We start from the raw sequence: 56,102 nt of genomic DNA, 5'->3' as shown, positions 1-56,102 counted from the left end.
CATTCGCCCTCGGCGACGTGCAGGCTCAGGTGGTCGAGGGCGGCCTGGGCGCCCTCGTAGCGGCGGCTCACATCTACGACGTCAATCATGGTTGGGGACGTTAGGGACACCCGGGCACACAGGTCGTCGGCCGCGAGAGCGCATTCGCGGTGCGGGGTCATCCTTGCGGCGTAGTCGGGAGATGGATGCGTGCTGTTCGCCCGGCCGGACACAATGAGCCGGTGACCGCTGATCCACCGCTGACCCGCGTCGCGAAGGCCCTGCGCCGGTCCGGCCCGCAGCCGCGGCTGACCCGCCGCAACTGGGCCTTCGACGTCCTGCTGGTCGCGGCGTTCATCGTGGTGGCGCTCAGCGGCACCGACATCACCGGGCACCTGTTCGAGACCACCAGCGACGCGGCGATGATGGCGCCTCTCCCGGACGTTCCCGACGTGCTGGCGATTCCCGTGCCTCCCTACGAGCGCCACCTCATCGATCCGCAGGGGCCGGGCTGGATCGCCGTCGCCGCGATCCTCCCGCTGCTCGTGCGCCGCCGTTACCCGCTGGCGACGCTCATGGTCATCCTCGGGATCACGGTGATATCGCTGCACGGTGAGATGCCGGGCACCGACATCCTGCGGGTCTCGTTCTACGCCTGCGTGATCGCCGGGTACACCGCCGCCGCGTACAGTCCCTACCGGTTGTGGGCCCTGGCCGCGCTGCCGGTCGCGGCGCTGCTCTACAGCTCGTTCCGCGATCTCGCCGTGCCGATCGTCCCGGTCGGGACGGTGCCGTTCCTGGTGCTGCTGCCCATCGGGCTGGCCGTCAACGGCATGCGTACCTGGCGCCAGCATGCCGACCGGCTCCGCCGCGAACGGGCCGACGCGCTGCGCGAGGCCACCCGCCAGGAACGCGCCCGCATCGCCGGCGACCTGCACGACATCGTCACCCACAATGTGTCGATGATGGTCATCCAGGCCGGCGCCGCCCGTAAAGTCCTCGACAGCGCGCCCGATGCCGCCCGCGACGCCCTGCTGGCCGTCGAGGAGGGCGGCCGCGCGGCTCTCGGCGAGCTCCGCGGCGTCATGGGCCTGCTGGCAGCGGCGGACGACGACGAGAACACCCTCACTCCCCAGCCCGGCCTGGCCCAGCTTCCACCGCTGATCGACCGTGTCCGCGACGCCGGCATCGACGTCACCGTCACCACCAGCGGCGACCGGTACCCGTTGCCCGCCGGCCTCGAACTCACCGCCTATCGCGTCGTGCAGGAAGCCCTCACCAACACCGTGAAGCATGCCTCGGGTGCCCGCGCCGCGGTCGACGTCACGTACTCGCCGGACGAACTGCGCATCACCGTCACCGACACCGGCGGTCAACCGACGCCGGAATCCGCCACCTCCACGGGGCGCGGTCTGGCCGGCCTGCGCGAAAGGCTCGCTGTCTACGGCGGCACCCTTCAGGCCGCGGCCCGCCTCACCGGCGGCTACCGGGTTCAGGCCCAGCTGCCCGTGGAACACCGATGACCGAGCCGCTGCGGGTCGTGATCGCCGACGATCAGGCGCTCGTGCGCGCCGGTTTCCGGATGATCCTCACGGCGGACGGCATCGACGTGGTCGGCGAGGCCGAGAACGGCGCCGAAGCGGTCGAGGCGGTCCGGAGCACCGGCCCCGACGTGGTCCTGATGGACATCCGCATGCCGAACATGGACGGCATCGAGGCCGCCCGCCGCATCCTGGCCGGCGAGGACCCGCCCCGCGTCATCATGCTGACTACGTTCGACCTGGACAACTACGTCTACGCGGCCCTTGGCCTGGGCGCCAGCGGTTTCCTGCTCAAAGACGTCACCCCCGAGTACCTGGTCGCCGCGATCCGCATCGTCCGTGACGGTGACGCCCTGCTCGCTCCGAGCATCACCCGCCGCCTCGTCGAACGCTTCACCACACCCGAACCGCGGGAGTCGCCTCTGCACCGCGACCTCGCCGCTCTGACACCCCGCGAACGCGAGGTCCTGATTCTGGTCGCGCAGGGCTTGAGCAACGTCGAGATCGCCGGCCGCCTCTTCCTGTCCGAAGCGACCGTGAAGACACACGTCGCCCGCATCCTGGCCAAGCTCGGCCTCCGCGATCGCGTTCAGGCCGTAGTCGTCGCGTACGAGACCCGCCTCATAACGCCCTCCTGAGCACCGGCGTGGCCGCTCATCACGGCAATGGCACATCTCCTGATCAGCTTGGCGATCGCCCTCTCCGTCGTGAGCGCCTGGTTCTGGTACGCCGGTCGCCGCGCCGCAGAGACAAGTGGTCCTAGCCGAGCACCAGGATGTCGCCGTCGGCCACCCCGACGTCGCGGGCGCTGCTGCTGCCGGTCGCCAGGACGTGCGCCGGCGCGCGGTGGCCGCCGATCACCTCGATCCGCTGCAAGGGCTGCGACGTGGCGATGGCCGACTCGCTCCGCAGCGCGGTTCCCAGGCGCAGGGTGAAGGTCAGTACGCCCGTCGCCGCCGGGTCCGGCGTCGCGTAGATCCGCCAGGTGAGCTCGTCGACGCGTTCCATGTCGCGGACCCGGATTCCCGTCGCCACCTCGGTGTCCCGCCGGCCCGCGAGCGGAAGCCAGCCCGCGACGGGCACGTGCGCCGCGGTGTGGACGTGCACCTGCGCGGCGTCGTCCAGTTGCATCCAGACCACGAACGGCAGCGTGCCGCCGGCGACGGACCCGACGAGGCTGATGTAGTCGGGGGAGCGCGGGTTCGTGGCCTGGAGCTCGGTCCGCGCGACGAGCAGGTGCGACTCCTGATCCGCGTCGTCGATGCTGGTGCCGAGGTCGTGGCCGGTCGCCGACCGCCAGCGCAGGTCGCGGGGCGAGAAGGTGGCGTGGTAGATGTTGCGGTGATAGCGATCGTGCAGGTGTCCCTCGGGGCCGCCGCCGGCCAGGATGTAGACCACCGCGATGCGCTCGGGGTGGGTCGCGCAGGCGGGCTCCTGCCGCAGCTGTCCGATGTAGATCTCGTTCATGTTGTCGGTGCGGTCCAGGGGCGCGATGCACCACCGGTCCCCGGTCAGGTCGGCCGAGCTGCGCCAGGTGAGCCCGTGATCGGTGGAGCGGACGTACTTCATCGGTCGGGTGTCGGTCGGGTACGCTCGTGCACGCCGCCCCAGCTGATGAAGGTCTTGCCGGCCCGGGCGTCGTGGACGCCGCCGGCGACCGGGCGACGGTCGGTGCGGGCGGCCACCGCCGCGGCGACGGTCGTGACGGTGGCCGGTGTGGCGTGGGGGGAAACAACGGGAACCGCCAGCGCGGCGCCCAGAAGGGTTCGTCTCTTCACGACAAGCCTCACAGGGTGATGATGGCGGCGCTGCCGGCCGCGATGCTGACGGAGAGAAGGCCGTGCTCGACGCGGGCGGCATCGGGGGTGCCGGGCCGCAGCTTGCCGAGGCCGTCGACAGTGGCGCCCTGGATTTGCGTCGCCCGGCCGTCGAGGGCGTCGCCGGTCATGCGCAGCACCGTCGCGCCGCGGTCGCGCCCGCCGACGGTGAGCGAGACCCGGACCGGCGCGGCCGTGGTGGCGTCCTTCTGCACGAGAGCGATCCGGGTGTGCCCGTCGTCGCCCCGGACGGCGTACGCGGTCAGGTTGCGATCGGATTCGAGCGAGACCGGCAGGAACCGTCCGGGCCCCATCCGGCGCGCCATCCACAAGCCGTAGTAGATCGGCATGACCTGGTAGACCTGGGCCAGCTCGTACGCCTTGCTGGCGGCGCAGATCGGGGTGTACCGCTGGAACTTGCCGTTCCAGATCGGGTCGTCGCACACGCCGAGACCGCCGTGGATGTTGACGCCGGACAGGCCGGCCTGCGTCATGGAGAGGCTGTAGTCGATGGCCCACAGCGCGGAGGCGTACCGGTTGCTGACCCCGTCGACGCCGCCGCTGTAGGCGGAGTTCGCCTCGTCGACCCGCATCGGCAGGCCGTTCGCGTTCGCGGCCTTCTGCTCGCCTACGTCCCCGCCTTCTCCGAGTGGCTACCCTCCCTGGTCCGGTGAGCGGCGGCCGGGGTACTAGCTAGATGTTCTGTCCACGGACGTTGGTAACGCGGCGGGGCGCGAAGCTGTTCGGTCATCTCGCGGCCGACCAGCTCGTGGCACGAGTGATGAACCAGCGGCGGGTCATCGAACATCCACCGCCGTGCTTTGGCTTGCTGCTGCGGCATTCTTGCCGAGCAGTGCATTGGTCATAGCTGCGACGGCCGTGGTGACAGCGCTGCGATGCTCGGCCAGCCGCTCGGCCGGGTCGTCACCGAGCGGGTTACGAATCTTGGGGTCGGTGGTGTTCCAGGCAAGCGCCGCAGCCAGCGCGATCATCATGACGTCGGTGGCGAGGTTGAGCGACACGTCGTTCCTGCTCACCCCGGTCGAGATCGCCAACACCGTGCTCCCCGAGATGCTCGAGCGCCTGCGGGCGGCGGAGCTGGGCGCCCTTGAAGGCGTCGTCGCGAAACGGCGCAACGGCCCGCACCGGCCCGGGCGGCGCTCAGCGGACTGGTGGACAAAAGTTCCGCTCATCCGTACCCAAGAGGTGGTGATCCTCGGCTGGAAGGCGGGTGAAGGCTGTCGAGCCGGCACCATCGGCTCGGTGCCCTTCGGGGTCCTCGACGAGTCGGGCGCCCCGCGGTTCGCAGGCCATGTCGGCGCCGGCTTCACCGATGTCATGCTGCGGCAGCTGCAGGAACAACTCACCCCGATCGCCCGTCGAACACCGCCGGTACCCGACGTCCCGCGCGAATACGCGCGGCACGCCCACCGGGTCGAGCCCGTGCTGGTGGCGAGGTCGCTTTTCGCAACTGTCTTGACCGGACCAAGGCGCGACACGCCGCGCTCGTGGGTCAGCTCTGCCGCTCGCCGCCGGACGGATGCACGCCGAGCCCGTCGAGGATCAGCGCCAGCATGGGCTGCGACCGGTCGTCGTCTTCAGATGCGGCGCGCCAGAGGGCGCCGGTCAGTTGAAGAAAATCCGCGGGCTCGGCGTCGACGCGGATCGTGCCCTCGCGTTTGCCCGCGTCGAACAACTGCGTGATCGCGCCGATGACCGGCCCGTAGGTCTGCTCGGTGATCGACTTGTGGGCAGTCGGGCTGAGCGCATCGCCGAGGCCGTGCTTCTTGCGCATGGCGCCGACCAGGTCGGTCGTCCACGTCCGCAGCGCCTCCAGCGGCGGCAGCGTGGCGATCAGGTCCGGTGCCGAACCGATGAGCCGGTCGACCTCGTCCTGGTAGATGGCCAGGATCAACGCCTCGCGCGACGGGTAGTTGCGGTACAAGGTGCCAGGCCCGACGCCGGCGAGCTGGGCGATCTGATTCATCGAGACGTTGCCGTCCGCGGTGAAGGCCTCGCGCGCCGTCGCCAGGATGCGGGCTCGGTTCGCGCGGGCGTCGGAACGGACCATGCCACCCCCCTTGTTATCCGGAGACCTCTCCAGTAATTTAGTGGAGACCTCTCCACAACGATAGAGGAGCAGCATGCCGCTACATCAAGCTCGGCACCACCGGCCTCGACGTCTCCCCGATCGCCATCGGCGCGATGACCTACGGCGACCCGACCCGCGGACATCCGGTCTGGTCACTGGACGAGGAGACCAGCCGGCCGCTGATCAAGCACGCCCTGGACGCCGGCATCAACTTCTTCGACACCGCCAACCTCTATTCCTACGGTTCCAGCGAGGAGATCGTCGGCCGCGCGCTCAAGGACTTCGCCGACCGTGACGACGTGGTGATCGCCACCAAGCTGCGCCATCCGATGCGGCCCGGCCCCAACGGCAAGGGCCTGTCACGCAAGGCGATCATGACCGAGGTCGACCACAGCCTGCGCCGGCTCGGCACCGACTACATCGACCTCTACCAGATCCACCGCAACGACCACGCCACCCCGTGGGAGGAGACCCTCGAAGCCCTGCACGACCTGGTCAAGGCCGGCAAGGTTCGCTACCTCGGGGCGTCCTCGATGCACGCGTGGGAGTTTGCCAAGGCTCTCAACCTGCAGAAACAGCACGGCTGGGCCCGGTTCGCCACGATGCAGGACCACTACAACCTGCTGGCCCGCGAGGAGGAGCGCGAAATGATCCCGCTCTGCCTCGACGAGGGCGTCGGCACCATCATCTGGAGCCCGCTGGCCCGCGGCCGGCTCGCCCGAGCCTTCGACGACGCGAAGGCAACCGCCCGCGCGGAGACCGACGGCGCCTACGCCGACCTGCTCTACACCCCGGCGCAAGAGGCCGCGAACAAGGCCATCATCGACGCGGTCGGCGCGATCGCCGCCGAGCGCGGCGTCAGCCGAGCCCAGATCGCGCTCGCCTGGCTGCACAGCCGGCCCGTGGTCACCGCGCCACTGGTCGGCGCCAACACGACCGCCCAGATCGACGACGCCGTCGCGTCGCTGGACATCCAGCTGACCGACGACGAAATCGCTTCGCTCGAGTCGCCGTACACACCCCGATACGACTTCCAGGGCATCTCCGACGAGGCCGAAATGGCGAAGATCAGGGCACGCATCCCCGGCTACGCCAACGCTTAGGCCTACCGGCCACCCCGATGGCTTTGTTGCGTTGTCCGCCGGACGGTCGGGCGCACTGCGGAAAGGAAACATTGCTATGCATGTGGACGCAGTCATCCCAAGCTGCGTGAAGTCCTGCAGAAAGACTTCACCCGCTACGACGAACACGACAGAGTGTTCGGCGCCGCCGACGCCACGCTCTTCTGCCTCGGCACGCCCTCGGTCGGGCTGAGCGAGCCGCAGTACACCCGCATCACTCGGGACTTCGAGAGAGCGCTCCGGCGGCTATGCGACGACCGGGACCAGCTGACGGTGTAAGCGCAAGCGGAATATCAGCTGCTAGGAGGCCATATCCCGCTCATGTGACCGTCATTACCAACTCGGCCTTGAACGGAAGATCCTGGGCGGTCGGCGGCTTGTCGCTGTTGTGGCCGAAACCCGCACCGTTACCCCACCCGAAGACGATCTATCACCTGGAGAGCTGCTCCCCTCAGGGCGCCGCTTCCGGATTGTTCTCGTACTCGGCTTCCTGACCGCGCTCGGTCCGCTCACCATCGACATGTACCTGCCCGCGCTGCCGACCATCACTGACGACTTCGGCGCCACCGCGGCCGCCGTGCAGCTCACCCTGACCGGCACGCTGCTCGGCCTGGCGATCGGACAACTGCTGATCGGCCCGCTTTCCGACGCGATAGGCCGCCGGACGCCGCTGCTCGCCGGCGTCGGCGTCCACTTGATTGCCTCGCTGCTGTGCGTGATCGCTCCCAACCTGGCGATCCTCGGCTCGCTGCGTGTGCTGCAGGGCCTCGGCGCGGCGGCAGCCACGGTGGTGGCGATGGCGATCGTGCGTGACCTGTTCTCCGGTTTCGCGGCGGCGAAGCTGTTCTCCCGACTGATGCTGGTGGTCGGCGTCGCGCCGATCCTCGCCCCGACCATCGGCGGACAGACCCTGCAGTTCACCTCGTGGCGTGGCGTGTTCGTCGTGCTCACGGTTGCCGCCGCCGCGATCATGGCAGCAGCCGCGATCGTGCTGCCCGAGACACTGCCCGCTCATCGCCGCCGCAACGGCGGGGTCGCCGGCACCGTCCGCGACTATGGCCGGCTGCTCGCCGACCGGGTCTACGTAGGCCTCATCCTGGTCGTCGGACTGGCGATGGCTGCCCTGATCGCCTACGTCAGCGGCTCCTCTTACGTTCTGCAAGACAGCTTCGGGCTGAGCGAACAACAGTTCGCGTACGTCTTCGCCGGCGGCGCGATCGGCCTGATCGGCGCCACCCAGCTCAACGTCCGGCTACTACGCCGCTGGACACCCCAGCAAATCCTGACCGGTTCGTTGCTCGCCGGCGTCGGCTTCGGTCTGGTCCTGCTGGTCCTCGCTATCACCAGGATCGGCGGCCTGGCCGGCATCCTGATCCCGCTGTGGCTGGTCCTGGCCACAGTCGGCCTCGCCATGCCCAACGCCCCCGCCCTGGCCCTGTCCCGCCACGGCGAAACAGCCGGCACCGCCGCCGCACTACTCGGCTCAGTCCAATTCGGCCTCGGTGCCCTCGCCGCACCCCTCGTCGGCATCCTTGGCGTCGGCGCAGTCGCCATGGCCGTCGTAGTTTTCGGCGGCATGCTCGCCGCCAGCCTCGTCTGCTTCCTCGTCGTCCAGCCCCACCGCCTTCCCGCCGAGCAGCAGCAGCCAGTCGTAGCCGTCGCCCACTGAGGGGATCGCGTGATGGCGCTGCCGGGCTGGGCGAGCTCGTCGCGTGCCCTGATGCAGGCTGTCCCGACGATCCTGCCGGCTCCGGGTGAGTCACCGCGTCGGGTTTGACCGAGGGTGCAGTAGTCGACGCCGCACCGGCGCCACGATCGCGGTCACCGGTGCGGCGGGCAGCGTCGGCGGTTATGCCGTACAGCTGGCGCGCCATGCCGGCCTGCGTGTGCTGGCCGACACCGCGCCGGCCGACGCCGACCTGATCTCGGGCTGGGGCGCTGAGGTCGTACCGCGCGGCCCTGCCGTCGCCGCCCACTTCCGCGCGCTTGCCGGCGATGGTGTCGACGCCGTCATCGACGCGGCAGTCATCGGCCCTGCCCTGCTGCCGTGCCTGCGTCCAGGCGGCACCATCATGCAGCTGCGCGGTGGCGAAGGCCAGGCCGCGTTCGATCGGGCGGCGGCCGCACGAGGGGTCACGCGGCGCGCATTCATAGGCAGCTGGATGCCCGCAGCATACTGAGCGGGCATGCGGCCGTCACGCTCCATCCGCTGGACGTAGGCGGGTGCGGGGCTCATGGCTCTCCAGTGACTACTACGTGGGCCCCTCGGTCCTGAGGACCGCATGCCTTGGGTGGCGCGGAAGGATGTTCCGCGATCGGCTCGGCCGAGCTCGGGGCGGTGGATGGATCTGGTGGATGCACGGAGACCTGCCCTGCCGCACCGATGAGAACGACCGGCGGGGACGGTCTACCTAGGCAGAGACGATGGCAGGGAGGACCAAATGACGTCGATCAAGTTAGGCGTGCATCTGCCGGCAGCGGGGCGAGCCGCCTCACCGGCGAGCATCGCTGAGGTCGCCGAGGAAGCCGAGCGTATTGGGCTGGACTCGATCTGGTCCTGGGACCGGCTGATGCGGCCAACGGTGCCGATCGCGATGGGCGGTCCGGGCGGACCGGTCATGGAGGCACCGGAGGACTTCGCGACCGTGTACGACCCGATCGAAACGTTGACCTATGTCGCGGCCCGCACCAGCCGAATCAGTCTGGGGACCAGTGTGCTTGACGCGCTCTTCCAGAATCCGGTCGTCCTCGCTCGCCGGCTCGCCACCCTCGACCGGTTCAGCGGCGGTCGGCTCATCGCGGGCATTGGTCAGGGCTGGATGCAGCAAGAGTTCGAGGCGGCGGGCGTTTCGATGAGCAGGCGTGGCGCGGGTTTCGAGGAGCACCTGCTGGCCATGCGTGCAGTCTGGGGACCCGATCCCGTGAGCTTCGCGGGCCGTTACTACCGCATTCCCGAAGCTGACATCGGCCCGAAGCCGGTCCGCCCCGGCGGCCCGAGCGTGGTGGTGGGCGCCGCATCTCCGTCAGCGCTTCAACGCGCGGGACGGCTCGGCCTGGGACTGACGTTGGTTATCTTCGACTGGGACTCGATCCGGGAGAGCATCGCGACGTTCCGGGCGGCGGCGGGTGCCGCCGGCCACGAGCTGGACGGCCTGCCGATCATGTTGCAGGTGAACGGCAGCGTCACCGAAGATCCGGTACGTGAGCCCGCACCGCTGCTCGGTTCGCCCGAGCAGGTCGCGGCCGATTTGGAGAGGGCCGCGAAGCTCGGCGTGGGGCACGTCTTCTGGCATTTCGACGAGAACCCACTTCGTTCGCTTCCGCTTCTGGCACAGTTGCGCCGTGACTGACCAGCCCACCCGCCACGAACTGCGGCTTACATTGCGGACTTCTACCGGTGGTTGGCGGTTCAGCCAGAGCTGCCCTTTACCCGTCGGAGAGCAGGTTTACGAGATCACACTGGGTATCGAGCCGCGGTCGGGAACATCGATGACGAAGGGGCGGATCTCTCTGCGATCGTCCACGTCGCTCACCTCTTGTGCTCGGCGCCCGCGTTCAGACCTGCCGGCCTAGCCACTCCAGGGCCGATTCGGCGTGGTTGACGATGGTGAAGTGGCTGTCGCCTGGGCAGAGCCGCAGCTCGGCCGTCGGGCAGTGGGCGGCCAGCCACCGTCCGTGACTGGCCGGGATGATCCGGTCCTCGGTGCCGTGCAGCAGCCGGACCGGGGCGCCGATGGCGGCGGGATCGCAACCCCAGGGCAGGGCGTAGGAGACGTCATCGTCGATCTGGCCGTACGGCCCGGCGTCGAGAGCGGGCCCGCCGACCTTTCCCAGCCAGCCCCACGCCCCTTCGAACAGGGCGAGGTCGGCCGCGGTGAACTGCGCGTCGTAGCTGAATCCCGACGCCTCCAGCGCGGCCCGCGCAGCGCGGCCGGCCGCCGCAGTCCCCAACGCGGCCACGCCCGACGGCACCATCCCGGCAAACCAGTCCAGCCCGTCGGTGCCGTACGGGGCGATAGCGGCCAGGGTCACCACCGCCCTGACGCGGGCGCCCAGAGCCGCGGCACAGCCGAGGGCGTACGTCCCGCCGCCGGAGTACCCGACCACGGCGAACTCTTCGATGCCGAGCGCGTCCGCGGCCTCCGCCACGTCGTTGGCCACCGACGACACGGTCCGCCCGGGCGCGACGGTGGAGCCGCCGTAGCCGGGCCGGTCGAACGACACCCAGCGCAGTCCGAGACTGTCCGCGGCGGCGAACAGTGGCTCCGGAGGGGCGCCGACGTTCGGCGTGCCGTGGTGCCAGACGACCGGGAACCGCTCGCCCGCACCCGATCCGGTGTCATAGACATGCAGCGTCCGACCGTCCCGCAACTCAACATCCTGCTCGATCATCTCGCCACCCTAAGACGCACCACCGGTCACCGGAGTCCCATCACTCGCCAACGGGCGGCCCAGCACGCCTGAAACAGAATCCCCAAACAAAGGTCACGTGTACGGATCTGCCAGATCAAGATTGGCATCTACGGCGGGTTCGGAATCACAACCGCTTGCTCCTCGGCGGTGATCGCCGAGCAGCAAGCGGCCTGATTTCAGCGCGGCCCGACGAATTCGGTTCGCACGCTCCACGCGAACTGAATCAGCAGGGTCACCGGGGACTTCTCGGCAATGTCGTGCATCACCTTCAAGTCGTCGGGGTCGGGTTCTTCGCTCAGCGTGATCGTGCGCTGCAGGTAACGCTCTGCACCCTCCTGCTCGGGTTCGTGGTAGTTGATCTCGACGGTGATGTCGCCGGCGGTGTCGTATTTATAGTCGACGTACTGCCGCAGCGTCTGTGCAGTGCACGACGCGAGCGCCATCAACAGGTACTCCGTCGGCATCGGACCTTCGCCGACTGCGCCGTTGTGCGGTTCATCGGCAACGAAGGTGAAGCCGCGGGTGGTCATGTCCGTGCGCCGGCGCTCAATCGCCGGAAGCACAGCTCGGGCGGATGCGACCACACGATCCCGATCGGTATCCATCTACCGCGCCTTCCTGTAGATCCTGTTGGTGACGGTTCAGATACTCGGATCCAGCTGCCGAGCCGCGTGTGAGCGGGGACTGTGGCCAGACGTATCACCCGGTGACCGAGTACCTCCGCAGGCTAGCGTTTGCGGACTATACCGTCCAGTCTATCGCTTGATGATCGGCACCGATTGGCACGGCGAACCATCACATCGTATGGTTGAGCTGCGCGAATTGGCGGTTAGGGCCAGGCCGTCCATACGCTGACCTCGCTCGACGCGGAACCGAGGGATGGACTCGTCGGTCCGTTAGGGCCGGGATGTGCCGTCGTTAACGCAGTTCAGTGCACTGATTGCCCCTCTTGTATCCGACGAGAAAGAGGACGATATAGTCCTTCGCAGGAGCGGTCCAGGTCGTTCCGGGTTGGTGGCAGTGAGAGAGGGCGGCGGCCAGCGTCGCGCCTAACGTCAGGAGAGTTCGATGGACGGTTTGCCCTGCGGTACGGACGTTGTCGATGGTGCGCCTGACACAGTTGGACTCTATAGTCCCATTGTGCTCGCTTTGAAGGTCTCGACGTGTGCCAGGGCCATGTCCAGGGCGACGCGCATGGGTTCGGCGTCGTGCGCGGTCTGAGCCAGCAGATAGCCGCCCTGAAGGGCGGCCATCACCGCTACGGACAGCCTCGCTGGATCGGTGTCGGCGCGCAGTGTGCCGTTGTCGCGCATTCGCTGGAAGCCGTCCGCGAGCAACTGTTCCCAGGTGGCGAAGTGGCCGGCCAGTGCCTGCCGGGCGGCCTCGTCGGTGTCGGACAACTCTGCCGCGAGGGTGCCGATCTCACAGCCGTGCGCGCCGCTGCGCAGCGTGTTGCGTTGCAGCACGGCGTCGCGCCACCGGCGCAGCCCGGCAAACGAGCTGACGCCGCGCAGCAATTGGTACTGACGCTCCAGCACCACCCCGGCCTGATGCGTGACGACCTCGCGGACCAGTGCCTCCTTGGCCGCGAAGTGGTGGTAGAGCTGGGACTTGCTGGTGCCGCTCGCGAGCCTGACCTCGTCGAGGGTGGTGGCGGCGACACCTTTGGCGGCCATCAGCTCAGCGGCGGCCAGCACGATGCGTTCCCGGGTGGCCGCGCCGCGTGCGGTCAGCCGGGCGCCCTCGTTCCTGACCTGCGGGTCGACCACGGCCGCCAGGCTACCCGACCTTGCAGGCGAGATACATCTGCCAGGCGGTCACCGGGTACGGAGAGTCAGACGGACCTACCCTCAGGGCTTTCGCCGAGCAATATTTCACCAACGAGACAAATGACCGAGGAGGCAATTCCATGAAAGCGATCGTGGTGACCGACCAGGCTGCAGGAACGGCCGGGATGACGCTGGCGGAGCGACCCGAGCCGCCGGCAGCGATAAACGACGTCATCGTTGAGGTTCATGCATCGGGATTCGTCCCGACCGAGACGGAGTGGCCCTCGACCTGGACCGACCGGCGCGACCGTGACCGAACTCCGTCGATCCCTGGACACGAGCTGGCCGGAGTGGTCACCGCCCTCGGATACGGCACGACGGGACTGTCGGTGGGACAGCGGGTGTTCGGCCTCACGGACTGGCATCGCGACGGCACCCTCGCGGAGTACGTGGCCGTCGAGGCCCGCAACCTCGCGCCCCTGCCGGGCGACGTCGACTTCACGGTCGGTGCGAGCCTGCCGATCTCGGGTCTGACCGCGTGGCAGGGACTGTTCGACCACGGCCACCTTCAGGCGGGCCAGAGCGTGCTCGTGCACGGCGCGGCCGGCGCAGTCGGGACGATGGTCACCCAACTCGCACGTGAGTTCGGCGCGTACGTCATCGGCACCGGACGTACTGCCGACCGGCAGAAGGCGCTCGACTTCGGCGCGCAGGAGTTCGTCGACCTCGAGAACGACGCCCTGGAGGACGTCGGCGGCGTCGACCTGGTCTTCGACCTCATCGGCGGCGATATCCAGAAGCGATCCGCACGTCTGGTTCGAGCCGGAGGAACGCTGGTGTCAATCGTCGGGCCGCCCGAGGCGCGGCCGGCCGACGGCTTGGCCGTCGACTTCGTTGTCGAGGCCGACCGGGTTCACCTGAATGAGATCGTCCGGCGCGTCCGCGACGGGCGGCTGCGGACAAACATCGGCACCATCGCAACACTCGACGAGGCCGTCGCCGCCCTCAACCCGGCCGACCGGATCAAGGGAAAGACGATCATCCTCGTTCGCCCGTAAGGACCCGCCCACGGCGTGCCGGTCTGCCCAAACCGGCCGTCACGCTGCGTACGCTACGCCGTGTCCGCTCGGGTACGTGTCGATGGTCAAAGAGTGCTCAATTGCCTTTCCGCATGACGAAACCCTTGAGCAGCCCGTAGAGCTGGGTGTCGTTCACCTCGCTGTACAGGCTGTCGCCGTCGGCCAGGAATACCACGCTCGGGCAGTCCCCGTCCGCGCCGGTGACCGGCTTGTCGAGCAGTTTCCGGCCGGTCGCCGCCTCGTAGAGCCGCAGCCGGTAGACGCCCTGGCTCAGCGCGATCATCGGCGGGGTCTGGTCCTTGTACTTGCAGTTCCGGAGCGGCTTGCCGGCCTTGGTGAGGTCGACGCAGGCGACCAGCTGTGACTTGGCCGGGTTGTCCGGAACCCAGGCCCGCCAGATCGACTCCTTCTGCTCGGGCACCCGCACCGCGCTGAGCATGTGCCGGCTCGGCGCCAGCACGGAGTCGACCACGCCTACGGAGATCTGGTGCGGCGCCTTGCCCGCGAACTTCGGCGACTGCGGGTAGTACCAGCCGTCGCAGACCCGGGCGAGGTCGTTGCCCGTGCGCACCGGGTACGTGCTGGGCCGGGGCCCGGCGGGTGGCACGGCCGCCTCGGCGTCCTGGGTGGACGCGCTGGGCGCCGACCAAGTGGCGTCGGGCGTGCGGCCGGTCGCGTTGTCGTCCCCGTCGCCGCCGGCCGCGACCCACGCGACACCCGCTCCGAGCAGCGCCAGCACGCCGACCACGGCCAGCGCGGCGATCATCCAGGGCGAAAGCCAGCGCGGCCGGGGCGTGGGCGGCCGGGGCGTGGGCGGCGTCCCCGGTTCTTCCATGGCGGTCCCGTCGTCCGTCGGTGGTGGACCGCGAACTCTATCGAATGCCGGCGATTCCCGCCGTGCTACTCAGGTTCGTCTCGCAAAGAAGACCAGCTCGTCGACGTACTCGCGCTTGTCGTACCGGTCGACTCGCGCCTGGTCGGTGCGGGCCGCCGCGGCCACGTCGAGGCCGGCGGTCTGCTCCTTCACGCCGGTGCCCGGATGCCCCACGACGATCGCGGGAATGGGCGATCCGCGGCGCCCGACGGAATGTAGAGATCGGCCGCGATGCGGATGCCGGCGCTTTCGAAGCTGACGTCCACCTTGTTCATTTCGGTTCGTTCCCTTCGGATTTTGCCGGACCGTTACGAGCCAATTCCGCGAACCGGAAGCGTCGCCGGCAGGGCAGAATTCTTCCCCGGCAGGAACACTCCACGTGACCGGCCCGAGCTCACCTACCTGCCACGTACAGGCTCAGCGTCCGCCGGAGATAAGTGATCTAGGCGCCCCGGGCGTCAGATATAGACAATTTCGAATTTCGGTCACGTCCGGAATTCGATCTTATTGTTTTTATTTCTCGATCGGCCACTTCGGGTGTCGGCCAGATGACTGAATTGTGGGCGCGAACAGGAGGATTGTTTCCTTCGGGATCGCGGTGATAAGTGGCGGCGCCGGCGAATTGCCATGGTCAATTCGGTCGTGCCTATCGCGTCGATCTGAGGAGGAAAGATGGCAGGCAGGCGCAAGGTGGACGGATCCGGCGACGGCACGGCGCACCCCGGCGGCGCGATGGCGGGGGCAAGCGGCGCGGGCGGCGATAGTGGCGGCCAGGCTCAGGGCGGCCAGGCACAAGGGGGCCGGGCTCAAGGCAGCCAGGGTCAGCGTGGCCAGGCTCAGGGCATGCCGGGCGGCGCGATGCGGGCCAAGCCGGGTTCGGCCGGAATGCCAGGAGCGGCGATGCGCGGCGCGGCCGCCGAGGGCAACAACGGCGTCCGTCGGTCCGCGGCCAATGCCATGCCGGGAGCCGGTGGCATGCCGGGAGGCGGCATGGCCGGCGGCGGTCCGGCCGGCGGTGGTCCGGCCGGTAACACGCCCTCGGGCGGTGGCCCGGCGGCGAGCGGGCCGGGCTCGGGCGAGCCGATGGAGGACACCCCGCGCCGGCGCTGCGCGACGATGGACGTGCACCGGAGGTTGCTGGCCGAGTCGCCGGAGTATCGGCGGGCCCGGGCGGCGATCGAGAATCTCACCCGGGGGCTGGTGGGGCCCGACCAGGAACCGCGCTTCACGGGCGTCGTCCGCGTCCCGGTCGTCGTGCACGTGGTGTGGAAGACCGCCGATCAGAACATCTCCGACGGGCAGGTCAACAGCCAGATCGATGTGCTGAATCGCGACTTCCGGGCGACCAATACCGATGTGAACACAGTGCCGGGCGTTTTCGCGAACCTGGTGGCGGACAGCCGTATCGAGTTCTTCCTGGCGACCACCGATCCGAACGGGGCGCCGACGAACGGCATCACCCGTACGGCCACGACCGTCGACTCGTTCACGCACGACGACAAGATCAAGAGGGCGGGCACCGGCGGCGCCGACGCCTGGCCCGCCGACAAGTACCTGAACATCTGGACCGGCCGGCTCAGCGGCGGCCTGCTCGGCTACGCCCAGTTCCCGGGCGGCCCAGCCGAGACCGACGGTGTGGTGATCCTGCAGAGCGCGTTCGGCACGACGGGCACAGCGACCCCGCCGTTCCACCTCGGCCGCACCGCCACCCACGAGATCGGTCACTTCTTCAACCTGTTCCACATCTGGGGCGACGACGGCACCGGGTGCGGCGGCACCGACGAGGTCGACGACACCCCGAACCAGGGCGGCGGCAACGTCAGTGTGCCGACCTTCCCCCACGTCACCTGCGGCAACGGGCCCAACGGCGACCTGTTCATGAACTACATGGACTACGTCGACGACCCGGTCATGGTGATGTTCACCAGGGGCCAGGCGGCCCGGATGGAGGCGTGCATCGACGGGGTCCGGTCGTCGCTGGCGATCGGTCAGCAGAACCCCGAGCCGGCCGGCCCGGTGGTCAGCTGGGGCGCGAACCGGCTGGACGCGTTCGTTCTGGGCACCGACCGCGCGCTGTATCACAAATGGTGGGGCGGCAACGGGTGGGGACCGTCCGTCACCGGCTACGAGCACATGGGCGGAGTTTGCATGAAGGGTCCGGAGGTGGCCTCGTGGGGGCCGGACCGGTTGGACGCGTTCGTTCTGGGCACCGACCGCGCGCTGTATCACAAGTGGTGGGACGGCAATGCCTGGGGACCGTCGCTCACCGGCTACGAGTACATGGGTGGCGTCTGCCTCGATGGCCCGGTCCTCGCCTCGTGGGGGCCGAACCGGTTGGACGCGTTCGTCCTGGGCACCGACCGCGCGCTGTATCACAAGTGGTGGGACGGTAACGCCTGGGGACCGTCGGTCACCGGCTACGAGTACATGGGCGGCATCTGCATCGAGGAGCCGGACGTCGTCGCGTGGGGCCCGAACCGGCTCGACGTGTTCGTGATCGGCACGGATTCGGCGCTGTACCACAAATGGTGGGACGGCAGCGCGTGGGGCCCGGGCGTCACCGACTACGAATACATGGGCGGGGTCTGCGTTGGCCCGCCGACGGCGGTGGCGTGGGGCCCGAACCGGCTCGACGTGTTCGTGATCGGCACGGATTCGGCGCTGTACCACAAGTGGTGGGATGGCAATGCGTGGGGACCGTCGGTCACCGGCTACGAGTACATGGGCGGCGTCTGCGCGAGCCGGCCCGCGGTGGTCTCCTGGGGTCCGGACCGGCTCGACGTGTTCGTCGTCGGCACCGACTCGGCGCTCTACCACAAGTGGTGGGACGGCAACGCCTGGGGACCGTCGACGACCGGGTACGAATACCTGGGCGGTGTCGTCGTCGGCGACCCGCAGGTCGTCTCCTGGGGACCGAACCGGCTCGACGTCTTCGTCGAGGGCACCGACTCGGCGCTGTACCACAAGTGGTGGGACGGAAACGCCTGGGGACCGTCGGTCACCGGCTACGAGTACATGGGCGGAGTGATCAGCGACTTCCGCACGGCGCCGGAGCTGACGCCGCCGGGAGACGCCGTGCCGGTCGCCATGCCCGGCAACGGCGCCACGATCGCGCCACTGGCGACGGCGAGGAGCTGAACACCGGCGACGGCGAGGAGCGGAACGCCCGGCGACGGCGAGGAGCTGAACGGCCCGGCGCGGGTGGTGGCGGCCTGGCGTCACCACCACCCCCGGCCGGCCGCGAAGGGAGCGACGAGATGACCGAGGCGACGAGCGTGCCACCGGGCCGGTGGACGCACTCGCACGAGGAGGACCACGACGGGGTCGAGGTCTACCGGCCGGCCGGCTACGACTTCCCGCCCGCCCGGGGGCGGAGCGGGATCGAGTTCCGGCCGGACGGGACCTACATCGACTGGGCGATCGGGCGCGGCGACGCGAACGAGGCCCGGCCCGGCCGGTGGGAGCCGGCGGCGGCCGGTGGGCTGCGGATCATCACGGCCGGCGAGCAACGGGTGCTGGTGGTGGCCCTGGTCGCCCCGGATCGGCTGGAGATCCGTCCCGGGGGCCCGCGATGAGCGAGACCCGATGGGCCGTGCTGCCGGCCGGCCGCGCGGCCGGGGCCCGGACGCGCGGCGCCCGGATCGGCGACGAGGTGATCGTCTGGTCCCGGGAAGCGGAACAGCTCGAGGGGGAAGCGGAAGAGCTCGACGGGGAAGCGGAACAGCTCGAGGGGGAAGCGGAAGAGCTCGACGGGGAAGCGGAACAGCTCGACGGGGAAGCGGAACAGCTCGACGGGGAAGCGGAAAGGGCCGGAGAGGGAACCGCCCGCTCGGAGCTTTCGCTCGTCACCCAGGTCGGGCGTGCCTTCCAGCAGGCGCACCCGCGCATCCCGGTCATCCTCGACCACGGCCGCCACCTCGTCATCGACGGCGGCAAGACGCTGCGCCAGAAGGAGGACACCTGCTGGCGCGTCGAGCCGCTGCTGCCGGGCGTCACCGTCGTGGACCGCCCGGCCCGGCATCCCGGGCGCGTCGATCCGATCGCTGCCGGCCTGGTGGCGGCGGTGTCCCGGCCGCCGTACGAGGCGGACACCACCTGGCTGGCCCAGCTGCCGACCCGCCATTCGACGAGCGCCGGCTTCGGTCAGGCGGCCGACCGGGCGGCCGCGGCCCTGGACGCGCTGGGCTACGCCACGTCCCGGTTCCCGGTCACCGTCGGCGGCGGCCGGAGCGCCAACGTGATCGCCGAGAAGGCGGCGTCGCCGGACGTGGTAGTGGTGACCGCCCACCTCGACTCGGTCAACATCGCCGGTGGCCCGGCCGCAGCCGCGCCCGGGGCCGACGACAACGGCAGCGGCTCGGCCGGCGTCCTGCTACTGGCCCGCCTGCTGGCCGGGCTGAGTTGGGAGCACACGCTCCGGCTGATCCTGTTCGGCGGCGAGGAGCAGGGCCTGTTCGGCAGCAAGCAGTACGTCGCATCGCTGTCGCCCGACGAGCGTTCGCGGATCCGGGCCGTCCTGAACATGGACATGATCGCGTCGCGGAACGGGCCCCAGAGCGCCGTGCTGCTGGAGGGCGCGGCGGTCTCGCAGAGCCTGATCGACGACCTGGCCGCGGCCGCGGCCACCTACACCGGGCTGCGGGTGGAGACCTCGCTCAACCCGTTCGCCAGCGACCATGTGCCGTTCATCCAGGCCGGCGTCCCGGCCGTGCTGACCATCGAGGGCAACGACAGCGCGAATCACCACATCCACAGCGCCGACGACCTGCTGGACCACCTCGACTACGAGCTGGCGATGGAGATCTTGCGGATGAACGTGGCCACGCTCGCGGGATGGCTGCGCCCGGCGCCCGGGCCGGCGCCACGCCCGGCCGGCCCGGTGGTCTCGTGGGCGCCCGGCCGCCTGGACGTGTTCGTCACCGGCGCCGACCACGGGCTCTACCACAAGGCGTGGACCGAGTCGTCGACCACCGAATTCGAACGCCTGGGCGGATTACCAGGCGGGTCCTAGGTCGGCCGACAGCCAGTGCTCCGGTCTCATGTAGACGGCGATGTGCTCGCCCAGCTGGGAGCGTTCGTACTCGAGGTATTCGTCGACCCGTTCCGGGGGTAGATATCGTTCGGCCATCTCGCGCGAGCGCTCGTCGCTGACCGGGGCCGTGCGGGTCACCGGCCCCTCGACCGACACGTAGCGGATCGTCGGCTCGGTGCGCTGCGCCATCAGGCTGAGGCGGCCCGCGGCCTCGATGGCGCGGGTCTTGCGCGCGCCGGGCGCGGTGAGCACCCAGAGCTCGCCGCCCGGGTCGTACTGATACCAGATCGGGACGCTCAGCGGCGCGCGATCGGGCCGCTCGAGCACCGACAGCGCGCCGATGTGGGGTTCGGCCAGGAACTGTTCGCGTTCTTCTCTCGAAAGCGCCATGGGCCGGACGTTAGTCGCGGGGTGTGACACTTCGCGGGCGACGGAGCCTGGTGCCCGGCAGCATGCGCCGCGCGTCGGGGACGAAGCCCACGGCGGCCGGTTCGAGGCGGACGAACGGGATGGCCCGCCCCAGCGCGGCCAGGTCGGCGTCGCTTCCGTCGATCTCGTAGCCCATGTGGCGGGCCAGGACGCGCGCCGCCCGGCGGTGACGGCGGGCGTAGGCCAGCATGACCGCGGCGCCCTCGTCGGTGGTCAGCGGGTGGGCGATCGCGCGCTGGCAGTCGCGGGCGAGGGTGATCGTGGTGTCCGGCTCGGCGAGCAGGTTGCGGTACCAGTCGGAGCGCGAGCCGTAGCCGGCGGCCACCGTCACGGCGCCGGTGGGGGAGTACGCCACCACCTCGAGGACCACCTGGAAGAGGCGGCCGCTGCGGCGGCCGGTGTGTTCGACCAGGACGAGGCGGCGGCTGAAGAGGAAGCCCAGCCCGTGGCGATAGAAGAAGAGGGGCAGGCGCAACAGGGATCGTCGCAGGCCACGCGGGGCGGTCGGAGCGGTGAGGGCTCGCACACTGCAGTCATTACTACGGCCCGGGCGGCAGCGCTACCACCCGGGCCGAAGTGCCCCCCAAAATAGCTGATCAGAACGGCGTCATGGTGATCGCCGCCAGGCGTGGGTCGCCGTCGTGGACCAGCGACTCCTGGTTGAGCACGTCGTCGAAGGCGAAGGCGTACGCCTTGCCGTCGGCCATGTTCTCGTGGATGACCTTGGCGTACAGGTTGGCCGGGTCGCCCCGGTAGAAGTCGGCCGCCGTGCCGCCCGGCTGGGTGTCGAGCGTGCCGAGCGTACCGCGCTGCAGCGCCGCGCAGAGGGTGCGGGCGATCGGGCCGACCACCTGGTCGTTCGGGGCGGCCAGCGCGCCGTCGCAGCCCCACACGTTCGCGGTCGAAGGCTTGGTGAACGACGCGACCACCTTGCCGGCGCCGTCGGTGAAGCTCAGGACATCGCCGCTGGTGCGGCCGGTGAACTTCTTGTCCGGTTGGTCGCTGAAGGGCACGACAGTCAAATTCTTGTTCTGGTACGCGTTCCACGCGCTCGCGATGGCGGAGTCGAGGTAGGCCGGACTCATCAGTCCGGCGTCCGCGGCCTTGCCCGGCGCCAGAACCCGCAGCACCGTCCCGTCCGTACGCGTCACGACGCTCTTGGCGAAGTCGGGCGACGCCTTGATCGCGTTGATCACCCGCTGCCGGCCGCCGGACTTCAGCTCGCCGGTCGAGGCGACCGTGCCCGAGCCGCCGGTGACGCTGACGATGTGCGGCACCGCGAACATGTCGACCTGCGAGCTGTTCAGGAACAGGCCGCCGGCGTCGAGGGTGAACTCGCTCCAGTCGAAGAGGATGTCGTGGTTGGGGTCGCCGCCCGCCCACGGCGCGGGCTGCACGAGGCCGTCGGTGGTGAGCCGGAAGTCCAGCTTCTGCCCGAACGACATGTACAGGCGGCCGGAGAGCCCGCGCGGGATCTTGATCGTCGTCGAGGAGCCGGTCAGTGGGATCGAGACGTCCGGCGCCGGCACCGGCACCGTGGCGCCGCGGGTCCAGGCCGTGAAGGCGCCGGCCGCGTTGACGTAGCCGAGCTTGCCGCTCGCCAGGTTGACCCCGAGCACGTAGAGGAAGACCGTCTCGTTCCGCCCGGTCTTGTTGGTCACCGTGACCGGCAGTAGGTCCGAAGCGGGTGGAATGTCGGCCTTCGGCGTTTCCGCAGTGGGCGCGGCCGACGAAGGCGACGAGGTGCTGGAGGTCGGCGCGACCGTGGTGGGCGCAGCTGTCGGCCCGGTGGTCGGTTTGGTGGCCGGCGGCGTGGCGGTCACGACCCCGTTGCAGGGCAGGCCGTTGATCTTGCAGTTGACCGGCTGGCCGCCGGAGCCGACGAACCCGAAGGTCGCCGAGGCCCCGACGGCCACCGATCCGTTCCACCCGCGATCGGCGAACGTGACGTGTTGCCCGGACAACGTCATGTCCGCTTCCCAGAAGCTGCCGACGGTGGCCCCCGCCGGAAGATCGAACTCCACCTTCCACGAGGTCATGGCGGCCGCCCCGGTGTTGCTGACGGTCACCTCGTCCTGCCAGCCGCTGCCCCAGTCGGACACCGTCCGCACGGAAGCGGTCGGCGCCGCGGCCGAGGCCGGCAGGGCGATCCAGGTCGTCGCGACGGCCGCTACCGCGGCCACGACGGTCAGAAGGAGAGTTCGTTTGCGGCGCATCGTCGGGCTGCCTCCGGAAAAGGGGGAACGGGGATGACCGCCATCCTGGGAAGCGGTCGCGTACGCCCGACAGGTCTTTACAGTTCCTTTAAGGTGCAACTGCCCTTTTGGACCGGGTCAGTTACCCGCGGTGCCACTTCTGGTTGGCGGTGCCGGCGCAGTCCCAGAGTTGCAGCGCCGCGCCCCAGTTGCCGTTCCAGTCCTTGATGTCTATGCACTTGTTGGCCTGCGGATTCACCAGGTCACCGGCCGCCGACAGAACGAACTGCTGGGCCGCGTTGCCGTTGCAGTTGACGATCTGGATGACAGCGCCGTTGGCCGTCGAGCCCCACGCCACGTCCATGCACTTGTTGTTGGACGTCTGGAGCGTGCCGTTCACGAACGTCCACTTCTGCGCCCCCGACCCGTTGCAACCCCAGGTCTGCAGCGGCACGCCGTCGGAGAAGTTCGAGTTCGGGACGTCGATGCAGGTCCCGTTCCAGTCGCTGATCAGCGAGCTCGTGCTGCCGCCTCCGCCGCTGGTGGTCAGCGACAGGCCGTACGCGCCGAGGATCTCGTTCACCGGCTGGAACCACATCGTGCCGCCGGACGAGCAGTTGCCGGTGCCGCCGGAGGTCACGCCCTGTGCCTGGTTGCCGGAGATCCACGACCCGCCGGAGTCGCCGGGCTCGGCGCACGCGTTGCTGCGGGACAGCCCGGAGACGGAGCCCTGGGCGTACACGATGGTCTCGTTGCGGCCGAGCAGGGTGCCGCATCGCCAGCCGGAGGTGCGTCCCGAACGGCAGATCGAGCTGCCGACCGCGGCGTCGGCCGAGCCCGCGACCACGACGTTCCCGCCGGCGTAGTTGTTGACCCAGGGCTGCGGGGTCCAGTTGCCGTTGGTGCGGATCCACGAGTAGTCGTTGCCCGGGAACGACGACCCGGCGAACGTGCCCTGGCTGACGTTGTTGTAGCCGAGCGTGGGGCTGCCGGTGCCGCCGCAGTGACCGGCGCTGACGAACCCTCCGCTCACGGCGAACCCGACCGAGCACAGCGTGTTGCCGTTGATGACGTACTGGTCGCCGCCCCGGATGTCATACATGGTCCGGGGCTGCTCGGCCATGGTGGTGACCGTCACATCGGTGGCGCCGCTGGCCCGGGCGAATTGTCGTGCGGCGTTCTCCGCACCCGGTCCGGCGAGCACCACCACCCGGTTCTGCGGCACGTCGACATACCAGCCGCGAACGGAGGCGGCGGCCGCGTGCGACGCGTTGCGGTCCAATTTCGTCCGCGTCGCCGCAAGCGTGGACTCATTGACGCGTACCAATGCCGGGTTCGCGCCTTCCGCCCGTACGGATGCCTCGGCGGACGCGGAAGTCACCGCGACCGTGAGCCGGGACGCCCCGGCCGGGATCCACGCGCCCGCGAAGGCGGAGCCGAGCTGGGCGCGCAACCGCTTCTCCACCACCGGCGCCGCCGCCTCGGTGCGCAGCCGCACCGCGATCTGACCGTCGTCGAGCTTGAGATCGCGACGCATGGCCGCGAGCATTCCGGGAGCGATGTCGAAATGTGTCGGAGTGGCCTGAGCGGGCTGTGGGGTCAGTGTTGCCGCTGTGCAAAGGGCAGCGGCGATCGCCAGCATTCTTCGGCGCATCGGGGGAGTCCTTCCGAACCGGGAAAATAGGGGATGAGCAGGGAAGGAGAGCGCTCTCTAGATCGGAGTCTGTCTATGCGTGACAACGCTGTCAAGAAACCTTCTCGAAACATGCCCGAAGACGCCAACGTGTGCTGGATCGCGTGCCCTCGCCGCCGTGGGGGCGCACGTGGGAGGCTGGTTCTTTCGATGCCATGAGCGATGGGGTAACGGGCCAATGGGCATGATCAAGGTCGTCGGGCTGGTGCTGCACCCCCGGCGCGACTGCGGCTCGGCGATCGACGCCATCGTCGAGTGGGCCAACCGGCGGGAGGTGACCGTCCTCGGCCTGCACGACGAGATCAGCCGGATCGACTGCGACGCCGTGGCGGTCAGCCCCGAGGAGATGGTCGACCGGGCCGGACTGCTGGTCAGCCTCGGCGGCGACGGCACGATGCTGCGCACGATGCGGCTGGTCGAGGGGCGCAAGACGCCGGTGCTCGGGGTCAACGTGGGGCGGCTCGGCTTCCTGGCCGAGGTCGACCTGCCCGACCTGCCCGGCGCGCTCTCCGCGATCGACGAGCACAAGTTCACGATCGAATCGCGTACGGCGGTGCGCACCGTGCTGCCCGACGGCCGCGAGGTCTCCGCCTTCAACGACATCGCGCTGGTGCGGGTGCCCGGCGACGGCCTCGCCGCGGTCGGCATCGCGGTCGAGGGCAAGAACTTTGTGAACTACGCGGCCGACGCGGTGATCGTCTCGACGCCCACGGGCTCGACGGCGTACTCGTTCTCGGCCGGCGGCCCGATCGTCTCCCCGAACGTCGAGGGGCTGATCGTCAGCGCCGCGGCCGCGCACTCGTCGTTCAACCGCTCGCTCATGCTCGCGCTCAGCGAGCGGCTCGAGCTCGATGTGCTGCCGACCAGCGGCCGGCTCGCCATCGAGGTCGACGGCATCATCGAGGGGTACACCGACCCCGACGACCGGCTCGAGATCGAGCCCGTCCCGGCCGCCGCTCAGGTCGTCCGGCTCGGCTCGAGCTCGTTCTACGAGCGGGCCCGGCGCAAGCTTCGGGTCGAGGGCAGCGCCCAGGTCGGCGTGCGCGACTCGGTCGACAGCGCCGTCGTGGTCGACGCCTTCGAGCGGCAGCGCTACGAGATCCTGCTCGGTGGGGAGGTCGCCGGAGTGCTGCACTATCGCCGGCACGGCGGCCGGATCGAGCTCATGCACACCGAGATCGAGCAGACGTTCTCCGGCCAGGGCCTGGCCAGCCGCCTCGCCTCCGCCGCGCTCGACGATGCCCGCTCCCGCGCCACCCCGGTCCGCGCCACCTGCCCGTTCGTCAGCGGCTACCTGGAACGCCACCCGGAATACTCCGACCTGCTATCAGATGGGGTTTGACACATGGGCCATCCCGCCATCCTGACCGTCGACGACGATCCCTCGGTCTCCCGGGCGATCGCCCGCGACCTGCGCCGCAAGTACGGCGAGGAGTACCGCATCCTGCGGGCCTCCTCGGCGGCCGAGGCCCTGGACGCGCTGCGGGAGATCAAGCTGCGCGGCGGCCGGGTCGCCGTCATGCTCGCCGACTACCGGATGCCGCAGATGAACGGCATCGAGTTCCTGGAACAGGCCATGGACCTGTTCCCCAACGCGCGCCGGGCGCTGCTCACCGCGTACGCGGACACCGACGCGGCGATCCAGGCGATCAACGTGGTCGACGTCGACCACTACCTGCTCAAGCCGTGGGACCCGCCGGAGGAGAAGCTCTACCCGGTGCTCGACGCGCTGCTCGACGCGTGGCAGGCCACCGGCGACCGTGAGATCGAGGACATCCGGGTCGTGGGGCACCGCTGGTCCGAGCCGTCGTACCAGATCCGCGACTTCCTGGCCCGCAACCTGGTGCCGTACCGGTGGCTGGCGGCCGACGAGCCGGAGGGCCGCCGCCTGCTCGAGGCGGCCGGGGTGGGCCCCGAGTCGGTGCCGCTGGTCGTCACCGCCGACGGGCGCGCCATGGCCCAGCCGTCGACGGCCGAGGTGGCCGAGGCGGCCGGCCTGTCCACGACGCCGGGGCGCGACTTCTACGACCTGATCATCGTGGGCGGCGGGCCGGCCGGGCTCGGCGCGGCCGTCTACGGCGCCTCCGAGGGGCTCAAGACGCTGCTGGTCGAGCGCACCGCGGTCGGCGGTCAGGCCGGCCAGAGCTCGAGGATCGAAAACTACCTGGGCTTCCCCGACGGGATCTCCGGCGCGCAGCTGACCGACCGGGCCCGCCGGCAGGCCGGCAAGTTCGAGGCCGAACTGCTCAACACCCGCGAGGTGACGGGCCTGCGGCTGGACGGCTCGGCCCGCACGCTGACCTTCGCCGACGGCGGCGAGATCTCGGCGCACTCGATCGTGCTGGCCACCGGCGTCGCCTACCGCCCGCTCCAGGCCGACGGCATCGCCCGGCTCACCGGCTCCGGCGTCTACTACGGCTCGGCCTCGACCGAGGGGCCGGCCTGCGCGGGCGCCGACGTCTTCATCGTCGGCGGCGCCAACTCGGCCGGCCAGGCGGCGCTGTTCTTCTCCCGGTACGCGAAGAAGGTCACCCTGCTGGTCCGGGGCGACTCGCTCGAGGCTTCGATGTCCTACTACCTCATCCAGCAGCTCGGCCAGACCGAGAACATCGAGGTCCGCACCCGCTGCGAGGTGCTCAGCGCGCACGGCGACGGCCACCTCCAGGCGATCACCATCTGCGAGAACAAGGGCAGCCTCGAGACCACGGTCGAGTGCGGGGCGCTGTTCATCTTCATCGGCGCCGAGCCGCGTACCGACTGGCTCGGCGAGACCGTGGCACGTGACGAGCGGGGCTTCGTTTTCACCGGCCCCGATCTGCTGGCGAACGGATCCCGTCCGAAGGGATGGGATCGGGACCGCGATCCGTTCTACCTGGAGTGCAGTGTTCCCGGCATCTTCGCCGCCGGCGACGTCCGGGCCAACTCGGTCAAACGGGTGGCCTCGGCGGTCGGCGAGGGCGCGATGGCCGTCACGCTGGTCCATCGTTACCTGGAGGCGCAGTAATGACCGAAGCCCTCACCCTCGTCCCGTGTGATCCCGGCGCCCTCACCGCCGACGAGTTGCGCACCCTGTTCCTGTTCGAGAAGCTCACCGACGACCAGCTCGGCTGGATCGCCGCACACGGCTGCACCATGCACATGCCCGCCGGCGGTGTCGTGATCCGCGAGGGCGACCAGGCCGACCAGTTCTTCGTGCTGCTCAGCGGCACCATCGCGCTGACCCGCAAGGTCGGCCAGGACGAGGTCGAGACCACCCGCACCGAGCAGCGCGGCGTGTACATGGGCGCCACCCAGTCCTACCTGCGCGACGACGGCGTCCCCCGCAAGTACATGGCGACCATGCGCGCGCTCGACGACAGCGACTTCTTCGTGATGTCGGCTGCCGACTTCAGCCACATGATGCGCGAGTGGTTCCCGATGGCGATCCACCTGCTCGAGGGCCTGGCCCTGGGCATGCGCTCGACCGCGGCGGCGATCAGCGAGCGGCAGCGGCTGACCGCGCTCGGCGCGCTGTCGGCCGGGCTCATGCACGAGCTGAACAACCCGGCCGCGGCCGCCTCCCGGGCCTCCGCGTCGCTGCGCCAGCGGGTCGCCGGCATGCGGCACAAGCTCGGCATGCTCGCGGCCGGCAAGGTGCCGACCGACCGGCTGGTCGCCCTGGTCGAGCTCCAGGAAGACGTGATCGAGCGGGCGGCCAAGGCGCCGGCGCTGACGGCCATGGAGACCGCCGACCGCGAGGACGAGCTCGGCGAGTGGATGGACGAGCGCAACGTCACCGGCGGCTGGGACCTCGCGGCCGTCTTCGCCCAGGGCGGGCTCGACATCGACTGCCTCAACGAGATCGAGACCCGGGTCGGCTCGTCCGAGCTGCTCGACCAGGCGATCCACTGGCTCGGGTACGCGCTCGAGACCGAGCAGCTGATGAGCGACATCGAAGACGCCACCAGCAGGGTCTCGTCGCTGGTCAACGCCGCGAAGCAGTACTCGCAGATGGACCGGGCCGCGCACCAGTGGATCGACGTGCACGGCGGGCTCGACAGCACGCTGGTCATGCTCAGCCACAAGATCGGGAGCGGGGTCAAGGTCGTGAAGGACTACGACCGCACACTGCCGCAGATCCCGGCCCACCCGGCCGAGCTCAACCAGGTGTGGACCAACCTGATCGACAACGCGGTGCAGGCCATGAAGGGCGTCGGCACGCTGACGGTGCGGACGTCCCGCGAGGGCGACCAGGTCGTCGTGTCGATCGGGGACACCGGTCCCGGCGTACCCGATGATCTGAAAAAGCGGGTTTTCGAGCCCTTCTTCACCACGAAGCCGGTCGGCGAGGGTACCGGGCTCGGCCTCGACATCTCCTATCGCATCGTGGTCAACGGCCACGGTGGCGACATCGTGCTCGACTCCAAGCCGGGCGACACGAAGTTCAAGGTGCGGCTCCCGATCAACGAGCCCGCCTCCGCCTGAGTGATCTAACTGTCAAGATTCGTTTGGAAATGGGGCCTGCGGGTAGCCTTCCTCCGCGATGACTCTCCGTAGCCCCCATCCGTCCCGCAAGCGGCTGATCCTGCTTTTCGGCGCCGTGCTCCTGGTTCTCGCCGCGGTCAACGTCGCCGACAAGTACGGTCCACGGCACACCGGCCTCGTCGCCGGCCCGCTGGTCGCCCTGGGGTTGATCGTGCTCGCCCGCCGCGCCGGCCTCACCTGGCACGACCTGGGCATGTCCAAACGCACCCTGCTCCCCGGTCTGAAGTACGCCGTCGGGGCCGTCCTCGCGGTCGCCGTCGTCTACGCGATCGGCGCGGCTCTGCCGTGGACCCGCCCCGCGTTCCACGATGTCCGCTATCACCTGCACATGAGCGCCGCCCTGATGACCGCGTTCATCGTGGTCCCACTCGGCACCGTGCTGCTCGAGGAGGTCGCCTTCCGCGGCGTGCTCCTCGGCATGGTCCGCCGGCACCGCGGCGCCACCTGGGCGAGCATCACGTCGTCGGTCCTCTTCGGCCTGTGGCACATCCTTCCGTCGCTGCGTCTCAACCACGCCAACCAGGCCGTCGGCGCCGCCTTCGGCACCGACCTGGCCGGCCGCGTCCTGGCCATCGCCGGGGTGGTCGCCTTCACCGCGCTGGCCGGCCTGCTGCTGTGCGAGCTACGCCGCCGCAGTGGCAGCATCCTCGCCGCGGCCGCCCTGCACTGGGCGACCAACGGGATGGGCCTGCTCGTCGCCGCCTTCCTGGCGACGGTGCGGTTCGCCTGAGGCTGACCTACGGCCGCGTGCGGTTCGCCTGAGGCTGACCTACGGCCGCCACTCCCCGGCCAGCAGGGCGTACGTGTAGCCGTCGATCCAGCCCAGCTCGTCGTGCCACGAGTCGCCGACGCCGTGCTGCTCGCGGCGCATGCCGAGCTTCTCGAGGATCCGCACCGAGGCGAGGTTGTCCGCGTAGCAGCCGGCGGTGATCCTGCGCACGCCCAGCCGGTCGAAGGCGTACGCCATCATCGCCGTGGCCGCCTCGGTCGCGTAGCCGTGGCCGCCGTGGGCCGGGTCGAAGATGTAACCGATCTCCGCCTCCGTCCGCGATGGCATGCCGGGCTGGCCCATGCCGTCGCGTACTTCGAGCATGACGGTTCCGATCAGCAGGCCGTCGAGGGTCACCCCGACGCTGTGGTCGTCCGGGTCGGTCGCCGCGAGCCGCCACCGTTCCCGGAGGGACGCGGCGTCGACCTCCGTGCGTAGCAGCCAGCGTTTGACGTCCGGCTGGTTGCGGTACTCCAGAATCCGGTCGACGTCCTCATCCCGTACCGGGCGGAGGACGAGCCGCTCCGTGCGCATCTCCATGCGGTAGGACGTTAATCGCTCGACAACGCCGACGCGGAGCGGAGATCGTAGGCGGCGTGCGACAGGACCAGATCTGGGACGCCGAGGCCGCCCGGCGCTACGACACGCCCGGCACCGGCATGTTCGCCCCCGACGTGCTCGGCCCGACGGTCGACAAGCTGGCCGCCCTGGCCGGCGACGGCGCGGCGCTGGAATTCGCCGTCGGCACCGGCCGCGTGGCGATCCCGCTGCGCGAGCGCGGCGTCCCGGTCACCGGCATCGAGCTCTCCCAGCCGATGATCGACCAGCTGCGCACCAAGGACGCCGACCTCCCGGTCATCGTGGGCGACATGGCGACGGCCGAGGCGCCGGGCAGATTCACGCTGGCCTACCTGGTCTTCAACACCATCGCCAACCTGCTCACCCAGCGGGAACAGGTCGAGTGCTTCCGCAACGCCGCCCGTCATCTCGACCCCGGCGGCCACTTCGTGATCGAGCTCTGGGTGCCCGAGCTGCGCAAGCTTCCACTCGGCGCCCCGGCCACGGTGTTCTCCAGCGAGCCCGGCTACCTGGGCGTCGACACCTACGACACGGTGAACCAGCGGGTGGTGTCGCACCACTTCACCTTCGACCCCGACTACCGCCGCGAGGCCCGGGTCAGCCGCACCCCGCACCGCTACATCTGGCCGGCCGAGCTCGACCTCATGGCCGAGCTCGCCGGGTTCGAGCTGGAGTCCCGCCACGCCGACTGGTCGGGCGCGCCCTTCACGGCCGACTCCCGCTCCCACGTCTCGGTGTACCGAGCAGGCTGACCAGTTCGTCGACCAGCGAGTCGTCCACGGGCTCGCGGGTCGCGAGCACGCGGTACCAGATCACCCCGAAGACGATGTCGGCGACGGTGCCGGCTCGCGGGACCGGTGGCAGGTCACCGCGGGTCGAGGCCCGATCGACGAGTACGCCGAGAGCATCGCGCCGCCGCTGCAGAAACCCGGCCCGGAACCGCTCGCCGAAGGCGGGATTGATCTGCGCCTCCGCCATGAGGGCCCGCAACACCTCGATGACCTGCGGCTTGCGCCCGAGCGCGAACGACGCCGCGAGAAAGGCCCGCAGGTCGGCCGCGTAGCTGCCCTCATCCGTACTGCGCTCATCCACGAGGGGTATGTGCAGGTCGGCCTTGGTCGCGAGCGCCTCGAGCAGCACGTCGGCCTTGGACGGCCACCACCGGTAGATCGTCTGTTTCCCGGTGCCGGACCGCGTCGCGATCCCCTCGATGCTCAGCGCCGCATAGCCGACCTCGCCCATCAGCTCGGCCGCGGCGGTCAGGATCGCCCGCCGGCTGTCCTCGCTTCGTTTACGTCCTGCCGGTGTCACGGCGACCATGCTAGCGTAAAAACGAACCGAGACGGACCGGTTCGAAATAGTTTCCGAGGAGTCATCATGATCGAGCACACTGCCCTCGTCGTCGGGGGCACCTCCGGCATCGGCCTGGCCACCGCCCGCCTGCTCCAGCAGCGCGGCGCCACCGTGCACGTGGTCGGCCGCACCGAGCGCAAGCTCGACCCCGAGCTGATCCCGCACTGGGCCGACGGCGGCGACCCCGCCCAGATCGCCGCGGTGGTCGCCAAGGCCGGCCCGATCGACTGGCTGGTCGTGTCGCTCAGCGGCGGCGAGGGCGCCGGCCCGATCGCCGGCCTCGACGTGGCCACCCTGCGCCGCGCTTTCGACGCGAAGTTCTGGGCCCACCTGACCACCGTGCGCGCCGCCCTGCCGCATCTCACCCCGACCGGCTCGATCACCCTGATCGGCGCCATCTCGGCCCGCGCCGCGATGCCCGGCACGGCCGGCCTGGCCGCGATCAACGGCGCGGTGGAGGCGCTGGTCAAGCCGCTCGCCGCCGAACTGGCGCCGATCCGCGTCAACGGTGTCTCGCCCGGCCTGGTCGACACGCCGTGGTGGAGCGGCTTCCCGGCGGAGGCCCGCGCGGCCTACTTCGCGCAGATGGCCGAGCGCCTCCCCACCCGGCGGGTGGCCACGGCCGAGGACGTGGCCGAGGTGGTCGCCCTGGCCGCCACCAACCCCAACCTCACCGCCACGGTGATCGAGGCCGACGGCGGCGCCCGCCTAGCCGCTCTGGTCTAGGGTCGGTCTAGGGTCCCAGCGGGAACAGCGTGATCGTCAGGATTCCGCTGGGCGTCGGGGTCAGGACCGCTGTTCCGTACGCGTCACCGCGCCACCACGCGGTGGCCGCCGGCTGACCGTTCACGACCGTGGGGGCCATCCGCCAGTCCCCGGGGGCGCCCATCGACGGCGCCGCGAAGGCCAGGCAGGTGTCCCGCCCCGACGCCCAGGTCGCCGAGCCGGCCTGCTCGATCGACGCGTCCTCGCGCAACAGGTCGCGGAACGCGACGGGATCGGCCGCCGCCCAAGCGGCCATGTAGCGGTCGAGCAGGTCGCGAGCGCGCGGGTCGGCCGGCTCGAGCACGTCATCGCGCCGGGGCGCCACCTCGCCGAGCCGGTGCCGGGCCCGCTGGAGCGCGCTCTTCACGGCCGGCACCGACAGCTCGAGGATCTCCCCGGTCTCGGCCGCCGAGAACGCGAGCACCTCGCGCAGCAGCAGCACGGCCCGCTGGCGCGGCGGCAGGTACTGCAGCCCGGCGACGAAGGCGAGCCGCACGGTCTCCAGGTCGGTGACCGAGTCGGCCGGGTCGGCCGCGAACGGCCCGATCCACCCCTCGGCGCCCAGGCTGCCGGACGGCAGGGCCCGCCGCCCGCGCCCGTCCAGCGCGGTCAGGCAGGCGTTGGTGACGATGCGGTAGAGCCAGGTCCGCACCGACGACCGCTGCCCGAACCCGGCCCAGCCGCGGGCGGCCCGCAGGTACGACTCCTGCACCACGTCCTCGGCCTCGTCCCAGGCGCCGAGCATCCGGTACGCGTGCGAGAGCAGCCCCCGCCGCTCCCGTACGAAAACGTCCGTGTCCACAAGTTGAGCATTCATGCCCGTGCAGACCAGGGACAGCCCCCGAAGGAATCGGTGCCAGTCTGGTCGATCCTGCTGAGCGGCGTCAGAGCAGGCCGCGGACGTACGCCGCCTGGCCCGCGTGCTGTGCGTCGTCGTCCGCGACGCTGACCAGCCGCACGCCGAGCGTCACCGGCGGATCCCAGGCGGTGTCCGCGACCCGGTCGAGATCGTCGTCGGTCAGACCGGCGACGAAGGAGAGCGTGCGCTCGTGCACGGCGCGGTAGTAGTCCTCGAGGACCTGTGTGCTCTCCGGGGCGACGACCGTGACCTGCCTCGGCGAGTGGCCGTAGCCGGTGTCCGACGGGTCGGCCTTGAGCCCGAAGCGCGGGGCCCAGTCGCCGGTGACGTAGATCTGTTCCTCGCCGATCAGGTCGGCCACGTGGTCGTCCTGCACCCGGGTGAGGTGCCAGACCAGCCAGCCGATCGAGTTGGCGCCGGGGGCGGGCGCCCAGCGCAGCTGTTCGGGGGAAAGGCCGTGCACCGCGCCGTGCACGAGGTCGGGAATGCGCCCGAAGGCTTCGGTCAGGATGTCCTTGGCGTCCATGCTGTCTACTCCGTCCCGGTTGTCTCGGGTTCTGAGTATCCGCGCCTACGGCCCTTCGGGCCCGTTGTTGCCCGGCGCGTCACTCCCGGCCGGGGGAGCGATGTCCGCGCCGCCGCCCCCGCTACCGGAGTCGGAGCCGCTTCCGGCGCCGGAGTCGGTCCCGCCGGTCTCGGTGTTCCCGGTCGGGTCCGGGGTGGCCGGTGCGGTGGTCGGGCTGTCGGTCGGCGTGCCGGTCGGTTGCTGGGTTTCCTGCTCGGTCGGAGTCGCCTGCTCCGACGGCGCTTCGCTCGGCGTCTCGCCGGAGTCCGATGACGATGCGGGCGCCGGCTTTTCAGATTTGCCGGACTTGCCGCTGTCGTCGCCGAAGATGCTGGAGACCGTCGAGCGATCCCCGGCCCCGCCCCGGGTCGCATCCGCGATCGACCGCCCCGAGATCAGCTCGGCCGCCGTCAGCGTGCCCATCGCCAGCACGAACAGCGCGCCGGCCACGATCGCGACCCGCTTCCAGCGGATCGTCCCCGGCCGCGACGCGTTCATCGCGGGCAGCGCGACCGTCGTGTCGGCCGCCGCCACCGGGGGCGTGCCCACCGCGGCCGGCGCCGCCGTGAACGTCCCTTGCAGCTTCTTCGCGCCCTTGTGGATCGAGCGCTGGTACACCTCGGTGCCGACGGATCCGATCAGGCTCGCGACCGCGGCCCCGGCGAGCGTCCCCGCGACGCCGAGATACGACCCGATCACGGCCGCCGAAAGCGCGGCCAGCAAGCCGGCAATGGTTTTCGGAATGTCGATGCCGGACCAGACCCGGTCCGGTGCGTGCTCAGTCATGTCCTCCTCTACTCCTGCTCCGTGTTTGCGTCAGCTCTTCGCCTTAGCCGTTCGGTCGGCCGCTAAACCCCGTCGCTCTGCCAGCACCTCGCGCAGCGGCCGCACCACGATGCCCTCGGCGGCCAGGTGCCGCCGGGCCAGCCTGCGGTTTCGCAAGATCGCGACGAGCCCGATCGCGAAGATGAGATATTGCACGCTCATGGCGATCTTGAAGTCGTCGATGCCGTAGTCGTTGTGGCCCCCGGTCCGGGCGTCCAGGATCAGCCCGATCAACTCGATGGTCACCAGCGACGCGACGAACCCGCCGACGTTGACGACGCCGGTCGCGGTGCCCAGCCGGCTGGGCGGGTTGAACGTCCGCGCGTAGTCGAACCCGATCATCGAGCCGGGCCCGCCGGTGCCGAGCGCCAGCACGAGCACCACCAGCACGGGCAGCGGCGCGCGTCCCGGCCAGGCCAGCACCAGCGTCCAGGCGCCCGCGTTCACCGCGATGATCCCGAGCACCAGCCACGACCGGCGCAGCGGGTGCCGCTGCACCAGGACCCCGATCACCGGTCCGGCCGCCATGCCGACCAGCACGAACACGGTGAGCAGCGTGCTCGCGGTCTGCCGGTCGAGGCCCTCGCCGGCGACGAGGAACGGGAAGCCCCACATCAGCGCGAACACCGTGCCGGTGAACTGGGTCGTGAAGTGCGACCAGAGGCCGAGCCGGGTGCCCGGGTGCCGCCACGCGCCGGTCAGGTCGGCGCCGAGCTGCCGCAGCGTGATCGGCGCGCCGCTGGAGACCTTCCGCTCGGGCGTGTCCCGCAGCGCGACCAGCGCCACGATCGCGACGAAGACCCCGGCCCCGGCGGCGCCGACGAACGCGGTGGTCCAGCCGGGCCCGGCCAGCAATGCCGCCAGCGGTACGGCCGAGAGCACCTGCCCGGCCTGCCCGACGAGCCCGGTCAGCTGGGTCACGATCGGCACGCGCCGGGCCGGGAACCAGAGCGGGACCAGCCGTAGCACGCTGATGAACGTCATCGCGTCGCCCGCGCCCACCAGCACCCGGGCGATCACCGCGCCCTCGACGCCGTGCGCGGTGGCCATCAGACCCTGCCCGGCCGCCATGATCAGCGCGCCCGAGACCACCAGCCGCAGCGAGCCGAAGCGGTCCAGGAGCAGCCCCACCGGCACCTGCAGGCCGGCGTAGACGAGAAGCTGGAGCACCGCGAACGAGGCAAGGGCGCCGGCGCCGACCTGGAAACGGTCCTGCGCGTCCAGCCCGGCGACGCCGAGCGACGTGCGGTGCAGGACGGCGACGATGTAGGCGGCGAGGCCGACGGCCCATACCGCCCAGGCCCGTCGGCCGGGTCGCAGGGGCATGGCTCGCCTTCCGTTCGCTACTTACACGTTTCGCTACTTACACGTACGGCGACAACCCTTCCCCGTGGCCCCGGCCGCGACAATGCATCGCGGCCAAGACCACACGTGCCGCCTGTCACTCGGTGCCCCGCGGGTCCGCTGTGCGCCTGCTGGAAGACGGGGGTAACGTGCTGCGGGTGGTGACCGAGCGTGCCGCCAGTCGTACCGCTGTGATCGTCTGCCAGGGCCGGGCGGTGGCCAACGGCCGCCTGGCGCCCGACCGCTTCGCGGACCCGACGGCGATGCCGTTGCTCCGGGCGGAAGAACAGGCCCAGGTCCATCTGGTACGCCGTGAGCAGCCCACGAGCGGAGCGTCCGCCCGCCTCGCGTACGAGATGATCCGCGCCTCCGGCGACATCATGGTCCCGCGCACGGTCGCCATCGACGACGCCGTCCTCGCGGCGAGCGCCCCGCAGATCGTCATCCTCGGCGCGGGCCTGGACGGCCGGGCGTGGCGCCTGCCGCTGCCCGACGCCACCTTCTTCGAGGTCGACCATCCCGCCTCCCAGAAAGACAAGCAGGACCGCGCGGAAAGCCTCGACGGCAACCCGCCGGTGTACGTCCCCGTCGATTTCGCCCGCGACGTGCTCACCGACGCGCTGGAGTCGGCCGGCCACCGTGCGAATGTCCCCACGGTCTGGGTCTGGGAGGGCGTGGTTCCCTACCTGACCCGCCCCGAGGTGACCGCGACGGTCGCGGCGATGGCGGTCCGCTCGGCCTCCGGCAGCCGCCTGATCGTCAACTACCAGGCCCCGTCCCTGCTGAACGACATGATCCGCAAGTCGATGTCGGCCGTGTTCCGCAAGTCGGGCCCGTGGGCCGGCGAGCCGTGGCGCTCGGCCTGGTCCCCGGCCGCGATGTCCCGCCTGCTGGCCACGCACGGCTTCGCCGTCCGCGACGACAACGACCTGCTCACCATCGCGACCACCTTGGGCGTACGCCTGAGCCAGCGCTCCAGCCTCAAGAACAGCCGCGTCGCGGTCGCCGCGCGTTGACTCTCCCGCCGGCCCACGAGCTCACCCGCGGCGACGGCCGCGTGCTGCGCTACTGCCTGTACGGCCCGGACGACGGGTTCCCGGTGATCTGGCACGGCGGGTCGCCGAGCAGCCGCTGGAAATGGCCACACCTCATCGAGGCGATGGAACGCAGCAAGCTGCGCCATCTCGTGTATGACCCGCCCGGCTACGGCGGCTCGACCCGGCTGCCCGGCCGTACGGTCGCCGACGCGGCCGACGACGCGCGGGTCCTGGCCGACGCGCACGGCTGGCAGCGGTTCGGCGTCTTCGGCGGCTCGGGCGGCGGCCCGCACGCGCTCGCCTGCGCCGCGCTGCTGGCCGACCGGGTCACGCGCTGCGCGGTGCTCTCCGGCATCAAGCCGGCCGACCGGCCCCGCGACGAGCCCGAGGTCCGCTCCTCGCTGGCCGGCGTCGCGGCCGACGTCCTCGCCCGGATCGAGGCCGGCGGCCCCGAAGCGCCCTCCCGGCCGGGGCGGGCGGCCCGCGACGATCCGGACGCCATGGCGCGGATCCGGGCGACCTTCGTCGACGGCCGGGACGGCTGGGTCGACGACTTCCTCGCCTTCGCCCGTCCGTGGGGCTTCACACCCGGGGAGATCGTGGCGCCGGTCGGCATCTGGCGGGGAACCCGGGACGCCAACGTCTCCGCCGACCACGCCGACTGGCTGCTCGCGCACCTCCCGACCGCGCACGGACACGTCTACGACGGGGAACACCTCCCCGGCCCGGCCGTGTACAGCGAGATCTACGACTGGCTGCGCGCCGGCTGAGCCACCGAGACCAGCGCCTTTCCCTGGCAGGGCCCCAGACGTGCGGGAGCTCGTCGATACCTACAGATCGTAGGTATCGGTCGCCTCGCGAGCGGTCGCGCGGCATCGGTGATATTCGCTGCTTCGTGCCGGTTTATATGCAGGGTTTTCCCTACGGTTCCTCGTCGAGCCTTGTCGCCCGTGGCGGGTCGTGACGAGGATGCGCGGGCGCTCCCGGTCATCAGGACGTAGCGCACCGTAGCGAAGGAGGGGCAATGAGGCCTCGTCTCGTCGCCGTGGCCGCCACGGCGATCGCGTTGGTTGTGTCGCCGGCCGCCGCGTCGGCGTCCGCGCCCGGGGATTCCGGTCGTCCCATGCCCTACCGGCACCTCGAGGCCCTCGCGGCCGAGCGCGCCTCGCACGTCAGCGCGCTGAAGGCGGACGACGACGAGGGCGAGGATCCGGACGAGATCGCCGAGCAGGCCCAGCAGTGGGCGGAGGCCCGTTCCGCCCCGGGCATCGTCGCGCCCGGCGCGTACTCGGCGGCCTGGGCCCAGCAGCAGAGCCTGCCGCACTCGCCCGGGCGCTGGACGTCGCTCACCGATCTGCCGTACAACTCCGACGACCCGCGCTACCGCGACATCGACAGCAACTCCTCCGGCGGCGCCGGCTTGGTGACCGGACGGGTCACCGGGCTGGCGGCCGACAACGACGGGTACGTGTACGCCGGCGCGGCCAACGGCGGGGTGTGGCGTTCCTCCCGCGGCGGCGGCCGCTGGCAGCCGATCTCCGACCGCCTGCCCTCACCGTCCACGGGCGACCTGCGGCTCGATCCGCGCGGCCGGCTCTGGTACGCGACCGGCGAAGCCAACACCAGCGCCACCTCGTTCGTCGGCACCGGCGTGTACGTGCTCGCCCATCCCCGCGGCGGCGTCTTCTCCCCGGGCGACCGGGTCGGCGGCGCCGAGCTGGAGAGCACGATCATCCGCAAGCTGCGGTTCATCGGCGACACGGTGTGGGCGGCCACCAACCACGGCGCGTACACGCACTCGCTGACCGACCTGCGTGGACCGTGGAAATTGGTCTTCGCGCCGAACCCGGACTTCCTGCCCGGCGGGCTGAGCGCGGCCGACCCGAACGCTCCGTACAAGAACATCGTCAACGACTTCGCCGCGGAGAAGGGCCGCGTGATCATCGCGGCCGGGTGGCGCAGTGGCGACACGTACAACGGCTTCTATGCGCTGAACGCGGGGAGCTGGCAGCGGACCACGCTCGCCGGACTCCCGTCCACCGCCGGCGACGTCGGCCTGGTGACCTTCGCGGCGGCGGCCGACGGGTCCCGCTACTACGCGATCGAGCAGTCGCCGACGCAGCTGGCCACCAATCCGGACAGCGCGCTGCAGGGCATCTACGTCTCCCGCTCGGGTTCGCCGTTCGGGCCGTGGACGCTCGGCGCCGACTACCGGGAGCTGGCCGACTCCGGCTCGGCGCTGACCGATCCGGGCTACATGCCGGGCATTCAGGCCTGGTACAACCAGTTCCTGCAGGTGGACCCGGCGAACCGTGACCACGTGTGGGCGGGCCTCGAGGAGGTCTTCGAGTCGACCGACGGCGGCGCCAGCTGGACGACGCCGGGGCCGTACTGGAACTTCGGCTTCCCGTGCTGGAGCATCGACCCGTCGAAGCAGACCGGCGACTGCCACCAGACCGTGCACCCCGACCAGCACTCGGTGGCGGTGGGCCGCGACCACGGCCAGCCCTATCTGGTGGTCGGCGACGACGGCGGCACGTACCGCCGGCCGGTCCGCGGGCGCGCCGACGCCGACGGGCACGCCACCGACTGGACCTCGCTCAACGACGGCACCATGGACGTTCTGCAATACTACTCGGTCGACGCCGGGCGGGACCGGCACGGCCTCGCGGTCTCCGGTGGCCTCCAGGACAACGGTCAGTCGATCGTGCGGCCCGGCGACCGGACGATGGGCTCCAACTTCGGTGGCGACGGCGGCGACACCATCGTCGACCCGGCCAACGGGTGCAACATCGCCGAGGAGTACGTCTACCTCGACATCTGGGTGACCAACAACTGCGCGGTCAACGACGGCGCATGGGTGTCGGATCCGGCCCTCGCCACCAGCTACGAGGTGGCGCCGCCGGACGCCGAGATCGGCGCGGCGCGGTTCATCGCCCCGATCGGCCAGGATCCCGCCGACAGCCGCATCTGGGTCGCCGGCGGCCAGCACGTCTGGCTCAACACGGCCGGCTACGCGATCCGCGACGGCGACCAGTGGGTCAACCTTGCCGACCTGGGTGACGGTCACGTGGCCACGGCGGTGGCTACCGCCGGCGGCCTCGTCTACGCCGGTTGGTGCGGCCCCTGCAACAACCAGGGCTTCACCCGCGGCATCGCGGTCGGCCGCACCGACGGGACCGGCTGGCGCCAGCTCACGCTGCCGGTCGACGGCACGCTGCCGAACCGGTACGTCTCCGGCTTCGACGTCGACCGGGCCGACCCGCGGCGCGTGCTGGTCGCGATCAACGGGTTCTCCCGGAAGTGGACCGAGGGGCCCGGCGCGGGCGTCGGCCACCTCTTCGAGTCCCGCGACGCCGGCCAGCACTGGGCGGACATTTCCGGCAACCTGCCCGACGTCCCGGCCAACTCGGTGAAACTGTTGCGTGGCGGCGCCATCGCGCTCGGCACCGACACCGGCGTCTTCTACCGCCCGGCGCACGTGACGAAGTGGTCGGTCCTCGGCCGGGGCCTGCCGACCACCACGACGCTTCAGCTCAAGATCGACCCCGCGGGCCGGCTGCTGGCCGCCACCCACGGGCGCGGTCTGTGGGCGATCGGATAGCTACTTCCACACGTCCTGGTTCGCCTCGTACATCTCGCGGAGGATCGCCGGCACGTCGTACGTGAGCTTCCACTCGGGGTAGTGCTGCTCGAAGCGCGCCGTGCTGGAGATCCACCACTGGTGGTCGCCGACGCGGTTCTCCTCGACGTAGTCGGTGCGTGCCTCGAGGCCGGTGATCTCGGAGGCGATCTGGAACGCCTCGATATGGCTGCAGTTGGAGAAGCGGCCGCCGCCCATGTTGTAGACCTCGGCGACCCGCGGGGCCCGGTGGAACGCCTCGAACGCCGACACCAGGTCGTGCGAGTGGATGGCGTCGCGGACCATTTTCCCCTTGTAGCCGTAGATGTGGTACACGCGCTGCTCCATCACACAGCGCATCACGTACGCGAGGAAGCCGTGCAGCTCGGCGGCCGAGTGACCCGGACCGGTCAGCGTGCCGCCGCGGAACACCGCGGTGGGCAGGTCGAAGTAGCGGCCGTATTCCTGGACCATGACGTCGGCAGCGACCTTGCTGGCGCCGAAGACCGAGTGCAGGCACTGGTCGATAGACATCGTCTCGTCGATGCCTCCGAACCATTTGTGGTCCGAAGGCAGCTCGTAGCGGGTGTCGCCCTCGAGCAGCGGCAGCGAGTTGGGCAGGTCGCCGTACACCTTGTTGGTCGAGGTGAAGATGAACGGGGCCGACGGGCAATGCTGCCGGACCGCCTCGAGCATGTTGAGCGTGCCGACCGCGTTCACGTCGAAGTCGGTGAACGGCTCGCGGGCCGCCCAGTCGTGCGACGGCTGCGCGGCGCAGTGGATGACCAGGCCCACGTTCTTGCCGAGCGACGCGAACAGCTTGAGCAGGCCGTCGCGGTCGCGGATGTCGAGGTCGTGGTGGGTGTAGCGCTCCCCGACCTCCTTCGTCAGACGGTCCAGGTTCCACTTGGTGGACCCGTCCTTGCCGAAGAAATAGCCGCGCATGTCGTTGTCGATGCCGACGACGTCCATGCCGAGGGCGGCGAAGTGCCGGACCGACTCGGAGCCGATCAGGCCGGCCGAACCGGTGACGACGACCACACTGCTCATCAAGACCTCCGCGTAAATCGGAACGGCCCGAGGTTACAGGGTGTGCGCATGGCCGCGGGCTGGCGGGCGCTGTGTCGCCGCGGTCATGCTTGGTCTGATCGCGAAATGGGCACGTCACGAATTCGGCACAGGCGATGGCGAGGGTTAGGAGCCATCCGAGCACGAAGGCGGTCTGCATGACGGAGTCACTCCCCATCGCCCCGGAAGCCGTGCAAGAAGAGCAGGACCTAACGCTCGGCGTGGAGGAGGAACTGCACGTCGTCGACCTGGTCACCCGCGAGCTGGTGCCCCGGGCGCCCGAGATCCTGGCGAACCTGGAACCCGGCAGCTACTCCGCCGAGCTGCACCGCTCGGTGGTCGAGACCAACACCCCGGTGGCCGAGACCCTGGACGGCCTGCGCGACGGGATCGTCGGCCTGCGCCGCGCGGCGATCAGGGAGGCCGAGAGGCGGGGGCTGGGCCTGGTGGCCGCCGGAACCGTCCCGCTCGTCGACCTGGAGTCACTGCCGGTGACCCCGACCTCGCGCTACCGGCGGATGCTCGACGACTACCAGCTGCTCGCCCGGGAACAGCTGATCTGCGGCGCGCAGGTGCACGTAGGAGTGCCGGACCGGGACGAAGCGGTCGCGGTGACCCAGCGGGTGGGCCCCTCGCTGCCCATCCTGCTCGCCCTCTCGACCAGCTCGCCGTACTGGCTGGGCGAGGATTCCGGCTACGCGAGCGTCCGCTCGCTGGTGTGGCTGCGCTGGCCGACCGCGGGCGACCCGGGCGTGCTGCGCTCGGCGGCCGAGCACGACGAGCTGGTCGCCGACCTGATCGCCTCGGGCACGATCGCCGACCCCAAGATGGTCTATTTCGACGTCCGCCCGTCCGCGCACGTGCCGACGGTCGAGCTGCGGGTGACCGATTCGAGCCCGGACGCGGACACCGTGGTGCTGATCGCCGGTCTGTTCCGCGCGCTGGTGCTGCGGGCGCGGCAGGAGCACCGGGCCGGCCTACCGGTCACGCATGTGCGGCCGCCGCTGCACCGGGCGGCGATGTGGCGGGCCGCGCGCTCGGGCCTCGAGGGTGACCTGCTCGATCTGCCGCGGTCGCCGGTGCCGGTCCCGGCCGCGGCGGCGGTCGAGCAGCTGATCGGCGACCTGCGGCCGCAGCTGGCGGAGCTGGGCGACTGGGAGCAGGTCTTCGACCTGTCGGTGCGGGCGCTGAGCCGCGGCAGCTCGGCGTCCCGCCAGCGCCGGGCGATGGCCCGGCGGGGCCGGATCTCCGATGTGGTTGATCTGGTCGTCGAGGACACGCGCGGCGGGGCGACCGGCATCGGGCACGCGGGCCCGGGCGACACCGTTCCGGCGGGTCTCTTCCCGTACGCCGGCCACGGCGACGAGGCGTTCCCCGGCGGTGACGTCGCCCCCGCGTACGCCGGCATCGTCAATGTCCTGAGCGCCCTCGGCTCGGCCGGCCTGCGCCGTCGCGAGGACACCCGGGACGACGAGCAGCGTTCGCGGGGCATCACCTTCAGCGTGGCGGGCGAGGCCGCGACCAGGCTTTTCCCGTTCGATCTCGTGCCGCGCATCGTGCCCGCCGAAGATTGGCGGCGGCTGAGCGCGGGGCTGGTGCAGCGGGTCCGCGCACTGGATCGTTTCGTGAGTGACGTGTACGGCGACCGCACCGTCGTCCGGGACGGGATCGTCCCCGATTGGGTGATCGACGGGTCGCCGGAGCTGCGGCCCAGCGGCGCCCTGGTCGGCCACGACGGCGTACGCGCGCAGGTGGCCGGCGTCGATCTGGTCCGCGACGTGGACGGCACCTGGTACGTGCTGGAGGACAACATCCGGGTGCCGTCGGGGATCGGGTACGCGATGCAGAACCGTCGCCTGACCGCGAGCGTGCTGCCCGAACTGCCGGTCCCCGAGGGCCTGCTCTCGGTGGAGCCGACGCCGTCGCTGCTGCTGCGGGCGCTGCGCGAGGCGGCCCGCCCGGCGGCCGGCGACGACCCGCGGGTGGTGGTGCTCAGCCCGGGCCCGGACGACGCGGCCTGGTTCGAGCACCGGATGCTCGCCGAGGAGATGGGCGTGCCGGTGGTGCGCTCGACCGAGCTGTTCGTCGAGGACACCCGGGTCTACCGGAGGCGCGACGGCAAGCGCTACCGGGTCGACGTGATCTACCTGCGGATGGGCGAGGACGACCTGATGCACGCCCCGGGGGCCGACGGCATGCCGCTCGGTCCGAGCCTGGTGGCCGCGCTGCACGCGGACACCGTGACCCTGGCGAACGCCCTGGGCAACGGGATCGGCGACGACAAGGCCGTCTACGCGTACGTGCCCCGGCTCATCGAGTACTACCTGGGCGAGAAACCGCTGCTGGCGGACGTGCCGACGTACCTGTGCGGGATCCGCTCGCAACGTGAGGAGGTTCTCGCGCGCCTCGGCGAGTTGGTCTGCAAGCCGGTCGACGGGTACGGCGGGGACCGCATCGTGATCGGCCCGCACGCGTCGCCCGACGACCTCGCGGCGGTACGCCGGCAGATCCTCGCGGCGCCGCGCCGGTGGGTGGCGCAGGAGGTCGTGCCCCTGTCCACGCATCCGGTCTTCGACGGGCATCAGCTCGCCGCGCGGCACATCGACCTGCGCGCGTTCGTCTTCACCGGGAGGACGTCGTCGGTGGTCGCGCCGGCCGCGCTGACCCGGGTCGCCCCGGCCGGGAGCATGATCGTCAACTCCTCCCGGGGCGGCGGTTCCAAGGACACCTGGTTGCTGTCGAGTTGAGGAGGACGCATGTGCGGTATCGCCGGTGAGCTTCGGTTCGACGGTCGTCCGCCGGATGCGGAGGCGGTCCGGCGGATGCTGCCCGGCCTGGCGTCGCGCGGGCCGGACGGCGAGGGGTTCTTCGAGCGCGGCCCGGTCGCGTTCGGCCACCGCCGCCTGAGCATCATCGACCTCTCCGACGCCGGCGCCCAGCCCATGACCGACCGTTCCCTCGGGCTCACGGTGGTCTTCAACGGCTGCATCTACAACTACAAACAGCTTCGAGAAGAGCTTCTTGCGTACGGGTACAGCTTCGTCTCCACGTCGGACACGGAGGTGATCCTCAAGGCGTACCACCGGTGGGGATCGTCGTGCGTGAAGCGGTTCCTCGGGATGTTCGCGTTCGCGCTGCTCGTCCACGAGACGGGCGAGGTGGTGCTCGCCCGCGACCGGCTCGGCATCAAGCCGCTCTACTACGCGGAGAAGCCCGGGCGGCTGCGGTTCGCCTCGACGTTGCCGGCGCTGCTCGCGGCCGGTGACGTGGACACCTCGATCGACAAGGTGGCGTTGCAGCACTACATGACGTTCCACTCCGTCGTCCCCGCGCCGCGGACCATCCTCTCCGGTGTGCGAAAGCTGCCGCCCGCCACCGTGCGAACGATCCGGGCCGATGGCACGCATGCCGACGAGGTCTACTGGGCGGCGTCGTTCACCCGGCGCCTCGACGTCGACGACTGGCCCGCTCTGATCCACGAGAGGCTGCTGGTGGCGGTCGAGCGGCGGATGGTCGCCGACGTGCCGGTCGGGGTGCTGCTCTCCGGCGGGATCGACTCCAGCTACATCGTGGCGCTGCTCGCCTCGCAGGGGCAGCGCGGGCTCACCACGTTCAGCATCGGGTTCGAGGCGGCCGGCGGGGAGAGCGGCGACGAGTTCGCCTACTCCGACCTCGTGGCCAAGCAGTTCGACACCGACCACCACCAGATCCGCATCGGGCGCGACCGGTTCCTGCCCGCGGTCGAGCGCACGGTCGCGGCCATGAGCGAGCCGATGGTCAGCCACGACTGCATCGCGTTCCACCTGCTGAGTGAAGACGTGTCAAAGCAGGTCAAGGTCGTACAGTCGGGGCAGGGGGCGGACGAGATCCTGGCCGGCTACAGCTGGTACGCGCCGCTCTCCGGCGTACCCCGGGAACGGGCCGTCGAGACGTACGCGAAGGAGTTCTTCGATCGCCCCCACCGTGACCTCGCCGACCAGCTCGACCCGCGCTGGCTGGCCGACGAGGACGTCAGCCTCTCGTTCGTGGCGGCGAGCTTCGGGCGGCCCGGCGCGGAGACGGCCGTGGACGCGGCGCTGCGGCTCGACTCCGAGGTGATGCTCGTCGACGACCCGGTCAAGCGGGTCGACAACATGACGATGGCGTGGAGCCTGGAGGCGCGCGTGCCGTTCCTCGACCACGAGCTGGTGGAGGTGGCCGCGGCCTGCCCGCCCGAGCTGAAGCTCGCGCACGGCGGCAAGGGGGTGCTCAAGGAGGCGGCCCGCGGCGTCGTGCCCGACGAGGTGATCGACCGGACCAAGGGGTACTTCCCGGTTCCGGGCATCAGGCACCTGGAGGGCGCGATGCTCAACCGGGTGCGCGACGCGCTGCTGGCGCCGGCGGCCCGCTCCCGGGGCCTGTTCCGCCCCGAGTACGTCGAGCGCCTGCTGGCCGACCCCAACACGCCCCGCACGACCCTCGGCGCGAACCAGCTGTGGCAGCTGGCCCTGCTCGAGATGTGGTTGCAGGACAAGGGAATTTGATCGTGGGGGCGGGGTCGCCGGATGTGACAGTCCTGCCGGCGCGTTGGACGAGCCTTCTCCCGCCCGAGGCCGGCGGCAGCTGGTCGCCGACGCTGTCGCCGGACGGCGGCCACTGCGCCTATGTCTCCGACCGCAGCGGGCGGCCGCAGGTGTGGGTGCAGCCGGTGGGCAGCACGCGGGCCTTCCATGTCGAGACCGGCGAGCCGGTGACGGCCGTGCGCTGGTCGAGCGGCGGCGGATGGCTGGCCTGCCAGGTCGCGCCGGGCGGCGCGCCGCGGCACGAGGTGTGGCTGGTGCGGCCGGACGGCTCGGAGCTGCACCAGGTGGCCGGCTTCGGCACCGACACGGCGGAGAACATGCGCTGGCTGCCGGGCCGCTCATTGCTGGCCCTGACCGAGAACCTCACGACGGCCGTGCTGATCGACCCGGTCGCCGCCGCCCGCACGGTCGTGGCCACCGGAACGCTCATCTCCCTGTTGGACGTATCGCCGGACGGCCAGCGGGCGCTGCTCCGGGCCGGCCCGCGCGGCGAGCGCCGAATCCTGGTGCGGGACCTGACAACCGGCGCCCACGCGCAGGTCGGTACCGGCGCCGACATACCGGTCGCGGCCGGCGAGCAGGCGGTCTTCGGCACGGACGGCCGGACGGTGTACGTCCGCTCGGAGGCCGGCGAATTCCCGGTGCTGATCAGAGTGACTCGCGCCGCCCTGCCTCCCCTCGCCGCCGGGGCGGGCGGCGAGCTCCTGGCCGCGGCCGACGACGCCGAGGTCGAGGCGTTCGCGTTGAGCGCGGACGGCCGCGTCGTAGCGGCGCTCTGGAATGTCCGTGGTGGCGAGTCCGAGGTCGAGCTCATCGACCTTAGGGGCGGCCGGCGGCGCCGGCTGCCGCTGCCGGGGAGGGTGGCGGCGGGGCTCGAATGGAGCTTCGACGGATCGGCGCTGGCATTCGCCGCCGAAGGGCCTGGGCAGCCGCACGGAGTCTGGGTGCACGAGCTCTCCCACGCTCCCGAGATCTCCGATGGGCGCGGCGAGCCGGTGACGCGGGCGGTATCGGCGACGCCGGCCGCCGCCGGGGCGGTGCGGCCCACTCTCGAGACGTTCTCCGCCCACGACGGGCTGCCGCTCAGCGGGTGGCTCTATCGGCCCCGGGGCGACGGGCCGCACCCGGCCGCGATCTGGCTGCACGGCGGGCCCGAGGCTCAGGAGCGGCCGGGGCACGAGCCGCTGTTCCAGGGCCTCGTCGAGCGGGGGATCGCCGTTTTCGCGCCCAACGTGCGCGGGTCGTCGGGGTTCGGGCGAAGCTTCGTCAACGCCGACAACGGGGCCAAGCGGTACGCGGCCATCGAGGACGTGCGATCCTGCGTTCGCCACCTGGTCGACTCCGGCATCTCCGCGAAGTCGCGGATCGGATGCATGGGCAGGTCGTATGGCGGCTTTCTCACGCTCGCGGCCCTGACTCGCTTTCCCGAGCTGTTCGCCGTCGGCGTCGACGTCTGCGGCATGTCAAACTTTTTTACGTTTTATCGTGACACGGAGCCGTGGATCGCGGCGGCCGCGATCTCCAAGTACGGCGACCCGGACCGGGACGAGAAGTTGCTCGCCGACCTCTCGCCGATCAACCATCTCGACCGCCTCCGCGCGCCGCTGATGATCGTCCACGGCGAGAACGACACCAACGTTCCGATCGTCGAGGCCGAGCAGCTCGTCGCCGCCCTGGCCGAGCGGGGTCACCCCCACCGCTACCTGCTCTTCCCCGGCGAGGGCCACGACCTCCTGCACCGCGCCAACCGCGCCACCTACCTCCGCGAGACGATCGACTGGCTGGCCACCCACATTGCGGACGGAACCTGACCGCAATCCCGCCTAGCCTTCCCGGTATGACGACGACGCTCAGCCGGCGCGCGCTCAACCGGGCCACCCTCGCCCGCCAATTTCTGCTGAAGCGCGAAACCATCGGTGCGCTCGACGCGATCGAGCACCTCGGCGGCATGCAGTCCCAGGCCCCCCTCGCCCCCTACGTGGGTCTCTGGTCGCGCCTGGCCGGCTTCGTGCCCGGGGAATTGTCGAAGCTGACCGAGGAACGCCGCGTCGTGCGGGCGCACCTGATGCGCGCGACCGTGCACCTGGTGAGCGCGCGCGACTGCCTCAACTGGCACCGCCATTTCCGGCAGCGGCACTCCGCCGCGATCGCCCTGCACATCCGGGGCCTGTCCGCGAGCCTCGACGAGATTCGCGACGAGGCGACCCGGGTTCTCGGTGAGCAGCCGCTGACCCGCGCCGCCCTGGGCGCCCGGCTGGCGTCGCGGTGGCCGGGCGACGATCCGAGCGCCTTGGCGTTCGCCGCCGCCCAGGAGGTGCCGATCTGCCAGGTGCCGCCGCGCGGAATCTGGGGAGGCAACGGCCCGGCCGCGTGGACGCCCGTCGAAACCTGGCTCGGCCGGCCGCTGCGCACCACCCCGCTCGACGATCTGGTGCTTCGTGGCCTCGGCGCCTTCGGGCCGGCCGGCATCGCCGACCTGCAGATGTGGTCGGGCCTCACGCGCCTGTCCGAGGTGGTGGAACGGCTGCCGCTGCTGACTTTCCGGTCCGAGACCAACCAGATCCTGTACGACCTGCCGGCCGCGCCGAGGCCCGGCGAAGACGTCCTCGCCCCGCCGCGTTTTCTGCCCGAGTACGACAATCTGCTGCTCTCCCACCGGGACCGCAGCCGCTTCAACCCGGCGGGTCGCCGCGTTCCCCTCCCGCCCGGCAACGGCGCGACCACCGGTACTTTCCTGGTCGACGGGCGGTGGGAGGGAACGTGGCAGCTCCGCGACGGGAGACTTTCGCTTTACCCGTACGGAAAAATCGACCTCGACCCCCTCGTCGCGGAAGCGGCATCGCTCTGTGCTCTGATCGCTCCCGGCGCCGAGGTCGGCGTGGTCTTGCCTTGACACCGGCGGCAACGTCTAGGGTCGCGGCGCATGAGGTTCGCGATCAGCTACAGCACCCCGCATTTCGTTGACGAGCCCGGCCGCCTGCTCGACCACGCCCGGCACGCCGAGGAGTGCGGGTTCGAGGCGCTCTACCTGCCTGAGCACATCGCGACTCAGCCCGGCGCGCGGCTCGGCGCGATGGAGTTCCCGGCCGACCTGCCGATCGCCGACCCCCTCGACTGCCTGGCCTTCGTCGCGGCGGCGACCACCCGCCTGCTGCTCGGCACCGCCGTGCTGCTGCTGCCGTACCACCACCCGGTCGTGCTCGCCAAGCGCCTGGCCACCATCGATGTGCTGTCGGGCGGGCGGATGCGCCTGCTGACGGTCGGCGTGGGCGCCCTGCCGCACGAGGCCGTTGCCGCGGGCGTCGACTTCCGCACCCGCGGCCGCCGCGCCGACGAGGCGATCGACGTGCTGCGGCTGCTCTGGACGGGCGGGCCCGTCTCCCACCACGGCGAGTTCTACGACTTCACCGACCTGTGCAGCTTTCCCACGCCGCTGGCCGACCTGCCGATCCACATCGGAGGCTCGTCGCTCGCCGCCGCCCGGCGAGCCGCGGCCCGCGGCGACGGCTGGTTCCCGGGCGGCATCCTCCCGCCCGACGAGCGTGCCCGGCAGCTCGAGGTGGCGCGCTCCACGGGGCGGGCGCTCGACTACACCCGGTGGGGGTCGATCGACCTCACGCCGGAGCAGGTGTCCCGCCACGCCGAGCAGGGCGTGACCCGGCTCGTGGTCTCGCTGACCGCCGCCGACCCGGCCGGGCAGCGGGCCCAGATGACCGCCTTCGCCACCCGCCACGCCCTGACGTCCCGGCAATAGCGCGGGTTGCGCGGCCGGAGAATGGCGTTGGACGTCATGCCAAACCCTGTCTCATGCTGATGCTGGTCATTCGAGGCGAGGCGAGGGAAGGGTTCGATGAGCGGCAAGGTGTTCTGCGACATCACGATCTCGGCCGACGGATATTCGGCCGGGCTCGACCAGACCGAGGAACGCCCGTTCGGCGACGACGGTGGCGACGGCTCGGGCGGCAAGCTGCACGCCTGGATGTTCGACAATCCCGGCGAGAACCGCGCCGAGATCGACCAGGTTCTCGCGGCCGGCGCGTTCATCATGGGCCGCAACATGTTCGGCCCGGTGCGCGGCGACTGGGACCGGCCGTGGAACGGCTGGTGGGGCGACGATCCGCCCTTCCACGCGCCGGCCTTCGTGCTCACCCACCACCCGCGCGAACCGCAGCCGATGGACGGCGGCACCACGTACCACTTCGTCACCGACGGAATCGAGGCGGCACTGGCACAGGCGCGCGCGGCGGCCGGCGACGGCGATGTCGCGATCCTGGGCGGCGCGGCCACCATCAATCAGCATTTGACCGCCGGTCTGGTCGACGAGTTGCGGCTGCATGTCGTGCCGTTCACGCTCGGCGTCGGCACGCGCATCTTCGACGGCGTGCCGCCGCTGAAGCTCGACCAGGTGAGGTCGCGGGCCGCGACCGCGATCACCCACTTGACCTACCGCGTGCTGCCCTGACGCCGAGGGCGGCGGAGCACCGGCCGGGTGCCGGCCACGCGGGGTGCGGGCGTGGCGGGCGCCGGTCGCCTGACGGTCACGATGCGCGTACGCTCCGGGACGGAGGGTATTCACGATCGTCTAAATGTGCGGGTCCCGGGGCGTGATGAGATGGTCAGATTCCGGTCGATCGCCGCCGCGGCGGTGACTGTCACTCTGTTCGGCACCACCGGAGCGGGCGGCGCGCCGGGCGGGCCGCCGTCCGTCGAAGCGCGGGTCAATGCGCTGCTGGCCCGGATGACGCTGACCGAGAAGCTGGAGCAACTGCAACTGCTGCCCGACTTCATGGTCACCGACGACGAGGTACGCGGTGGGCTCGGCTCGGTGTTCAGCCTCACCGATCCCGTGCGGATCAACCAGCTCCAGCACATCGCCGTCGAGCAGTCGAGGCTGCACATCCCCCTGCTGTTCGCCTTCGACACCATCCACGGGTTCCGCACCGTCTTTCCGATCCCGCTGGGCGCCGCGAGCAGCTTCGATCCGTCGGTTGCCGCCGACGACGACCGGATCGGCGCCCGCGAGTCCGCCGCGGTCGGTCTCAAGCAGATCTACGGGCCGATGGTCGACGTGTCGCACGAGCCGCGTTGGGGTCGCATCGCTGAGGGCGCCGGCGAGGACCCGTACCTGGGCTCGGTCTTCGCCGCCGCGCGGGTCGCCGCGGCGCAGGGCAGCAACTACAGCGCGCCGGACAAGGTGATCGCCAGCCCCAAGCACTACGCCGCGTACGGGCAGCCGGAGGGCGGCCGCGACTACAACACGACCGACCTGTCCGAGCAGCGGCTGCGCAACCTGTACCTGCCGCCGTTCCAGGCCGCCGTCCGGGCCGGCGCGGGCACCGCCATGTGCTCGTTCAACTCGATCAACGGCGTGCCCGGTTGCGGAAACCCGTACACGGAATCGGAGATCCTCAAGGGCGAGTGGGGGTTCGACGGCTTCATCGAGAGCGACTACACGGCGGTGGCCGAGATGCGAGCCTGTCCACCGGTCCGGCCCGACAGCGGACCGTGCGGTCACGGGGTGGCGGCGGACGGGCCGGACGCGGCGGCGCTGTCCCTCAACTCCGGCACCGACTCCGAGATGACGAGCACGTTCCTGCGCGACTACGGCGCCGAGCTGCTGGCCCAGCACCGGATCTCGACGAGCCGGATCAACGACGCCGTACGGCGGGTCCTGCGCGTGAAATTCCGCGCCGGACTGTTCGAGCACCCCTATGCGGACGTGTCCAAGGCCGAGGCCGCCCAGCTCCTGCCGGACGCGGTGGCGGCGGCCCGCCGCGCCGCCGGGCGGTCGATGGTCCTGCTGAAGAACGCCGCGACGACCCTGCCGCTGGACCCGGCCAAGAACACGGCCGTGATCGGCCCGCTCGCCGACGACGGCCACGCGATGCTCGGCCCGTGGTGGGGCATCGGCCGCGACGAGGACGCGGTCACCACGCTGACCGGGATCCGGGCGCAGAGCACCGGGACCACGACGTACGCGCAGGCATGCACCCTGCCGCACACCGACCCGCCGGACTACGACCCGGCCGCGGACTGCACGCCGGACGGGTTCGCCGACGCTGTCGCCACCGCCCGCCAGGCCGACCAGGTCGTGCTGGCGCTCGGTGAGTCGCGCGAGATGAGCGGCGAGGCGGCCGCCCGCAGCGACCTCGACCTGCCCGGCCGGCAACAGGAGCTGATCGACGCGATCAAGGCCACCGGCAAGCCCTTCGTGGTCGTGCTGTTCAACGGCCGCCCGCTCACCCTCGAACGGGTCGCCGCGTCCGCGCCGGCCATCCTGGAGGCCTGGTTCCCGGGAATGCAGGCCGGCAACGCGGTCGCCGACGTCCTGTTCGGCAAGGTCAACCCCGGCGGCAAGCTGCCGGTCTCCTTCCCCCGCCGGCTCGGGCAGGTGCCGATCTACTACAACCACGAACCGACCGGGCGCCCGTGCGACACCAGTCAGAAGTGGGATTCGCGATACCGCGACCTCGGCAGCTGCGATCCGCTCTACCCGTTCGGATTCGGCCTGTCATACACCACGTTCTCGGTGACGAACCTGCGGCTCAGCGCGGCCACCGTGGCGCCGGGCAAACGGCTGACCGCGTCGGTCGACGTGACCAACACCGGAACCCGCGCCGGCGATGAGGTCGTCCAGCTGTACCTGCACGATCCGGTCGCGAGCATCTCGCAACCGGTGCGGCGGCTACGTGACTTCGCCCGGGTGACGCTGCAGCCCGGCGAGCACCGCACGCTCAGCTTCACGCTCGACCGCGACGACTTCGGCTTCTACGACAACCACGGCCGGTTCATCGTCGAGCCCGGCCGGATCGACGTCTACGGGGGCGGCAGCTCGACGGCGGAGATGACGGCGTCGTTCACCGTGACGGGCCGCCGATGACCGCCGGGAGTCGCACGATGTCGTGACGGGCACGCAGCCCGGCCGGAGCCGGGCTGCGGCCCTCGTCAGGCGGTTGCCTTCACGGCGCGCTCGATGACCCGGGTCACCGACTGGGGGTCGGAGATCAGGCCGAGGTGGCCGGCGTCGAAGTAGGAGATGTCCGAGCCGGCGCGCTGGCCCATGGTCCGCTCGACCGACGGCGGGATGATGAGGTCCTTGGTGCCGATCAGGTACCAGGAGCGGATGGTCTTCCAGGCGGGTACGCCGGAAGGCTCGCCCAGCGCGCCGATGGTGGCCGGGCGCTGGGTGGCGGCCAGGATCCGGGCGTCGCGAGCCGGGATCCCGTTGGCGAACGACGTCAGGAACGTGGGGGTCTTCAGGTAGAGGTCGGTGGCCGGCGTCGGCGGCAGGGTCGGCGGGATCAGGGTGAACACCGTGGTGGGGTCGGGCACCGAGAGGGCGGAGTCGGGGCCGGCCAGCGACGTCGCGTCCTCACCCTGGTCGGGCGCGAACGCGTCGATGTAGACGAGGGCCCGGACATTCGGCAGGCCGGTCGCGGCGTTGGTGATGACGGCGCCGCCGTACGAGTGTCCGACCAGCACGATGGGGCCGGGAATGGTCTGCAGGTAGGCGCGGACGTTCGCGGCGTCGCCGGAGAGCGAGCGCAGCTCGTTGGGAATGGCGGCCACGGGGTAGCCGTCGTCCTGGAGCCGTTTGACGACACCGTTCCAGCCGGAGGCGTCGGCCCAGGCGCCGTGCACCAGCACCACGGTGGGTTTCGCTCCGTGGCCGCCGGAAGCGAAGGCCGGCGCCCGGACGATGCCGACGACGGTGAGCAGGACGGCGACGAGCGCGCCTACGGTGAGGCGGCGCTTCCATGATCGAGACATCGGGTGTGGCTCCTTCTCCAGTGGATGTGTCCTTCACCCAGCAGGACCGGGCTCCGCGCTCGGTTGTGACGTCGCGCACGAAATCCGGGATCTCTTTTGATACGGCGCAGAATGACGCCGTGGGCACCGTTGATCGACTGGACGGGAGCGGTTGGTGACACTGAGCCAGGGGGATCTGGAAAGCGCCGTAGCGATCTTCACGAGCGTGCGACCGCGCCTGTTCGGGATCGCCTATCGCATGCTGAGCAGCACCGCCGAGGCCGAGGACCTCGTGCAGGACGTCTGGGTCCGGTGGCAGACCACGGACCGCTCCACGGTGGTCAACCCGGGCGCGTTCCTGGCGACCGCGATGACCCGGATGGCGATCAACGCGCTTCAGTCGGCGCGGGTGCGGCGCGAGGCGTACATCGGGCCGTGGCTGCCCGAGCCGGTGGACACCAGCGCCGACCCGTACCTGGGCGCGGAGCGCGGGGAGGCGCTCGAGTTCGCGACGCTGATGCTGATGGAGAAGCTCACCGCGAACGAGCGCGCGGCCTACGTGCTCCGGGAGGCCTTCGATTACCCGTACGATCAGATCGCCCAGATCTTGAAATCCACCGAGCCGGCGGTGCGGCAGCTGGTCTCGCGCGCCCGCAAGCACGTGGCCGAGGAACGGCACGCGCCGGTGGCCGCGGGGGCGCAGCGGGAGTTGCTGGACGCCTTCCTCGCGGCGGCCCGCGCCGGCGAGGTGGCCGCGCTCGAGCAGCTGTTCGCGGCGGAGGTGACGAGCTTCTCCGACGGCAACGGGAGGGTCCGCGTCGCCCGGAAGCCGATCGTCGGGACGATCCGGGTGACGAGGTTCCTGGCCGCGATCTCCACCTGGTTCTGGGACGACGTCGACCTGCGGTTCGTGAGCGCGAACGGGCAGACCTCGGTCGTCGTCCACCACGGCGGCGCCGTCCGGTGTGTGCTCACGATCGGCGCTTCGGCCGATGGCATCGACCACATCCTGTGGATGTTCAACCCGGACAAGATCGGGGCAATATCTTGACGTGTGGCATGACGATCTCGTACGGAGGTTCGCGGACGCCTGCCGCAGGGGTGACACCGAGGGGCTGCGCGCCATCCTCGATCCCGATGCCGCCGCGGTCTGCGACAGCGGCGGGACGCTTCCGGCGCTCGGCCCGATCCGCGGCGCCGACGGCGTGGCCCGCCTCGCCATCGCTCTGCTGGGCGAGCGGCCCGGCGCCGAGCTGACGGCCGAGGCTGTGAACGGCCGCACCGGGCTGGCGCTGCGCCGCACCGGCCGGGCCCTCGCCGTGGCCGCGCTCGACACCACCAGCGCCGGCATCACCGCCGTGCTGATCGTGTTGAATCCGGCCAAGCTGCGCGCCTGGCACGCGGCGGGTGGCTGAACGCCCGGCGGCAGTTCGCTGTGGCTTACCTGGAAAACCCCGCGTCGTAACGGCCAGGTAGCGCCTTAACTATGTTTTTCGGAAATGTCCGTCATCAAGCATGACCTCCTGGCCTCCGTCGTCGTGTTCCTCATCGCGATTCCGCTGTCGCTCGGGATCTCGGCCGCCAGCGGGGCGCCGTTGCTGGCCGGCCTGATCGCGGCCGTCGCCGGCGGCATCGTGGCGGGGGCGATCGGCGGCGCCCGCCTGCAGGTCAGCGGCCCGGCGGCCGGGCTCACGGTGATCGTGGCCGGGGTGATCGGCGCCTTCGGGTTCGCGGGCGCCGCGGCCGTCGTGGCGCTGGCGGGACTGGTGCAGATCGCGCTCGGCGCGTCCCGGCTCGGGCGGGCCGCGCTCGCCCTCTCGCCGGCCGTCGTGCACGGCATGCTCGCGGGCATCGGCCTGGTCATCGCGCTCAGCCAGGTGCACGTGCTGCTCGGCGGCCGGCCGCAGAGCGAGGCCTGGCGCAACCTGCGCGACCTGCCGGCCCAGATCGCGGGCCACCACGGCGTCTCGGCGCTGCTCGGGCTGCTCACCGTCGGGTGCTGCTGCTCTGGCCGCGGTTCGTCCGGCTCTCGATGCTGCCGGCGGCGCTGATCGCGGTGGTCGCGATCACCGTGTGCGGGCATTCCGGGTGTGGCGCGGTGCGGGCGCTGATGGCCGGGAACGCCACCGGTGATCTCGGCCGATGGCTGTCGCTGTCCGGAACGAGATTTCCCGGCGAATCGGATGAGGGGGTGGTCCACGTCGCCCGGCAGCTCGAGAACCTGCGCACCTACCCGGCGGTGACGGCGGCGGACGGCCTCACGCTGAAGGGCCTCTACTTCGATCTGGCCGAGGCCCGGATGTACGAAGTGGATGCCGAGAGCGGGGTCGCCCGTCCCGTGGTGCAGGGCATCTAGGCCGTGTTTAAGAACTGGCGTTGGTGGTTGCCTGGTCAGGTCACAGGCGGCGTGTCGGTGATCGAAAAGTAGGGAGGTCTCCGGTAGATCG

The 56,102-nt window shown here is 70.7% G+C and carries 55 protein-coding genes and 1 pseudogene (1 of these 56 running past the window's edge); 32 read left to right on the top strand and 24 right to left on the bottom strand.

Annotated features, from left to right (window positions below):
- Positions 1-89, bottom strand: partial view of an ABC transporter ATP-binding protein gene (locus tag ACIA5D_RS25595; RefSeq protein ID WP_396032700.1) — the 5' portion only. 568 nt of this gene lie to the left of the window's left edge; only the first 89 of its 657 coding nucleotides appear in the window; the start codon lies at positions 87-89; its stop codon lies beyond the left edge, outside the window.
- A gap of 132 nt (positions 90-221) precedes the next feature.
- On the opposite strand from ACIA5D_RS25595, the gene ACIA5D_RS25590 reads away from it, so the two are divergent.
- Complete coding sequence (locus tag ACIA5D_RS25590) at positions 222-1,502, top strand: sensor histidine kinase (RefSeq protein ID WP_396032699.1); 1,281 nt, start codon at positions 222-224, stop codon at positions 1,500-1,502.
- Positions 1,499-2,158: a response regulator gene (locus ACIA5D_RS25585; RefSeq protein ID WP_396032698.1), complete on the top strand. Its 660-nt coding sequence runs from the start codon at positions 1,499-1,501 to the stop codon at positions 2,156-2,158. Before ACIA5D_RS25590 ends, ACIA5D_RS25585 begins: the two co-directional genes overlap by 4 nt.
- 121 nt (positions 2,159-2,279) lie before the next feature.
- On the opposite strand, the gene ACIA5D_RS25580 is transcribed toward ACIA5D_RS25585, so the two are convergent.
- The 4 genes from ACIA5D_RS25580 to ACIA5D_RS25565 form a co-directional block, all read right to left on the bottom strand.
- Positions 2,280-3,089: a hypothetical protein gene (locus ACIA5D_RS25580; RefSeq protein WP_396032697.1), complete on the bottom strand. Its 810-nt coding sequence runs from the start codon at positions 3,087-3,089 to the stop codon at positions 2,280-2,282.
- Positions 3,086-3,298, bottom strand: a complete 213-nt coding sequence (locus ACIA5D_RS25575) for a hypothetical protein (protein WP_396032696.1) — start codon at positions 3,296-3,298, stop codon at positions 3,086-3,088. Before ACIA5D_RS25575 ends, ACIA5D_RS25580 begins: the two co-directional genes overlap by 4 nt.
- Before the next feature lie 8 nt (positions 3,299-3,306).
- Entirely contained in the window at positions 3,307-3,930 is a 624-nt protein-coding gene (locus tag ACIA5D_RS25570; RefSeq protein ID WP_396032695.1) for a glycosyl hydrolase family protein, read from the bottom strand.
- Between the two features lie 204 nt (positions 3,931-4,134).
- Positions 4,135-4,392, bottom strand: a complete 258-nt coding sequence (locus ACIA5D_RS25565; RefSeq protein WP_396033092.1) for a hypothetical protein — start codon at positions 4,390-4,392, stop codon at positions 4,135-4,137.
- Here ACIA5D_RS25565 and ACIA5D_RS25560 point away from each other — a divergent pair.
- Positions 4,331-4,747, top strand: a pseudogene (locus tag ACIA5D_RS25560) (hypothetical protein); the annotation flags it as partial. The gene ACIA5D_RS25565 and the pseudogene ACIA5D_RS25560 overlap by 62 nt on opposite strands.
- 103 nt (positions 4,748-4,850) lie before the next feature.
- On the opposite strand, the gene ACIA5D_RS25555 reads toward ACIA5D_RS25560, so the two are convergent.
- Positions 4,851-5,483 (bottom strand): TetR/AcrR family transcriptional regulator, encoded by a 633-nt coding sequence (locus ACIA5D_RS25555; RefSeq protein WP_396032694.1) that lies wholly within the window; start codon positions 5,481-5,483, stop codon positions 4,851-4,853.
- Positions 5,484-5,527: 44 nt separating this feature from the next.
- Between ACIA5D_RS25555 and ACIA5D_RS25550 the strand changes: the two genes are divergently transcribed.
- From ACIA5D_RS25550 to ACIA5D_RS25530, 5 genes are all read left to right on the top strand, one after another.
- The gene (locus tag ACIA5D_RS25550; protein ID WP_396033076.1) at positions 5,528-6,532 is read left to right on the top strand and encodes an aldo/keto reductase; all 1,005 of its coding nucleotides are present in this window, start codon (positions 5,528-5,530) and stop codon (positions 6,530-6,532) included.
- A 153-nt stretch (positions 6,533-6,685) separates the two neighbouring features.
- Complete coding sequence (locus ACIA5D_RS25545) at positions 6,686-6,829, top strand: hypothetical protein (protein WP_396032693.1); 144 nt, start codon at positions 6,686-6,688, stop codon at positions 6,827-6,829.
- Positions 6,830-6,938: 109 nt separating this feature from the next.
- Positions 6,939-8,219 carry a multidrug effflux MFS transporter gene (locus ACIA5D_RS25540; RefSeq protein WP_396032692.1) on the top strand — a complete coding sequence of 427 codons (1,281 nt, stop codon included), beginning with the start codon at positions 6,939-6,941 and terminating at the stop codon, positions 8,217-8,219.
- 85 nt (positions 8,220-8,304) lie between these two features.
- A complete protein-coding gene (locus tag ACIA5D_RS25535; protein ID WP_396032691.1) occupies positions 8,305-8,730 on the top strand; it encodes a zinc-binding dehydrogenase in 426 nt (141 codons plus the stop codon).
- Positions 8,731-8,991: 261 nt separating this feature from the next.
- The gene (locus ACIA5D_RS25530) at positions 8,992-9,900 is read left to right on the top strand and encodes an LLM class flavin-dependent oxidoreductase (protein ID WP_396032690.1); all 909 of its coding nucleotides are present in this window, start codon (positions 8,992-8,994) and stop codon (positions 9,898-9,900) included.
- Positions 9,901-10,105: 205 nt separating this feature from the next.
- Here the strand turns inward: ACIA5D_RS25530 and ACIA5D_RS25525 are convergent, their stop codons facing one another.
- The 3 genes from ACIA5D_RS25525 to ACIA5D_RS25515 form a co-directional block, all read right to left on the bottom strand.
- The gene (locus ACIA5D_RS25525; protein WP_396032689.1) at positions 10,106-10,942 is read right to left on the bottom strand and encodes an alpha/beta fold hydrolase; all 837 of its coding nucleotides are present in this window, start codon (positions 10,940-10,942) and stop codon (positions 10,106-10,108) included.
- A gap of 197 nt (positions 10,943-11,139) precedes the next feature.
- Positions 11,140-11,568, bottom strand: a complete 429-nt coding sequence (locus tag ACIA5D_RS25520) for an OsmC family protein (RefSeq protein WP_396032688.1) — start codon at positions 11,566-11,568, stop codon at positions 11,140-11,142.
- Between the two features lie 522 nt (positions 11,569-12,090).
- On the bottom strand, positions 12,091-12,732 hold the full coding sequence (locus tag ACIA5D_RS25515; protein WP_396032687.1) for a TetR/AcrR family transcriptional regulator: 642 nt from the start codon (positions 12,730-12,732) through the stop codon (positions 12,091-12,093).
- A gap of 140 nt (positions 12,733-12,872) precedes the next feature.
- On the opposite strand from ACIA5D_RS25515, the gene ACIA5D_RS25510 reads away from it, so the two are divergent.
- Positions 12,873-13,790 (top strand): NADP-dependent oxidoreductase, encoded by a 918-nt coding sequence (locus ACIA5D_RS25510; protein ID WP_396032686.1) that lies wholly within the window; start codon positions 12,873-12,875, stop codon positions 13,788-13,790.
- Between the two features lie 97 nt (positions 13,791-13,887).
- On the opposite strand, the gene ACIA5D_RS25505 is transcribed toward ACIA5D_RS25510, so the two are convergent.
- From ACIA5D_RS25505 to ACIA5D_RS25495, 3 genes are all read right to left on the bottom strand, one after another.
- The gene (locus ACIA5D_RS25505) at positions 13,888-14,646 is read right to left on the bottom strand and encodes a hypothetical protein (RefSeq protein WP_396032685.1); all 759 of its coding nucleotides are present in this window, start codon (positions 14,644-14,646) and stop codon (positions 13,888-13,890) included.
- A 69-nt stretch (positions 14,647-14,715) separates the two neighbouring features.
- Entirely contained in the window at positions 14,716-14,838 is a 123-nt protein-coding gene (locus ACIA5D_RS25500; RefSeq protein WP_396032684.1) for a hypothetical protein, read from the bottom strand.
- Positions 14,835-14,960, bottom strand: a complete 126-nt coding sequence (locus tag ACIA5D_RS25495) for a hypothetical protein (protein ID WP_396032683.1) — start codon at positions 14,958-14,960, stop codon at positions 14,835-14,837. Before ACIA5D_RS25495 ends, ACIA5D_RS25500 begins: the two co-directional genes overlap by 4 nt.
- Positions 14,961-15,357: 397 nt before the next feature.
- Here ACIA5D_RS25495 and ACIA5D_RS25490 point away from each other — a divergent pair, with 397 nt between their 5' ends.
- From ACIA5D_RS25490 to ACIA5D_RS25480, 3 genes are all read left to right on the top strand, one after another.
- Complete coding sequence (locus ACIA5D_RS25490; protein ID WP_396032682.1) at positions 15,358-17,823, top strand: M43 family zinc metalloprotease; 2,466 nt, start codon at positions 15,358-15,360, stop codon at positions 17,821-17,823.
- A 119-nt stretch (positions 17,824-17,942) separates the two neighbouring features.
- A complete protein-coding gene (locus ACIA5D_RS25485) occupies positions 17,943-18,260 on the top strand; it encodes a hypothetical protein (protein WP_396032681.1) in 318 nt (105 codons plus the stop codon).
- Positions 18,257-19,696, top strand: coding sequence for a M20/M25/M40 family metallo-hydrolase (locus ACIA5D_RS25480; RefSeq protein ID WP_396032680.1), 1,440 nt, complete (start codon positions 18,257-18,259; stop codon positions 19,694-19,696). Before ACIA5D_RS25485 ends, ACIA5D_RS25480 begins: the two co-directional genes overlap by 4 nt.
- Here ACIA5D_RS25480 and ACIA5D_RS25475 read toward each other — a convergent pair.
- The 4 genes from ACIA5D_RS25475 to ACIA5D_RS25460 all read right to left on the bottom strand — a co-directional run bounded on the left by ACIA5D_RS25475 (position 19,679) and on the right by ACIA5D_RS25460 (position 23,878).
- Positions 19,679-20,107: a pyridoxamine 5'-phosphate oxidase family protein gene (locus ACIA5D_RS25475; protein ID WP_396032678.1), complete on the bottom strand. Its 429-nt coding sequence runs from the start codon at positions 20,105-20,107 to the stop codon at positions 19,679-19,681. The genes ACIA5D_RS25480 and ACIA5D_RS25475 overlap by 18 nt on opposite strands.
- 10 nt (positions 20,108-20,117) lie before the next feature.
- Positions 20,118-20,621, bottom strand: coding sequence for a nitroreductase family deazaflavin-dependent oxidoreductase (locus tag ACIA5D_RS25470; RefSeq protein ID WP_396032676.1), 504 nt, complete (start codon positions 20,619-20,621; stop codon positions 20,118-20,120).
- 121 nt (positions 20,622-20,742) lie between these two features.
- Positions 20,743-22,362, bottom strand: a complete 1,620-nt coding sequence (locus tag ACIA5D_RS25465) for a beta-1,3-glucanase family protein (RefSeq protein ID WP_396032674.1) — start codon at positions 22,360-22,362, stop codon at positions 20,743-20,745.
- A 121-nt stretch (positions 22,363-22,483) separates the two neighbouring features.
- Entirely contained in the window at positions 22,484-23,878 is a 1,395-nt protein-coding gene (locus tag ACIA5D_RS25460) for a ricin-type beta-trefoil lectin domain protein (RefSeq protein WP_396032673.1), read from the bottom strand.
- Positions 23,879-24,218: 340 nt separating this feature from the next.
- Here ACIA5D_RS25460 and ACIA5D_RS25455 point away from each other — a divergent pair, with 340 nt between their 5' ends.
- From ACIA5D_RS25455 to ACIA5D_RS25440, 4 genes are read left to right on the top strand one after another with little or no spacing between them, the layout of a single operon-like run.
- Positions 24,219-25,376, top strand: a complete 1,158-nt coding sequence (locus tag ACIA5D_RS25455) for an NAD(+)/NADH kinase (protein WP_396032672.1) — start codon at positions 24,219-24,221, stop codon at positions 25,374-25,376.
- Between the two features lie 3 nt (positions 25,377-25,379).
- Entirely contained in the window at positions 25,380-27,038 is a 1,659-nt protein-coding gene (locus ACIA5D_RS25450; RefSeq protein WP_396032671.1) for an FAD-dependent oxidoreductase, read from the top strand.
- Positions 27,038-28,498: an ATP-binding protein gene (locus tag ACIA5D_RS25445; protein ID WP_396032670.1), complete on the top strand. Its 1,461-nt coding sequence runs from the start codon at positions 27,038-27,040 to the stop codon at positions 28,496-28,498. Before ACIA5D_RS25450 ends, ACIA5D_RS25445 begins: the two co-directional genes overlap by 1 nt.
- Before the next feature lie 58 nt (positions 28,499-28,556).
- Positions 28,557-29,288: a lysostaphin resistance A-like protein gene (locus ACIA5D_RS25440; protein ID WP_396032669.1), complete on the top strand. Its 732-nt coding sequence runs from the start codon at positions 28,557-28,559 to the stop codon at positions 29,286-29,288.
- A gap of 39 nt (positions 29,289-29,327) precedes the next feature.
- Here the strand turns inward: ACIA5D_RS25440 and ACIA5D_RS25435 are convergent, their stop codons facing one another.
- Complete coding sequence (locus tag ACIA5D_RS25435; RefSeq protein ID WP_396032668.1) at positions 29,328-29,867, bottom strand: GNAT family N-acetyltransferase; 540 nt, start codon at positions 29,865-29,867, stop codon at positions 29,328-29,330.
- Between the two features lie 56 nt (positions 29,868-29,923).
- On the opposite strand from ACIA5D_RS25435, the gene ACIA5D_RS25430 reads away from it, so the two are divergent.
- The gene (locus tag ACIA5D_RS25430; RefSeq protein ID WP_396032667.1) at positions 29,924-30,658 is read left to right on the top strand and encodes a class I SAM-dependent DNA methyltransferase; all 735 of its coding nucleotides are present in this window, start codon (positions 29,924-29,926) and stop codon (positions 30,656-30,658) included.
- On the opposite strand, the gene ACIA5D_RS25425 is transcribed toward ACIA5D_RS25430, so the two are convergent.
- On the bottom strand, positions 30,612-31,217 hold the full coding sequence (locus tag ACIA5D_RS25425) for a TetR/AcrR family transcriptional regulator (protein WP_396032666.1): 606 nt from the start codon (positions 31,215-31,217) through the stop codon (positions 30,612-30,614). The genes ACIA5D_RS25430 and ACIA5D_RS25425 overlap by 47 nt on opposite strands.
- Before the next feature lie 66 nt (positions 31,218-31,283).
- On the opposite strand from ACIA5D_RS25425, the gene ACIA5D_RS25420 reads away from it, so the two are divergent.
- Complete coding sequence (locus ACIA5D_RS25420) at positions 31,284-31,985, top strand: SDR family oxidoreductase (RefSeq protein WP_396032664.1); 702 nt, start codon at positions 31,284-31,286, stop codon at positions 31,983-31,985.
- 7 nt (positions 31,986-31,992) lie between these two features.
- Here ACIA5D_RS25420 and ACIA5D_RS25415 read toward each other — a convergent pair whose 3' ends face one another.
- The 4 genes from ACIA5D_RS25415 to ACIA5D_RS25400 all read right to left on the bottom strand — a co-directional run bounded on the left by ACIA5D_RS25415 (position 31,993) and on the right by ACIA5D_RS25400 (position 35,599).
- Positions 31,993-32,826: an RNA polymerase subunit sigma-70 gene (locus ACIA5D_RS25415; protein WP_396032663.1), complete on the bottom strand. Its 834-nt coding sequence runs from the start codon at positions 32,824-32,826 to the stop codon at positions 31,993-31,995.
- 82 nt (positions 32,827-32,908) lie between these two features.
- A complete protein-coding gene (locus tag ACIA5D_RS25410; RefSeq protein WP_396032662.1) occupies positions 32,909-33,409 on the bottom strand; it encodes a DUF664 domain-containing protein in 501 nt (166 codons plus the stop codon).
- A gap of 45 nt (positions 33,410-33,454) precedes the next feature.
- Positions 33,455-34,234 (bottom strand): hypothetical protein, encoded by a 780-nt coding sequence (locus ACIA5D_RS25405; RefSeq protein WP_396032661.1) that lies wholly within the window; start codon positions 34,232-34,234, stop codon positions 33,455-33,457.
- A gap of 30 nt (positions 34,235-34,264) precedes the next feature.
- Positions 34,265-35,599 (bottom strand): nitrate/nitrite transporter, encoded by a 1,335-nt coding sequence (locus ACIA5D_RS25400; protein WP_396032660.1) that lies wholly within the window; start codon positions 35,597-35,599, stop codon positions 34,265-34,267.
- Positions 35,600-35,775: 176 nt separating this feature from the next.
- Between ACIA5D_RS25400 and ACIA5D_RS25395 the strand changes: the two genes are divergently transcribed.
- The 3 genes from ACIA5D_RS25395 to ACIA5D_RS25385 all read left to right on the top strand — a co-directional run bounded on the left by ACIA5D_RS25395 (position 35,776) and on the right by ACIA5D_RS25385 (position 40,258).
- Positions 35,776-36,633, top strand: coding sequence for a class I SAM-dependent methyltransferase (locus tag ACIA5D_RS25395; RefSeq protein WP_396032659.1), 858 nt, complete (start codon positions 35,776-35,778; stop codon positions 36,631-36,633).
- Positions 36,630-37,424 carry an alpha/beta fold hydrolase gene (locus tag ACIA5D_RS25390; protein WP_396032658.1) on the top strand — a complete coding sequence of 265 codons (795 nt, stop codon included), beginning with the start codon at positions 36,630-36,632 and terminating at the stop codon, positions 37,422-37,424. Before ACIA5D_RS25395 ends, ACIA5D_RS25390 begins: the two co-directional genes overlap by 4 nt.
- A gap of 254 nt (positions 37,425-37,678) precedes the next feature.
- Positions 37,679-40,258, top strand: a complete 2,580-nt coding sequence (locus tag ACIA5D_RS25385) for a glycosyl hydrolase (protein WP_396032656.1) — start codon at positions 37,679-37,681, stop codon at positions 40,256-40,258.
- On the opposite strand, the gene ACIA5D_RS25380 is transcribed toward ACIA5D_RS25385, so the two are convergent.
- Positions 40,259-41,326: an NAD-dependent epimerase/dehydratase family protein gene (locus ACIA5D_RS25380; RefSeq protein ID WP_396032655.1), complete on the bottom strand. Its 1,068-nt coding sequence runs from the start codon at positions 41,324-41,326 to the stop codon at positions 40,259-40,261.
- 176 nt (positions 41,327-41,502) lie between these two features.
- On the opposite strand from ACIA5D_RS25380, the gene ACIA5D_RS25375 reads away from it, so the two are divergent.
- The 7 genes from ACIA5D_RS25375 (at position 41,503) to bglX (ending at position 52,786) form a co-directional block, all read left to right on the top strand.
- Positions 41,503-44,091 carry a glutamate--cysteine ligase gene (locus tag ACIA5D_RS25375; protein WP_396032654.1) on the top strand — a complete coding sequence of 863 codons (2,589 nt, stop codon included), beginning with the start codon at positions 41,503-41,505 and terminating at the stop codon, positions 44,089-44,091.
- 9 nt (positions 44,092-44,100) lie between these two features.
- Positions 44,101-45,867, top strand: coding sequence for an N-acetylglutaminylglutamine amidotransferase (locus ACIA5D_RS25370; protein ID WP_396032653.1), 1,767 nt, complete (start codon positions 44,101-44,103; stop codon positions 45,865-45,867).
- Positions 45,868-45,890: 23 nt separating this feature from the next.
- Positions 45,891-47,717, top strand: a complete 1,827-nt coding sequence (locus ACIA5D_RS25365; RefSeq protein ID WP_396032652.1) for a S9 family peptidase — start codon at positions 45,891-45,893, stop codon at positions 47,715-47,717.
- A 26-nt stretch (positions 47,718-47,743) separates the two neighbouring features.
- Positions 47,744-48,799, top strand: coding sequence for a winged helix DNA-binding domain-containing protein (locus tag ACIA5D_RS25360; RefSeq protein ID WP_396032651.1), 1,056 nt, complete (start codon positions 47,744-47,746; stop codon positions 48,797-48,799).
- A 30-nt stretch (positions 48,800-48,829) separates the two neighbouring features.
- Positions 48,830-49,660 (top strand): TIGR03619 family F420-dependent LLM class oxidoreductase, encoded by an 831-nt coding sequence (locus tag ACIA5D_RS25355; RefSeq protein WP_396032650.1) that lies wholly within the window; start codon positions 48,830-48,832, stop codon positions 49,658-49,660.
- Between the two features lie 96 nt (positions 49,661-49,756).
- Positions 49,757-50,368, top strand: coding sequence for a dihydrofolate reductase family protein (locus ACIA5D_RS25350; protein WP_396032649.1), 612 nt, complete (start codon positions 49,757-49,759; stop codon positions 50,366-50,368).
- Positions 50,369-50,518: 150 nt separating this feature from the next.
- Positions 50,519-52,786, top strand: coding sequence for a beta-glucosidase BglX (gene bglX / locus ACIA5D_RS25345; RefSeq protein ID WP_396032648.1), 2,268 nt, complete (start codon positions 50,519-50,521; stop codon positions 52,784-52,786).
- Between the two features lie 65 nt (positions 52,787-52,851).
- Here the strand turns inward: bglX and ACIA5D_RS25340 are convergent, their stop codons facing one another.
- Positions 52,852-53,676 carry an alpha/beta fold hydrolase gene (locus ACIA5D_RS25340; protein WP_396032647.1) on the bottom strand — a complete coding sequence of 275 codons (825 nt, stop codon included), beginning with the start codon at positions 53,674-53,676 and terminating at the stop codon, positions 52,852-52,854.
- Positions 53,677-53,830: 154 nt separating this feature from the next.
- On the opposite strand from ACIA5D_RS25340, the gene ACIA5D_RS25335 reads away from it, so the two are divergent.
- The 4 genes from ACIA5D_RS25335 to ACIA5D_RS25320 all read left to right on the top strand — a co-directional run bounded on the left by ACIA5D_RS25335 (position 53,831) and on the right by ACIA5D_RS25320 (position 56,011).
- A complete protein-coding gene (locus tag ACIA5D_RS25335) occupies positions 53,831-54,706 on the top strand; it encodes a sigma-70 family RNA polymerase sigma factor (protein ID WP_396032646.1) in 876 nt (291 codons plus the stop codon).
- A gap of 1 nt (position 54,707) precedes the next feature.
- On the top strand, positions 54,708-55,070 hold the full coding sequence (locus ACIA5D_RS25330; RefSeq protein WP_396032645.1) for a siderophore-interacting protein: 363 nt from the start codon (positions 54,708-54,710) through the stop codon (positions 55,068-55,070).
- A gap of 84 nt (positions 55,071-55,154) precedes the next feature.
- A complete protein-coding gene (locus tag ACIA5D_RS25325; protein ID WP_396032644.1) occupies positions 55,155-55,706 on the top strand; it encodes a SulP family inorganic anion transporter in 552 nt (183 codons plus the stop codon).
- The gene (locus tag ACIA5D_RS25320) at positions 55,652-56,011 is read left to right on the top strand and encodes a carbonic anhydrase (RefSeq protein ID WP_396032643.1); all 360 of its coding nucleotides are present in this window, start codon (positions 55,652-55,654) and stop codon (positions 56,009-56,011) included. Before ACIA5D_RS25325 ends, ACIA5D_RS25320 begins: the two co-directional genes overlap by 55 nt.
- Positions 56,012-56,102: the final 91 nt, after the last annotated feature.

The sequence above is a fragment of the Actinoplanes sp. NPDC051513 genome (genome assembly GCF_044454685.1).
Taxonomy (GTDB): domain Bacteria; phylum Actinomycetota; class Actinomycetes; order Mycobacteriales; family Micromonosporaceae; genus Actinoplanes.
This window is presented reverse-complemented; position numbering and strand designations above follow the sequence as displayed.

Coding starts and splice junctions, on each gene's coding strand:
- bglX (WP_396032648.1), top strand. CDS start 50,519: ATGGTCAGATTCCGGTCGATCGCCGCCGCGGCGGTGACTGTCACTCTG.
- ACIA5D_RS25350 (WP_396032649.1), top strand. CDS start 49,757: ATGAGCGGCAAGGTGTTCTGCGACATCACGATCTCGGCCGACGGATAT.
- ACIA5D_RS25510 (WP_396032686.1), top strand. CDS start 12,873: ATGAAAGCGATCGTGGTGACCGACCAGGCTGCAGGAACGGCCGGGATG.
- ACIA5D_RS25440 (WP_396032669.1), top strand. CDS start 28,557: ATGACTCTCCGTAGCCCCCATCCGTCCCGCAAGCGGCTGATCCTGCTT.
- ACIA5D_RS25580 (WP_396032697.1), bottom strand. CDS start 3,089: ATGAAGTACGTCCGCTCCACCGATCACGGGCTCACCTGGCGCAGCTCG.
- ACIA5D_RS25525 (WP_396032689.1), bottom strand. CDS start 10,942: ATGATCGAGCAGGATGTTGAGTTGCGGGACGGTCGGACGCTGCATGTC.
- ACIA5D_RS25505 (WP_396032685.1), bottom strand. CDS start 14,646: ATGGAAGAACCGGGGACGCCGCCCACGCCCCGGCCGCCCACGCCCCGG.
- ACIA5D_RS25410 (WP_396032662.1), bottom strand. CDS start 33,409: ATGGACGCCAAGGACATCCTGACCGAAGCCTTCGGGCGCATTCCCGAC.
- ACIA5D_RS25375 (WP_396032654.1), top strand. CDS start 41,503: ATGACGGAGTCACTCCCCATCGCCCCGGAAGCCGTGCAAGAAGAGCAG.
- ACIA5D_RS25380 (WP_396032655.1), bottom strand. CDS start 41,326: ATGAGCAGTGTGGTCGTCGTCACCGGTTCGGCCGGCCTGATCGGCTCC.
- ACIA5D_RS25585 (WP_396032698.1), top strand. CDS start 1,499: ATGACCGAGCCGCTGCGGGTCGTGATCGCCGACGATCAGGCGCTCGTG.
- ACIA5D_RS25355 (WP_396032650.1), top strand. CDS start 48,830: ATGAGGTTCGCGATCAGCTACAGCACCCCGCATTTCGTTGACGAGCCC.
- ACIA5D_RS25325 (WP_396032644.1), top strand. CDS start 55,155: ATGTCCGTCATCAAGCATGACCTCCTGGCCTCCGTCGTCGTGTTCCTC.
- ACIA5D_RS25445 (WP_396032670.1), top strand. CDS start 27,038: ATGACCGAAGCCCTCACCCTCGTCCCGTGTGATCCCGGCGCCCTCACC.
- ACIA5D_RS25570 (WP_396032695.1), bottom strand. CDS start 3,930: ATGCGGGTCGACGAGGCGAACTCCGCCTACAGCGGCGGCGTCGACGGG.
- ACIA5D_RS25520 (WP_396032688.1), bottom strand. CDS start 11,568: ATGGATACCGATCGGGATCGTGTGGTCGCATCCGCCCGAGCTGTGCTT.
- ACIA5D_RS25340 (WP_396032647.1), bottom strand. CDS start 53,676: ATGTCTCGATCATGGAAGCGCCGCCTCACCGTAGGCGCGCTCGTCGCC.
- ACIA5D_RS25405 (WP_396032661.1), bottom strand. CDS start 34,234: ATGACTGAGCACGCACCGGACCGGGTCTGGTCCGGCATCGACATTCCG.
- ACIA5D_RS25460 (WP_396032673.1), bottom strand. CDS start 23,878: ATGCGTCGCGATCTCAAGCTCGACGACGGTCAGATCGCGGTGCGGCTG.
- ACIA5D_RS25455 (WP_396032672.1), top strand. CDS start 24,219: ATGATCAAGGTCGTCGGGCTGGTGCTGCACCCCCGGCGCGACTGCGGC.
- ACIA5D_RS25555 (WP_396032694.1), bottom strand. CDS start 5,483: ATGCTGCTCCTCTATCGTTGTGGAGAGGTCTCCACTAAATTACTGGAG.
- ACIA5D_RS25360 (WP_396032651.1), top strand. CDS start 47,744: ATGACGACGACGCTCAGCCGGCGCGCGCTCAACCGGGCCACCCTCGCC.
- ACIA5D_RS25370 (WP_396032653.1), top strand. CDS start 44,101: ATGTGCGGTATCGCCGGTGAGCTTCGGTTCGACGGTCGTCCGCCGGAT.
- ACIA5D_RS25490 (WP_396032682.1), top strand. CDS start 15,358: ATGGCAGGCAGGCGCAAGGTGGACGGATCCGGCGACGGCACGGCGCAC.
- ACIA5D_RS25420 (WP_396032664.1), top strand. CDS start 31,284: ATGATCGAGCACACTGCCCTCGTCGTCGGGGGCACCTCCGGCATCGGC.
- ACIA5D_RS25475 (WP_396032678.1), bottom strand. CDS start 20,107: ATGGCGCTTTCGAGAGAAGAACGCGAACAGTTCCTGGCCGAACCCCAC.
- ACIA5D_RS25480 (WP_396032680.1), top strand. CDS start 18,257: ATGAGCGAGACCCGATGGGCCGTGCTGCCGGCCGGCCGCGCGGCCGGG.
- ACIA5D_RS25400 (WP_396032660.1), bottom strand. CDS start 35,599: ATGCCCCTGCGACCCGGCCGACGGGCCTGGGCGGTATGGGCCGTCGGC.
- ACIA5D_RS25485 (WP_396032681.1), top strand. CDS start 17,943: ATGACCGAGGCGACGAGCGTGCCACCGGGCCGGTGGACGCACTCGCAC.
- ACIA5D_RS25385 (WP_396032656.1), top strand. CDS start 37,679: ATGAGGCCTCGTCTCGTCGCCGTGGCCGCCACGGCGATCGCGTTGGTT.
- ACIA5D_RS25450 (WP_396032671.1), top strand. CDS start 25,380: ATGGGCCATCCCGCCATCCTGACCGTCGACGACGATCCCTCGGTCTCC.
- ACIA5D_RS25465 (WP_396032674.1), bottom strand. CDS start 22,362: ATGCGCCGCAAACGAACTCTCCTTCTGACCGTCGTGGCCGCGGTAGCG.
- ACIA5D_RS25435 (WP_396032668.1), bottom strand. CDS start 29,867: ATGGAGATGCGCACGGAGCGGCTCGTCCTCCGCCCGGTACGGGATGAG.
- ACIA5D_RS25495 (WP_396032683.1), bottom strand. CDS start 14,960: ATGAACAAGGTGGACGTCAGCTTCGAAAGCGCCGGCATCCGCATCGCG.
- ACIA5D_RS25530 (WP_396032690.1), top strand. CDS start 8,992: ATGACGTCGATCAAGTTAGGCGTGCATCTGCCGGCAGCGGGGCGAGCC.